Raw genomic sequence first — 57,671 nt, forward strand, 5'->3', positions numbered from 1 at the left:
ATGCGATGCAGGCAGAGGCGGCACTGTCGCGTGGCCTGGCCGTGTTCTGTCAGAAGCCGCTGGCGCGCGATGCCGACGAGACCGCGCGCGTCGTGCGTGCGGCTGAACGCGCCGACCGTTTGCTCGCGGTGGATTTCTCCTACCGCCATACCGAGGCGATGCGCCAGATTCGGGCGCTGGTCGACGACGGCTCCATCGGGCGCATCTACGCGGTCGACCTCGTCTTCCACAACGCCTACGGACCGGACAAGCCATGGTTCCGCGATGTGCAGCGCTCGGGCGGCGGGTGCGTCATCGACCTGGGCATCCACCTGGTGGATCTCGCGCTTTGGACGCTCGGCTTTCCTGCTGTGCAAGCCGTCTCGTCGCGGCTCTATGCGCAGGGCGTACCGCTGGGCCCGCGTCCGCAGGTGGTGGAGGACTATGCCGTTGCGCAGTTCGGGGTCGCGGGCGGCGCCACGGTACGGCTCGCCTGCTCGTGGAACCTGGCGGCCGGTCGCGACGCGGTGATCGAAGCGGTGTTCCACGGCACCCGCGGCGGTGCGGCAATGCGCAATGTGCGAGGTTCCTTTCTCGACTTCGAAGCCGAGCGCTTTGACGGCACCCGCAGCACGGTGCTCGCCGCACCACCCGACGACTGGGGCGGCCGTGCGGCCGTGCAGTGGGCTCGTCAGCTCGCCAGTGGCGCGGGCTATGACCCTGCTGTGGCCCGCGTGATGCAGGTGGCCGAGGTACTGGATGCGATTTATGGCCGCTGAATCCGGCATTTCCCGCGTGATGATGACCGCCGACACCGTCGGCGGCGTCTGGAGCCACGCCCTCGAACTGGCATCCGGCCTGGGCCGGCGCGGCGTGCAGGTGGCGCTTGCGACCATGGGCTCGCCAATCTCCGCCATGCAGCGCGCGGAGCTGGCGCGTTTGCCATCCGTCACCCTGCATGAAAGCAGCTACAGGCTCGAATGGATGGCCGATCCGTGGGCCGACGTGCGTGCGGCAGGCGAGTGGCTGCTGCGGCTCGAGCGGCAATGGCAGCCGGATCTGGTGCATCTCAACCAGTTCGCCTTCGGCGCACTGCCGTTCGTGGCACCCACCCTGCTGGTTGCGCACTCGTGCGTGCTCTCATGGTGGCGCGCGGTGCACGGCGAGGCCGCACCCGTCGAGTGGATGCGGTACCGGCGTGCCGTGATCCAGGGACTGGCGGGCGCCGATCTGGTGGGCGCGCCGACGCGCGTCATGCTGACGTCGCTCGCACACAACTATGGCCATCGCCAAGGCGGCATGGTGCTGCCCAATGCGCGCAGCCCTGCGACCTATGCGCCGGCGCGCAAGGAGGCACTGATCCTCTCGGCAGGCCGGCTCTGGGATGCGGCCAAGAACCTCAGCGCGCTGGAGGCTGTGGCGCCGCGTCTGGCTTGGCCGGTGTGTGTGGCCGGGTCCAGTGCGCAGCCGACCGGAGGCGTGCGCAAGTCGCACGGCGTCACCGCGCTCGGTGAACTTGCGCCCGAAGCGTTGGCGGCGCAGTTCGCGCGCGCCGCCATCTACGCGCTGCCGGCACGCTACGAGCCTTTTGGCCAGACTGCGCTTGAGGCTGCCTTGTCCGGTTGTGCGCTGGTGTTGGGCGATGTTCCCAGCCTGCGCGAGGTCTGGGGTCCGGCGGCGATATACGTCCCGCCGAACGACCATGAGGCGCTGTACAGGGCGCTGTGCCGCCTGATCGCGGGCAAGTCGCTGCGCGAGCGCTATGCGCACAAGGCGCGGATGAGGGCGCTGCAGTTCTCGCCGGAGCGGATGCTTGACGCCTATCTTGCCGCCTATCGGCAGGTGTTGGCGCCGCAGGGCCTGAACGCAGACGCCCGGGTGGCGCTGGCCGGGCAACGCACGGAGACGGTATGCGCGTCGTGATGTTCTGCCATTCGCTGGTCTCCGACTGGAACCATGGCAACGCGCACTTCCTGCGCGGCGTTTGCAGCGAGCTCATCGCGCGCGGCCATGCGGTGGATGTCTATGAACCGCGAGGCGCCTGGAGCCGTGCGAATCTCGAAGCCGAGCACGGTGGCTCGCCGCTGCAGGCCTTTGCTCGCGCCTATCCAGAGTTGCACAGCCGCGTCTACACACCGGAGACACTGGACCTCGAGGCCGCCTTCGACAACGTTGACCTGGTGGTGGTGCACGAGTGGAACGACCATGCGCTGGTACGGCGCATCGGCGAGCACCGCCGAAACGGCGGCAGCTACCGGCTGCTGTTCCACGATACGCATCACCGTTCGGTCACCGACGCGAAGGCCATGGCCGCCTATGCGTTGGAAAACTACGACGGCGTGCTCGCCTTCGGCAATGTGATCCGCGACTTGTACCGTGCGAACGGCTGGTCGCAGCGGGCCTGGACTTGGCACGAAGCAGCAGACGTGCGCCGCTTCCGTCCGATCGAGGACGAGCCGTGCCGGGGCGACCTGGTATGGATCGGAAACTGGGGCGACGGTGAACGCGAGGCCGAGCTGGAGGAGTTCCTGCTGGGGCCTGTGAAGGCACTTGCGTTGCGCGCGCGCATCCATGGGGTGCGCTATCCAGCCCACGCATTGCAGCGTCTGCGCGAGGATGGCATCGCGTACGGCGGGTGGCTTCCCAACCAGGAGGTGCCGCGCGTATTCGCGGGCTTCCGCGTCACGGTGCATGTGCCACGCCGGCCGTATGTGCGGGCGTTGCCAGGGATCCCGACCATTCGCGTCTTCGAGGCTTTGGCGTGCGGCATTGCGCTGGTGTCGGCACCTTGGAACGACGTGGAAAATCTGTTCACGCCCGGCGAGGACTTCCTCGTGGCACGCGACGGCGATGCCATGCAGCGCCATCTGCGCGACCTGCTGAACGATGTCCCCATGAGACGGGCGCTGGCCGAGCATGGCCGCCGCACCGTGCTGGCACGTCACACCTGCGCACACCGGGTCGACGAGCTGCTGGCGATCCACGCGCAGCTCGACGATCTGGAACCGAACTTATGGAGCCCTGCATGACGCGAAGAATGAACATCGCCTTCTTTGGATCGAGCCTGGTATCGGCTTACTGGAACGGTGCCGCCACCTACTATCGCGGCGTCATTCGGGCGCTGCATGAGCGCGGTCACAAGGTGCGCTTCTATGAGCCTGATGCCTACGGCCGTCAGCAACACCGCGACATGGCAGACCCCGACTGGGCCGAGGTGATCGTCTACCCGGGAGAGGGTGACCACCACGCCTTGCGCATGGTCGAGCAGGCGCGCGGTGCCGACCTGGTGGTCAAGGCAAGCGGCGTCGGCGTGTTCGACGCATTGCTGGAGCGCGCTGTGCTGGACCTCCGGGGCCCCCGCACCCGTGTCGTGTTCTGGGACGTCGATGCACCCGCGACCCTCGACCGCCTGGCCGAAGATGAGAGCGACCCCTTCCGCGCGCTGGTGCCGCGGTATGACCTGGTGCTAACTTACGGCGGTGGTCGACCGGTGATCGACGCCTACGAAGGGTTCGGTGCCCGCTGCTGCGTGCCGATCTACAACGCGCTCGACCCATCGACCCACCATCCGGTCGCGCCTGATGTCCGCTTCGGCGGCGAGCTGGGCTTCCTCGGCAATCGTTTGCCCGACCGCGAAGCACGCGTCGATCGCTTTTTCTTCGCGGCCGCGGCGTTGCTGCCGCAGAAACGCTTTCTGCTCGGCGGCAGTGGCTGGCAGGACAAAGGGTTGCCCGGCAACATCGATTACGTCGGCCATGTCTACACCGCCGACCACAACGCCTTCAACCGCACCCCGCGCGCGGTGCTGAACATCAGCCGCGACAGCATGGCGCGCTACGGCTTCTCCCCGGCGACCCGGGTCTTTGAAGCCGCAGGCGCCGCAGCGTGCCTGATCACCGACGCGTGGGAAGGCATCCCGTTGTTCCTCGAGCCCGGGCGCGAGGTGCTGGTGGCCGAAGACGGCGAGGGCGTGGCTGCGCACCTCGCGGCGCTCGACGCCGAGCGCGCCGGACGCATCGGCCGCTCGGCGTACCGGCGGGTGCTGGCCGAGCACACCTACGCCCACCGCGCTGCCCAGCTCGAGGACTTGCTAGAGGGGCGCGACAGCGTGGTCGCGCGAACGGAGACCGCCGCATGAGAATCGTCATCCTTGGCCTGTCGATCACCTCTTCATGGGGCAATGGCCACGCCACCACGTTCCGTGGCCTGATGCGCGAACTGGTGCATCGAGGGCACGACCTGCTCTTCCTGGAGCGCGACATGCCGTGGTACGCGCAGCACCGTGATTTGCCGCAACCGCCTTACGGCCGCACCGTGCTGTATCCGGACCTGCTGACCCTTTACCGCGAGCATGCGGACGACGTCGGCGCGGCCGACCTGGTCGTCGTCGGTTCGTTCGTGCCGGACGGCGTGGCGGTCGGCGATTGGGTTCAGGCGCAGGCTTCAGGCCTTACCGCCTTCTACGACATCGACACGCCGGTCACGCTGGCCAGACTCGACCGTGGCCATACGGACTACCTCGCGCCGCGGCAGATTGCGGCTTACGACTTGTACCTCTCCTTCACCGGCGGGCCCACCCTGCAGCGGCTCGAGCGTGACTACGGTTCGCGTGCTGCGCGCGTGCTGTACTGCGCATTCGATCCAGCGCTCTACCACCCGGAGCCGATACCGACGAGCTGGGACCTGGGCTACATGGGAACGTACAGCGACGATCGCCAACCGACGATCGAGCGACTGCTGCTGGCGCCTGCGCGAGACTGGCCGCAAGGACGATTCGCGGTCGCCGGCCCTCAATACCCGCAGACCGTGCAATGGCCCGGCAACGTGCACTACATGGCGCATCTGTCGCCGGCCGCGCACCGTGCCTTCTACAACCGACAGCGCTTCACGCTGAACGTGACGCGCGCCGACATGATCACGGCGGGCTGGTCGCCGAGCGTGCGGCTGTTCGAAGCCGCAGCGTGCGGCACGCCGATTGTGAGCGATCGCTGGGACGGCATCGATTCGTTCTTCGTGCCGGGCGAGGAGATCTTTCTTGCCGATTCGGCCACCGACGTGATGCGTCTGCTGCGAGAGTTGCCGGAAAAGGAGCGCCTTCGCGTCGGCGAGCGCGCCAGACAACGGGTGCTGGCCGCACACACTGCAGCGCACCGCGCTGCGGAGCTCGAAGACCACGTGCGCGCGCTGGCACCGCGCATGGCCCAGGTGTGAAGGTGCGGACATGGCCTTCACTTCGCCCACCACATCAAGCGCGTCGGCCGAGCGTCAGGCCGAGGAGCAGCGCCAGATCGCTGCCCTCGCGCCCTGGTTCCACAATCTGCATCTGCCCAGCGGCGAGCAAACGTTGCCCCAGCATGTTCTGGGCGGCGACTTTCCCAACTTCAAATGGCAGCAGATCCGACGCTGCATACCGGCGGACCTGCACGGTTGGCGCGTGCTGGATGTCGGCTGCAATGCCGGCTTCTACAGCTTTGAACTGGCGCGGCGCGGTGCCTCGGTGCTGGGCATCGACGTCGATCCGCATTACCTTGCACAGGCGCGGTGGGCGCTCGCGGAGATGGGACTGCAGGACCGGATCGAATTCCGCCAGATGGAGGTGTACGACCTGTTGCAAAGTGACGAGCGCTTCGATCTCGTATGGTTCATGGGCGTCTTCTATCACCTGCGCTATCCGTTGCTGGCGCTTGATCTCCTGGTCGAACGAACCCGGCGGCTGCTGATGTTCCAGACACTCACGATGCCCGGGACGCTGGTCCGGCCCGCCACCGCGGACTGCCCGATTGATGATCGGACGCCGTTGCTCGAGTCGGGATGGCCCAAGATGGCGTTCATCGAGCATCGCCTCGCCGGCGACCCTACCAACTGGTGGGCCGCCAACCATGCGGGAGTGGAGGCCATGATCCGTTCCAGCGGGTTGCAGGTGTTGGAGCGGCCCGGCCACGAGATGTACCTCTGTGCGCCCGACGGCAGAGACACTGTCGCACGGCACCGTGCGCTGTTCGCGTCGCAGTTCGCTTCCATTTGCGGCGGCGCTCGTGGCCGCGGCTGAAAGCGCCCGGGGCGCCCACGGCGGTGGTGTCACACCCATCGTCGAGCGCAACATTGCTGCACTGGTGGAACGCCGCAGGCAGGACTACGATGCCACCTCCGCGCACGACAAGATCGCCGATGTGGTGACCGGCTTCGCAGGCAGCCTGAAGTTCGTCTATCTGCACCTGGTGATCTATGGCGCGTGGATCGTGATCAATCTGGGGTGGGTGCCGGGCGTCACGCGTTTCGATCCCACATTTGTCGTGCTGGCGATGGTGGCCTCGGTCGAGGCCATCTTCATTTCGACTTTCGTGCTGGTAAGCCAGAACCGCATGGCCGCGCAGTCCGAGCGACGCGCCGAACTCGACCTGCAGATCAGCCTGCTGAGCGAGCACGAGATCACCCGACTCATCGAACTGGTCACCGAGATGGGGCAGCGCATGGGCGTCGAGGCCGCGGACCGCCGCGAGCTTCAGGAACTGGCGGCCGAGGTACAACCCGAGGCCGTGCTCGATCGGCTCAAAGCGTCCGAGAGCGGGCGTGCCGGCGGGTGACGCCCTGAGTGTCGAACATGGCTGACGTGCAATTGCTTGGTGGCCGACAGCAACATGCCAGCGGCTGCATGACCTTCTGATTTTTCAATCAGGAGCATGCCATGAGCCCATCCGATCCATCGCGCGACGGCGCCGCGTCAACCAGCGCCCCTTTCCCGTTCCCCACTGCCGAGCGCCACGATGCGGCTCCCGAGCGAGGTGCAGACCTCCTGAGCGAACCACCGAGCGAAGACGCGATCGACCATGGCATCGAGGAGACTTTTCCTGCCAGTGACCCAGTATCAGTGAGTGTGACCAGGGCCGTGCCCAAGGGAGGCGCGGTTCAGGGGGATGAGGTGGCGCAGAACAGGCGTTGAGTAGCTAGGGCGCAGCGTGCGTTTGTAGTGCCGGCCGCCGGGCGTGCCCGGGTGCCGGCAGGCGCCCGGGGGCACGCCGTTTGCCCAGCGAAAGTCAGCCGCAGGCCCCGGGGCCGCGGCGGACTCCCTGCGATTTGAAACGAGGAAATTGAGATGTCCCGATTCACCGACTCTTTGTTCCCCAGCGCGATCAACCTGATACGGCTGGACCATACGCACGTCCTCGCGACCTTCCACCAGTACGAGGTGGACTCGCGACCGACCGTGAAGCGCGGCCTCGTGAACACGGCCTGCACGGCGTTGGAGGTGCATGCGCAGCTCGAGGAGGAGATCTTCTACCCCGCGGTGCGCGCGGTCGCCGACAACGAGGCGATCCGCAAAAGCGTGCCCGAGCACGACGAAATGCGGCGCCTGATAGGCCGTTTGCGCGCCATGGAGCCGACCGACGCCGAGTACGACAGCGTGTTCATGGAACTGATGCGCGACGTGCTTCACCACGTGGCCGATGAGGAGACGGTGTTGCTGCCCGAGGCAGAGCGGCTGATTCCCGATCGGCTGAACGAACTGGGTGCCGCGATGACGCGCCGTCGACTCGAACTCGTCGTGCCTCGCAGCGGCGAGATTGCGGGCAACATGGCGCGCGCAATGCCGGGAAGTACCGTGGCCTTGCTCGGCGTGGCCGTGTCCGGCGCGTGCTTGGCCGCATGGTTCGGCAAACGGTCGCGGCGCTCGTGGCAAATCCGGAGCGGAACGTGAATACCGCCTCTGATTGTGGGGACTCGCCTGACAGCGCCACGGCCGTCCCCCTGGAGTCGGTCGCGGGGGAGGAAGATCCCGGCGCCTCCGTCGAGCCTGCCGGGCCCGGGGCCGGGTCCGGCGACGAGGTGCGGCCCGGGAGCCCCGGTGCCCGCGAAGGACCTTGCCGCGAGTGCGGTGGTCGCGGAACCACCGATGCCGGGCAGATTTGCCCCTCCTGTCTTGGCTCCGGGCGCATGACGGCGGGCGCCAGCGCCTGAGAGTTTTTTTCTTTGTTCACCAGAAACCGAAAGGAAGTGTCCATGCTTATGAGATCTTTTCGTCAGACGACCGGGGCTCGCACGCCGGTGCGGACCATTGCTGCAGCGCTTGCGGCAGTTTTTGCGATGCAATTGGCCGTGGCGCAGACGACGGGTGCGCAAGCACCGCCAGGTGCCTTGTCGAAGAGCGGCTCTTCGAACGATGGCAGGTCCGCCTCACAGCTGCAGCGCGCGGACGAGGGCATGCTGCGCGACATCGCCCGGGCCAACTTGGCCGAAATAGAGACCGGCCGTATTGCGCTGGACAAGTCAAAGGACGACCAAGTGCGCAAATTCGCGCAGCAGATGATCGACGACCACACGAATGCCATGACGCAGGTGCAGCAACTGGCTCAGGCCAAGAACGTGACGCTGCCCGACGGCCCCGACATGAAGCACAAGACCGTGGCGACTGCACTGAAGGCACTCAGCGGTGACACCTTCGACAAGCAATACATGTCGCAGGCCGGGGTAGGCGACCACAAGCGCACCCACGACCTGCTTCAAAAGACGCAGCGCAACGCCAAGGATGCGGATCTGAAGGCACTCGCCTCCAAGATGCTTCCTGTGGTGCATGGCCACCTGACCGAAGCAGAACAGATCGCTTCTTCCCGCAAGCGCTGACGTTCGGCGCTCGCAGGAGGGCGCAGTGCCTGCCAGAGGGCAGGCAACCTGCGGGCGATCCCGTATCGCAGGCGCACAACCTGGAGAGGGGGCCCGCCTTGCGCAGCGCACGGATCGGGCCCGCCGCCGGCTATCGGACCCGAAGCGCGAGAGCGTTCGCCGCTTCGCCTTCATGACGCGCGGACCGAAGGCTCTGGCTCTTGAGCCCCGCCAGTCGCGCTTCCTGCGCGTCGAATTCGTGCGCAGAGCCCTGGGCGTGGGCCGCGCGACCACCAGCGCGCGCGATCTCGCGAACACGCTGTGGATCCATTCCGGCGAACCCGCGCCGTGAGCGACGCACCGGGTCCTTCGGATCGTCGGGAGAAGGTGTCATTTTGGGACTTCCATTGGTTGAACATGCAAGAGCGGGGCCGCGGCCCGCCAGGCCAGGGGCAACCGGGATGCCGGCCAACGGGCACATGGCTTGCCCGAGCTGGGCATGGACTCAACAATGACAATTCGGCGCCCGGCCCCCGGCGCTCGGCTCGACGGCCACGCGCGACCCGGGCCGAGCCTCATTTCTGTAGGGGTGGTCGACGACCACCCGATCGTGCGGGCCGGCATCGTGGATTTCCTTTCCCAGGAGAACGATATTCGCGTGGTCGGGGAGGCGGCAGACGCTGCGGGTGCGCTCGAGATGGTTCGCGCGCAACGGTTGAATGTGTTGATGCTCGACCTCGACCTGCCCGGCCGCAGTGGACTGGACATGATCACGATGCTGCGGAGCAAGGCGCCCGATATGGCAGTCCTGATCTTCACCGGGTACCCCGCCGAGCGCTATGCGGTGAAGCTTCTGCAGCAGGGTGCGAAGGCGTATCTGCAGAAGACCTGCGAGCTGGCGGAGTTGCTCGCGGCGATTCGTTCGCTGGGCGCCGGCAGGCGTCACCTCAGCCCGGGCATCGCGGAACTGCTGGCACTTCAGTTCGACCCCCAGGCCCGACAGCCGCATGCCGGATTGACCGACCGCGAACTTCAGGTGTTGCTCAAGCTCGCGCGAGGCGTTCGCACGGAGAAGATCGCCGACCACCTCGCGCTCTCGGTCAAGACCGTGAGCACCTACCGGTCGCGGCTGTTGAGCAAGCTCGAACTCGGCTCCAACAACGATCTCACCTACTACGCGCTCAAGCACCAGTTGCTCGAGTGAAAGCGTTGGCGCGGGCTGCGGCGCTCAGGGCGCGCGACGCCGCTCCACAGGGTCGATGTTCAAGCCTTGCCGGTACTTGGTCACTGTGCGCCTCGCGATGCGAAAGCCTTGCCGCGCGAGTTCGCGTGCCAGGTCGGCATCGCTCCACGGCGCGCCAGGTCGCTCGGCTTCGATCAGCTCCCGGATCAGGGCCTGGAGGGCCACGGGCGCACTGGCGCCCCCTCCGACATGCACCATGCCGCGCGAGAAGAAATGGTGCAACTCGAAGACCCCGTGCGGCGTGGCCAAGTACTTGTGGTGCACTGCGCGCGAGACGGTCGACGGGTGAACGCCGACTTCCTCCGCGACCTCCCGCAGGCCAAGGGGCTTCATCGCCAGATGACCATACTCCAGAAAGAGTTTTTGGCGAGCCACAATGGCGTTCGCAATGTCGAGGATCGTGGAGACCCGCTGCGTCGCGTTCTGCACTGTCCAGCGCGCCTGGTCCAAGCAGGCCTTCATCGCGGTGTCGCCGCTTTGCCGGTGCTGCTCGAACAGGTCGGCATAGGACTGATGCACGCGCACGCGCGGCAGGGCGCCACCATTGAGCGCAGTTTTCCAGATGCCCCGCACCTTGCGCACCACCACATCGGGCGTGATGGCGCGCGCCTCCGTGTCGCTGTAGCGCGCGCCAGGACGCGGGTCGAGCTTGAGGATGCAATCGACTGCGCGCTGCGTGTCCGCCTCGCTGGCCCCAGCCTGGTCTGCCAGCCGCTGAAGTTTGCGCGTCGCCAGCAGTTCAAGGTGCTCGCCGACGACGCGTTGGGCCAGGGCTCGCAGGTTTGCATCGGGAAGGCTGCGCAACTGCAACGACAGGCACTCGGCCACGCTGCGCGCGGCGACGCCCGGCGGATCGAAGGATTGCACGCGGCAAAGCGCCGTTCGCAGCTCGTCGCCACAGTCACCGCAGTCTTGCGCCAACGCTGCGGCGATTTCGTCTAGCGACAGGCGCAAGTAGCCGTCGTCGTCCAGCGCCTCGATCACGGCCTCGGCCAGGAAGCGTTCCTCGGCAGCCAGCCGAAGCACCCCCAGTTGCGTGTGCAGATGGGCTCGCAGGCTGGTGCGCACCGGTGCTTGCTGAAGCATGTCGAAACTGTCGTCGTGCGACAGGCGCTGCGTCGCTGCAGGCTCGTTGCTGGCCATTCGGTCGAGGCCGTGCGCCCACTCCAGCTCCGCTTCGCCAGCGGCCTGCGCTTGGGCCTCCGCCGCCATGGCCGCCGCACCGGGCTCCTCGCCCGCCTCTGGGGGTTCCACGTCGAGGAAAGGGTTGGACAGCGCCGCCTCCTGCAGCGCTTGCGCATAGTCCAGCGTGGACATCTGGAGCAGCCGTACAGCCTGCTGAAGACGCGGAGAGAAAGTTGTTGTTTGCGCAAGTCTGGCTTGCAAGCCGATGGTTGTCATGAAGCCTCCACCGCCCGATGCGGTCTTGCGGCGCTGCAATGAACGTGCCATGGAAAAAACACCATAAAACGCTATTTCTGCGCACAATGTGTCTATGTTTGAATCGCTTTCGGCCAGGTTTGCGGTAAATGTTGCGGCGGCGCCGGGTGAGCCCAGTCACCGGTCATGCCGTTGCTTATGAACCGCGCTGGAACACCGAGGCCCAGTCAGGTCGAAGGCGCGGTAGCGGAGGCGCCCGGCCCTGCGCTGCACGATTTCCTGGAACAACTGGATCACGACCTGCGCACGCCGCTTGGAACAATGGTGGCGGCGCTGGAGTTGTTGCGCCACGAGCCGGCCGGCACTCCGCTGCATGCCGAGTCAATCGATGTGCTCGAGCGTCAACTTGGGCGCCTGCTTTCACTGACAGACGGCCTGCGCAAATTCTCACGAACGCTCAGCGACTGAGTCGGCATCCTTTCGGTCGGCCGTCAGGACCATGTCACGGAGAAATCCACCGGCGGCGCAGAGGAACGAACAATCTGAACATTCCAACGACGAGACACGTCAGCAGCGAGGGGGCAGCGTGGGACACACGGTGATAGTCGAAGACGACGAAGACTCTGCGCGGATGATCAGCACGCTGATCGGCCGCGAGGGCCACAGCGTGGCGACCGCAGGCTCCATCCAGGCCGCGAGGCGGCTGCTCGCGATGCAGTCGCCGGACCTGCTCTTGCTCGATCTGCATCTGCCGGACGGCAGCGGCTTCGAACTGTTGCGCGACGTGGAGCTGCTGAGCGACGTCGAGGTCGTCCTGATGACGGGTCAAGCCAGCGTCGAGACGTCGGTTCAGGCTCTGCGCATGGGCGCGGCCGACTACCTGGTCAAGCCCGTCAGTCCAGTGCACCTGCGGGGATTGCTCTCGAGGCTCATCCGGCCGTCCCGCCTGCGCGAAGAGTTGGCGCAGATCACCGAGCAGTGGCGCGAGACCGGGCGCTTCGGCGACCTCATCGGCGAGTCGGAGACCATGCAGCGAGTCTATCGCCAGATCTCGCGCGTCGCCGGGACCGCAGTCACAGTCTTCATCCATGGCGAAAGTGGCACGGGCAAGGAACTCGTGGCGCGCGCCGTGCATGACATGAGCCGGCGGCGCGAGCAGCCCTTCCTGGCCGTCAACTGCGGCGCGTTGTCGCCGCATCTGATTGAGAGCGAGATCTTCGGCCATGAGAAGGGCAGTTTCACTGGCGCCGAACGCCAGCACCAGGGCTTCTTCGAACGTGCGCACGGGGGCACGCTGTTCCTCGACGAAGTCACGGAAATGCCGCTGGAGCTTCAGGTCAAGCTGCTGCGCGTGCTCGAGACCGGCACTTTCATGCGTGTGGGCTCCACCCAGCTCCAACAGACCGACGTGCGCATCATTGCGGCCACCAATCGCGACGCAGCCCGCGCCGTGGAGCGTGGCACCTTGCGCGAGGACCTGCTCTACCGATTGAACGTGTTCCCGATCGGGTTGCCTCCGCTGCGCGAGCGGGGCACCGACGTGCAATTGATCGCCCGCAGTTTTCTCCAGGACATGGGCGCGCAGGAGCGGCAGGAAAAGCACTTCACCGAGGGCGCCCTCGCGCGCTTGCTCGACTATGGATGGCCAGGCAATGTTCGCGAGCTGCGCAATGTGGTCCAGCGAGCCTGGGTCATGGCGTCGGGCAAAGCGATTGATGAGGAATGGCTCCCGGTCCAGGCCAGACCCGCAGGCGCGGCCGTCGAAGAGGTGGCGGCATCCAGCTTGCGCCGGCTGCCGGACGCCGATGCAGGGGTGCTCAACATCCCCGTTGGCGTGCCACTCGCCGACGTTGAGCGCCAGGTGATCCTGGCCACCTTTGCGCACTGTGGCCAGCACAAGGAGAGGACTGCAGCCATGCTCGGCATCAGCATGAAGACGCTTTACAACAGGTTGAAGGACTACCGTTCCTGAACCGCGCGGCGGCGGCACACCGCCCGCAGGGCGCTTTCAGGCATCCAGGTTGCCCGACCCGCCGGGCGGCTGCACCCTTTGCTGCTGCCGTTTCAACCCAACCTTGTGGAGCCTTCATGAAAGCAACGACCAGCGATACCTTCCATCCGTCCGTGCAAGTCCCCAGGCTCGGCGTCGCCGACTGGTTGTCACTTGTCCTGATGATCATCGGCGCCATCAACTGGGGGCTGGTCGGCGCGATCAACTTCAACCTGGTGGCCGCCATCCTTGGCGAACAGACGCTGGCCGCGCGGGTGGTCTATGTTCTGGTGGGGCTGGCGGGTCTGTACGGCCTGAGCATGCCGGCGCGGCTGCGTCCGCGCGGCTGACAGGCCCTTGTCAATTCATGGAAGGCCACCTGCCCTGAGGCAGGCGGCCGGTCCTTCAGCGTTCCGGAGTCTCCGGGTCCCCGACCGTGCCCAGTTCGGCGCCAGTCAGGGGATCGCTGCCAGGGTTCGACATGGTGCGCATCGCCATGGCGCGCAGCGTCTGCGCATCGTCATCGGACAGCTGGACGCTTGCCATGCCCGAGTCGCCATCGGCCGGCGCTGACTGCTGGGACACAGGAACGAATTCCCATTGCTCCCCTTCGTTCCAGGGGCCGCGGTTCTCGGGCGCTCCGCTGGACATGCGGAAATACGTATGGGTGAAGCGCGGGTCACCCGGGAGCTTGCCAGGCGGAAAATTGGGCTCGATGGCATAGAGCGCCTTTTCAAAAGATTTTTGATGGGCTATCTCGCGCGTCATGAGAAATGTCAGCGCGTCTTTCACCCCGGGGTCGTCGGTCAGGTTGATCAGGCGCTCGTAGACGATCTTTGCCCGCGCTTCCGCTGCGATGTTCGAGCGCAGGTCGGCAGTGGGCTCGCCGATGGTGTCGATGTACGCTGCGGTCCACGGCACGCCGGCGGAGTTGACCAGCGGGGGGCCACCGCCATACAGCAGCTGCGTGATGTGGCTGTCGTTCCCGGCGCTGGTGATGCTGCGGTACAACTCACCCTCTTCCTCCACCCCTTCGGCCAGCCGACCCTTGGCGCCCTTGTTGAGCATGCCCACGATGGTGCCGATGATCTCGAGATGGCTCAGCTCTTCGGTGGAAATGTCGAACAGCATGTCTTTGCGGCCAGGATCGTCCTCGCCGAGCGCCTGCGTGAAATAGCGACAGGCGGCCGCAAGCTCGCCCTGGGGCCCCCCGAACTGCTCGAGCATGAGATTGGCGAGACCTGGATTGGTTTCACCGACACGGACCGTGTACTGAAGCCGCTTGTTGTGAGAAAACATGAACACTCCTTGCGTGGGTTGAGGAAACGCCCGGCGGTGACTAAGCACGTCGCGGCGCATCGCAGGATTGGCAAGGCGTGTGCCGCCCTAGTAGGGTGGCCCGAGCGGGGTCTGTTCTTTCCGGCCGCGCTTTGCTGTGGCAGTGACCAGTACTGCTAGGAGCTCCTGTAGATCGGCAGGCTTGCTCAAGATTTCGTCGAAGCCAGCTGCCAGCGCGCGCATGCGTGCGGCCTCCCCACTCCAGCCGGTCAGCGCGATGAGCACGATGTGGGCGGTGGCGGCGTCCGCTCTCAAACGGCGTGCAACTTCTACGCCATCGATGTCAGGCATGCCAAGGTCTAGCACCGCAGCGTCCGGCGGATGCTTCAAGATGCTGTCGAGGGCCTCCGCGCCGCCGTATGCGAGCTGTGTGCGCTGGCCCGAGCGCTGCAGAAGGTGGGCGAGTGCCCAGGCGGCGTCAGTATTGTCGTCCGCGATCAGGATGTCGAGCGCTAGAGCGGGCGCTGCCAGGGATCTCTCTGCGAGTGGAAGTGTGTCGGCGATGGGCCCCGGCAGCCGGACAACGAACCGGCTTCCTTTTCCCGGGCCGCCGCTGAGGCCTTCGACCGTGCCACCGTGTAGTTCGACGATGTTTCGCACCAGCGAAAGTCCCACGCCCAGGCCATCGTTCAATGCATGTGGCGCCTGCGGCCCCTGCGTGTAGAGCTCGAAAATGTGTTCTATGCGCTCGGCGGGTATGCCGACGCCGTTGTCGCTCACGCTCATGCGCACTTCACCGCCGTCCATCCTCACGTCGAGTTCGATCACTCCGCCTGGGGGCGTGTACTTGGCAGCGTTTCCCAGCAAATTGCCCAGTACTTGACTGATGCGCAAAGGATCGACATGCAACATCGTGGGCTGCGTAGGTAGATTGACGTTTAGCCGGTGGCCGGCGTTGGCGATCGCTGTCTCGACCGCTTCGAGCGCCGAATCGATCACATCGACGAGGGGGACGTCGCGCTTGCGCAGTTCGAGGCGGCCGACCGCGAGACGCGAGACATCCAGCAGATCGTCCAGCAGCAGCTTCATGGTGCGTGCCTGGCGTTGAATGAGCGCCGCCGCTCGATTGTGATCGGCCGGATGAGATGACCTGTCGACAAGCATCTGGGACGCAGCCAGAACCGCTGCGAGTGGATTGCGCAGTTCGTGAGACAACACGGCCAGGAAGCGGTCCTTGGCGGCGTCGGCCCTCTCAAGATCCGCCCGCGCCTGCTCAGCTGCCTGCAGGGCCTTGCGTAACTCGTCTTGACTGCGCTGCAATTCTGCACGTGCGTTTCGTGCCGCCGTCTCGTCGCGCAGGATCTTCACAAAACCAATGGCGCCGCCAGAGCTGTCGTCCATGCGCATGAGTGTGCCGCTGGCCCAGAAGCGCGTGCCGTTCTTTCGGACGTGCAGGCGCTCGTCGGCTGCGTCGGCGTCTGCCATGGCCGTGGCGGCTTCCCGGTCGGGGACGCCCTCGGCGCAGTCCTCCGGCGTGAAGATCATGTCGCTGAGGCGCCCCATGGCCTCCTGTTCGGTGTAGCCCAGAAGGCGCTCGGCGCCGCTGTTCCAGCTCGTGATGACACGCTGCACGTCCGTCGAGAAAATGGCATAGTCTCGCGCGTTCTCGATCACCAGCCGCAGGCGCTCCTCGCTGCGGCGCAGCGCCTCCTGGCTGCGCTTTGCGTCGCCGACGTCGCGCACGGTGGCGGTACCGCCTACGACACGGCCTTCGGGATCAGTGATGGGAGAAGCAGTGAGAGCAAGGTGAATGGCGCTCCCATCCTTGGCGCGACCTACGGTTTCCAAGTTCTCCACGCTCAATGCTTGAGCAATCTGCTCGCGCATCCAGATACTTTCGGTCAACCCCTTGCCATCAGCCAGCGTGTAGAGGGGTTGCCCGATCATCTCTTCTGCAGCGTAGCCAAAGACACGCCGTGCGCCGTTGTTCCAGCTGAGCACTTCACCCTGAAGCGAAAAGCTGATGATCGCATCCATCGATGAGGCAACGACGGACGACAGCCATTGACTTACTTCCTCCGCGCGCTTGCGTTCAGTGATGTTGATGAACGAAAGAACCACGCCGGCAATGCGGTCTTCCATCGTCCGGTAAGGCAACAGTCGGGCAAGGAACCAGCTCCCGTCGGCCATGCCCACCTCCCGTTCGAGAGGGGTGAGCTTGTCGAGGACCCGTGAAGCATCACCTACGAGTTCGGGGTATCGCAGGCGTGGCGTGAGGTCGCTTAACGGGCGGCCCACATCGCCCGGGATGAAGTTGAACAGCGAAACCGCCACCGGCGTATATCGCGCGATGCGCAACTCGCGGTCAAGGAAGATGGTTGCAATGGCCGTCGCGTTCATGAGGTTCTGCATGTCGCTGTTGGCGTGCGCGAGTTCTTGGACCTTTCCCTTCAGCTCGTGATTGACGGTCGTCAGCTCCTCGTTGATGGACTGAAGTTCCTCCCGGCTGGTTTCCAGTTCTTCGGTCGCCGAGCGCAACTCTTCGTTGATGGCCTGGAGTTCCTCGTTGCTGGCCTTCAGTTCCTGCGTGGAGAGCTCGTACTGCTCTACCGTGTCGCGCAGGTGATACTTGAGCCGCTCGAGCTCCTGATCGAGTTGGCGCGCCGTTGGCTCGTCTGCAGACGCTTGCATTGCCACCATCGGCAACTGCCGCTCTGGCTCCCCGAGCAGCACGAGGCTCAACTCAGCATTGCCCTCACGCATGGGAACGACGCGCATTGTGAAATGCGCGCGACCGCCCGCCGGGTCGTCTGAGAAGCGAACGACCCTGGTTTCGACCGCCTGGCCCGTGCGTGTCGCTTTGAAAAGAGCGGCGCGCAGCTCAATGCGCAATGACTGTGGCACCAGCCTCAGCAGATTGCGGCTCGGTTCGCCAGCGCCGTACTCCAGGTAGCGACCGGCGCTGGGCGACAGGTGGACAATGTCGTGCTCCGCATCGATCAGGATGGAGGGGGGGGCCAATTGCTCAAGCAGGCTGAGATGCACTTCGCCCCAGGACTCCCCGCGCACGCCTTGCGGCCTCGGCGAATGCAACGCTCCGACCAAGCCCTCCCGTGCATGGCTCGCAATGACCGGCGCGGCGGGAATCCCGGGCGGAACCTCCGGCTGTAGGGGCCCCGCGTTCGCCGCAATCGGCATAGCGCTTGGCCGGCCGGGTTTTGGGCGCTTGAGGTAGAGGCGATGAGCCCTGTCAAGCACCGCGAATCCCGTTTTGCCGTCTTCCGGGGCCTCTGAGGCGCCCAGGAAGAGCCGTCCGTTAGTGACTAGCGAAAACTCGAACACGTCAAAGACTCTGGCCTGGACCTGCTGATTAAGATAGATCAGGAGGTTGCGACATGTTGCCAGGTCCAGGCGCGAGAAAGGCGAGTCCTTCAACAGGTCGTGCACCGCGAAGAGAACCATCTCGCGCAGCTCCCGTCGCACGCGGTAGCCATGTTTCTCTTGCACGAAGAAGCGGCGTAGCCGCTCGTCTGACACGTCGGCGCGAATGGTTGATGGATACAGCGCCTCCCGAGCTGTGCGTATCGCGGCAGGCGCCAGATCGGTGGCGAAGATTTGTAACGAGGGCGGTGCGTCGAGCCTGCGCGCGTACTCGCTCAGAAGGATGGCGATCGAGTAAGCCTCCTCGCCGGTCGCGCAGGCCGTGACCCATACGCGCAGCGCGTCGCCGGGGCCCTTGTTGCGGAAGAGGTCTGGAATCTGAGCTTCAAGTGCAGCAAAGCACTCCGGGTCCCGAAAGAAATTGGTCACGCTGATCAGAAGATCTTGCAGCAGCGCCGTAGGTTCTCCGCGCAGAGTTTGCAGACAGTCGAGGTACGCCGGCAGCGTTTCGACGCCGTTGACCTGCATTCGACGTGCGACCCGACGCATCACTGTGGCGCGCTTGTAGGAGGAGAAGTCGTTGCCGGTACGCCCGTGGAGGAAGTCCAGCACTTGGCGGAGCGCCGCTTCGTCGGAGCCCGGTTCGGGCGAGTCAGCGAGAAGCGGTCCTTCTTCCCGTGGCAAACGCAGCCGCGGCTCGAGCTGAAAATAGCCAAACAACCGCTCGCCGATCTGCGCTGCAGTCACGACCCAGTCGACCATGCCGGTGGCGATGGCGGCCTCAGGCATGCTGGCGCACTCCGCCTCACGCGGCTCCTGCGCGATCACCAGACCGCCGCGCTCCTTCACCCGCTTGATGCCGATAGCGCCGTCGCTGTCGCCGCCCGACAGCACCACGGCGGCCGCGTGCGTGCCGCGCGTGTCGGCCAGGGTCCGAAAGAACACGTCGACCGTCATGCGCCCCTCACGCTCTTGCAGCGGCGCGACCACGTCCAGCTCCACGCCGCTGATGGCGAGAAAGACGTTCTGCGGAATCACGTAGATGTGGTCGGGCTCTATCGGAGTCGTGGCCGTGACCCGTGTGATCGGCAGGTCAGTGCAGCGCGCGAGCGTCTCGGTGAGTCCACTTTCACCGTCCGGTGGCAGATGGAGTGCGATGAGATAGGCAAGCCCGGATCGAGGTGGCAGGCCCGCCAGCACGTGCTCCAACGCTGCGAGAGCGCCCCCGGCGCCTCCGAAGCCAACCAGCGGCGTCTTGTCGCTGCGGCCCGGCACCACTTCGTCGGCCGCGTCGGCGCGTTGTTCCTCGGCGTAATCTGGATTGACTTGGTTCATGCTGTGCAGCAAAGGCTGAGCAATGGTGAGACCTGGGTTGCCGCCTGGATTGCGCCCGGCGCAAGACAGACCCTATCCGTATGCCGACCATGAGGGTGTCGGACGGGGTCCTGAGCACTTCAGCAAGAGCTGTGCCGACGCGATCGTGTGGCGCGCTCCCGCACCTGAAGGCGTGCTGGGCGGGTACCATTCATCGAGGAGTTTTAATGCAACAAGATCCCCCATTGCCAGCCGATCCGAAGGAGGAGCCTGGCCTCCTGAAGAGTTCGCTGAGTTTCCCTGTTGTAGGCATTGGTGCCTCAGCGGGTGGCCTGCAGGCGCTGCAGCGGTTCCTTGAAGCCATGCCTCTGGAAAGTGGGATGGCTTTTGTGATTGTCCTGCACCTCTCGCCGCGGCATGCCAGCAACGCGGCAGAAATATTGCAGCGCAGCACGGGCATGCAGGTGACGCAGGTCCAGGCGCCCACACCCATCGAAGCGAACCATGTTTACGTTATCGCACCGAACCGCGACCTCTCGATGAACGACGGCTGGCTTCGGGTCACCGAACCGACACGCACGCGCGGGCCTCACGTCGCCATCGACCTCTTCTTCCGTACGCTGGCACAGGTGCATCAGGAGCGAGCGGTCTGCGCTGTTCTCTCCGGTACTGGCTCCGACGGCGCGGTCGGGCTCAAAAGGATCAAGGAAAGAGGTGGGCTCACTCTGGCGCAGTTACCGGAAGATGCGGAGTACGACGAGATGCCCCGAGCGGCGATTTCGACGGGGCAGGTCGACTTTGTGCTGACCGCAAGCGACATGCCGCAGCGGTTGGTCGATCTCTGGCGCAATGCCCAGCGGATCTGGCTGCCGGAACGCCCACCGGCACAGGATGGCCGGGCGCCCGAGGCGCTGGGCATTGAGGACGCGGGGGAACAGGCCCTCCAAGAAATCATGGCCATGCTGCGGGCACGTACCGGACACGATTTTCGCCACTACAAGCGTGCCACCGTGCTACGCCGCATCGAGCGCCGTCTGCAGGTCTGTGGCGTTCCAGATTTGCCGCTCTACAGTGTCTATCTGCGAGAACACGCCGAAGAGAGTAGCGCCCTTTTGCAGGACATGCTTATCAGCGTGACGAACTTCTTCCGGGATCGTGAGTCCTTCGAGGTACTGGAGCGCGAGGTCATTCCCTCGCTTATGGACGACCGCCCGCCCGAAGACCCGTTGCGCGCCTGGGTGGCCGGCTGTGCCACAGGGGAGGAAGCCTACTCGCTGTCGATCCTGCTTCGCGAGCGGGCCGATCAGCGGCGGCTGTCGTCAGGAATCCAGATCTTTGCCACAGACATTGACGAGCGCGCGCTGTCGATTGCCCGGGCGGGGCTGTACCCGGCGGCGATCGGTGCGGACGTGGGTGCTTCCCGCCTCACGCAGTACTTCCATAAAGAAGGCGATGAATACAGGGTCGTGAAGGCCGTGCGGGACCCCGTGCTGTTCGCAGCGCACAATGCCATGCGCGACCCGCCTTTTTCACGGCTGGACCTGATTTCATGCCGCAATTTGCTCATCTACGTTGGGCGGGAAGCCCAGGCGAGCATCTTGGAGATGTTCCGCTTTGCGTTGCGCCCTGGCGGTTATCTCTTCCTTGGAACATCCGAATCGGCAGAGATAGCGGAGAACTTGTTCACCGTTGTGGACAAAAAGCACCGCATCTATCGAGCCAATCCGCATGCAAACGTGGTGCGCCACTTGCCGCTCGCGGGGATGGGGCCCGTGGCCCTCGGACGGCCCGTCGTGGCCCGCCATACGTCGCCGCGTGAGCGCAGCCGCTCTTCCGTCGCGGAACTACACGCGCTCGCAATCGAGAGCGTGTCTCCGCCAAGCGTGCTCGTCGACGAACGCATGAATATCTTGCACCTTTCCGCGGGAGCCGGCAGGTTCTTTCTGCAGGCGGGCGGGCCGCCCACGGCAGATTTACTGCAAAGCGTACATCCCTCCTTGCGGCTTGAATTGCGAGCAGCGTTGGCCAAGGCGGCACAAACCGGCATGCGCGCGGTGGTCCGCAGTGGCGTCTTCGAGCGGGACGGTCTTCGCAGTCAGGTACACATATCCGCTGCGCCGGTACCGTCGGACGATGGGCCGAGGCAGCTCGTATTGGTTGGCTTCGAGGAGGGAGAGGCGCCAGCACAGCGAGGGGCGCTGTCGGGCGAGCCGCCCGAGATGCAGCGGATCGGCCAGCTCGAGCAAGAGGTCGCCCAGCTGCGAGAACACTTACGCAATACCATTGAGCAAGCCGATGTATCCACCGAAGACCTTAAGGCCTCCAACGAGGAGCTGCAGGCCATCAATGAAGAGTTGCGGTCGGCTACCGAAGAGCTGGAGACGAGCAAGGAAGAGTTGCAGTCGATGAACGAGGAGCTCATCACGGTGAACTATGAGCTCAAGACCAAGGTTGAAGAAACCGGCAAGGTCAACGATGACCTGCAGAACTTCATCGTGGCGTCGGAGGTTGCGACGATCTTTATTGACAGTGGCATGCGCATCAAGCGCTTCACGCCGCAGGCCACGCGCATCTTCAATGTCATTCACTCGGACATCGAGCGTTCGCTCCTCGACATCACACATCGACTCCACTACGAAGAACTGACCGACGACATCGAGCAAGTGTTCCAACAGCTGCGTTTCGTCGAACGTTCGGTGACCAGCTTGGATGACCGGCACTATCTCGCGAGGATCCGCCCTTACCGCACCATCGATGACAAGATTGCCGGAGCCGTGTTGAGCTTCGTCGACGTCACCGAACTGCGCCGCGCAGAGCAGAGGGTGATCGCTAGCGAAGAGCGGCTGCGGCGGGCCGTTCTGACCACGCGCGATTACGCGATCATCACGGCTGACGAAGCGGGGGGCGTAACAGGCTGGAACGAGGGTGCACGCCGCTTGTTCGGTTATGAGGAGGACGAGGCGTTGGGGCAGGCAATCGACCTCATCTACACCCCAGAAGACCGTGCTGCAGGCATCCCCGCGCAAGAGTTGAACAATGCGCTGCAGGCCGGCCGTGCGGAGGACGAACGCTGGCACCTGCGCAAGAATGGTTCCGTCTTCTTCTGCAGTGGCGTCATGACGCCTATGGCCGACGGCAACGCGCGCGGTTTCGTCAAGATCGCTCGTGACGTCACGGACAGCAAGGAAAAAGAGGCCGCGCGCGAAGCGCTGCTGCAGCGCGAACAGACTGACGGTTCCCAGGCGCGCCTCGCGGTCGAACTCAAGGATCGCTTTCTCGCAGTGATGTCCCATGAGCTCAAGCACCCGTTGAACTTGATCCAGGTCAACGCAGAGCTGCTGACGAGGCTGCCTGAGTTGCGCGATCTGCCCGCTGTTCAACGCGTGAGCAAGAGCATCCGCGGTGCCGTGCGCAGCCAAGCGAAGATCATCGACGATCTGCTCGACCTTTCCCGGGTGCGCACCGGCAAGCTTCAGCTCAACCGGGAGACAGTCCCCATTTCTGCGATTGAGGCGATCGTTGCATCGGTGCAGAGCGATGCTACGAGCAAGAACATCGCGCTCCGATGGGAATGTGAAGAACCGCAACTGGTGCTGTTCTGCGATCGCGTACGCGCGGAGCAGATCACCTGGAATCTGTTACACAACGCGCTCAAGTTCACACCATCTGGAGGAGCCATCACTGTCAGCGCGCAGGCCGATGGCGATTTCCTGCGATTGTGCGTAGCCGACAGCGGTGTCGGCATTGCGCCTGACTTTTTGCCGAACGTTTTCGGTATGTTCAATCAGGAGGCGGGCACCCTCGGCACGCGCGACGGTGGGCTGGGTATTGGGCTGGCGCTGGTGCAGGAACTCAGCCTTGCGCATGGAGGCAGAGTGCTAGCTGAATCGCCCGGCGTCGGCCACGGCGCGGTCTTCACCGTCTGGCTGCCACTGGCAACCGGCTTCGATATGGCGGCGGGTGGGGCCGATGCTGCAGACGCTCTCAATGGCTTGCGCGTGCTGGCAGTCGACGATATGGCCGAGGCACTTTTTCCGTTCGCTGGGGTGCTTGAAAGCGAAGGCGCGAAGGTGTCGACTGCCGCGAGCGGTGCCGAGGCGCTCGAACTGCTCGCGAGGCAACCTTTCGACTTGTTGATCTCGGACATCGGGATGCCGGAGATGGACGGCTACCAGCTAATCGGCAAGGTGCGCCAAACGCCGCAAGTGGCGCACATCGTCGCGATCGCGGTCACGGGCTACGGACGTGCGATCGACGCCGAGAAGGCACTGCGAGAGGGCTTTCAAGCCCATATTCCCAAGCCGGTCGATTTCGAAGCTCTCAAAAAGGTGATCGCCCGCCTCGGCGTGCGCGCTGGGCAGCGAGCCTGACACAAGTGCTTTGTCTTTGCTGATGAGTCCTTGCGCCATGGCACCTTGTCGCACAAACAAGGTCTACGTGCACCGTCACCGGAGACGATCGAGCAGACTCCGGTGGCCAAGCTTCATCATGCGATGGGGCACAGAACGCTCTATGGGCCGCGTCCAACTGGGGCAAGGCGAGCCCTTGCAAGCACCGAAGATCTGCTTTGGCGGCGGGCAGACCCGGGGCGGGGCTGCTCGTTCACTTTGTTGGCCTGCTTACGTGTCGCCTTCCACGGCTAGGATAAATTGGCGCGCTTGGACGTGCGGTCGCGAGGCCGCATCCTGCGCCTGCGCGTCTGGCGATTGGCATGCTGAGTCGCCATCGTCTGGGGAAAGAGGCGCGAGATCAGTCGCAGTGAATGGCTCTGCGAACCGGCCACGCTCCACCAGTGCGATCCGCAGAGACAAACGCCATTCGTACGGCACGTTCATCGAAGCATCGAGCAAGCGGGTGGCCATTCTGGCCGCTTTGGGACTCAGGGCTTGGGCAGCTTGGTAGTGGTGAGACAAAGTCATGGTGACGGCCTTGTGCCTGTCTCCCCTAGCAAGCCGTGTACCCGGAGGTGTGGATCATGGCGCTCGCATGTGCCGCAAGCGAGGGGGCACGTCCTGTGCACCTTGCCGCCCGATGTCCAGGGCACCGACAGTGACCTCGCTCTTGAGGCCACCAGCTGCCAGTTGCAGGGCGACCGCGTGCAGATATGTCAAGTTTTCGCTTAGGGTTTGAAGCAGCGTCGAATCGTCTCCCTCTGACGCACCGAGTTGCAGGAGAGCTTCCTTCTCGACGTGAACGATGAGCCTTCCGCGAAGAGTCCGGATGCTGAAGGTGTACCCGCGAATCGCTTGCGTGCTTCTCGCGGTGATCATGGTGGAAACATTGAAAGCATGCGATGCGTGCGGCAAGTGGTGTGCCTTCGCCGACTGCTAACGCCTGGCGCTTCGTCTTGGCGGCTGGCGATCCCGACGTTCCATACCGGCACGCGGTCTCCCGTTCGCAAGCGTGGCTGAGCTTGCCTCGAGCCGCCTCGCCGACCTTTCCTCTGCGTTGACGGGCGCTCTGAGATTGAGTACCGGGGAAAACTGGGTTGTTGCATCCTCATTCGGGGCAAGCGCCCGCGGGTCTGCAGCGCTGGCCGGTCGGATGCCGGCTTTCAGCGTGCGTAAACGGGCCCGTAAGAGAGCTAAGGGTGCGGTGCGGACTGCAAGGTACAAGGTCGCCCGCCGGGCTGCATCGTTGCGAGCTCGCCGGAGGTCTGCCTGGTCGGATAACCGCTGAACGGCGGGCATGCCATTTGCCCCATAAGTGCCGCACAAACCATAGGAGGGACGATGTCCATTGCGCGGCTCAGACAGGTTGCAGGGCGAAAACTGCCTTTCAACGTTTCCGATTTTGACGAGGTCGACGAGGTACGGGCCTTGATGACCGCTGGGTTGATCGCCGGTCTGCGCGTGCGCAGCCCTGCGCAGCCGAACGGCGCGAGCAGCCCCATGGTGCGCGTGCTGGCTATCACGGCCGACGGCTACCGGTTGTTGCGTCGGTGCGACGCAATGGCCCTGGATTCGCCGCCCGCAGCACTGCCTTCCTGACCTGCTGCATTGCGGGTGGGCGCCCAAACAGCCTAACTCCCGACGACGAACTGCTATTTGATCAACCCTTTCCGAAGCATTTTCATGGCCCGTCAATCCTTGAAGGACGTCTTCGTTCATCTGCTGTCCGACGTTTACAGCGCAGAGAAGCAGCTCGTCAAGGCGCTGCCAAAAATGGCACGGGCCGCCAGCGATCCTGCACTTTCGGAGATCTTCAATAGCCATCTGGAGGAGACAAAGGGCCAGCTCGCCCGCATCGACCGGGTGGTGGAAATGTGTGGCGTCACGTTAAAGCGGATGAAGTGCGCCGCGATGAGGGCCTGATCGAAGAGGGGCAGGAAGTCATCGACGAGATGGAGAAGGGACCTGTGCTCGACGTCGCATTGATCGCGGCAGCACAGAAGGTCGAACACTACGAGATCGCCAGCTACGGCACGCTGGCCGAGCTCGCCAAGCAGCTTGGCCACGCAGACGCAAAGAAGACGCTCGGCGAGACGCTGCAAGACGAAATCGGGGCCGACCAAAAGTTGACGCGATTGGCTGAGGGCGGCGCCAATGACGCCGCCAAGGTGCCGGCACAGGAGGCTTGAAAGCTACGTCCGATAGCCGAAGGCCCGAAGCCCAAAGGCCCGAAGGCCGCGGAACGGCGTAGAGAATTGAGCGAGCAGTGACAGGTCGTCCAAGCACGCCGACATGATCTCCGTTCGGAAAGAGCAGCGCGTTGCGTCAATACGGATATCCCGACGATTTCCCGAAGGTCGCCTTATCAAGCGGTCTACCACACCGCCGCAGGTTGCTTGCGGGCCAACGCTGACGGCCCGTTGAGCATCCCTTAATTCTTGCCCGAATGTTGGCGATCCGACCGAAGCTTGTCGTCGCCGTCCTCTGGGCGGATCGGCGGGGTGCCTCGTGAGTCTCTCACACCGTGCTCGATTGTTGAGCCATCGTTCGGCCGCAAAGGTGCCTCGACTCGAGCACCGGATTCGGCGGGCGTCTTCGAGGTCTGCTTCATCACTCGCTCCGACGGTGTCAAAGGTTTTCGGGGCACGGACTGGTTCATGGCTTAACTCCTTGGAAACATGGCGCCAGATTAATCGCTCGGAGTCGGTCGTCAGTAGACAGGCGCCGAGCTCGATGTCAGTGCTGTTTAACCTGTTTCGAAGCCCTCGGCCTGAAGTGCCCAAAGCTTGGCGTAAACCCCTGCTTGTGTACGCAGCGCGTCCGGCGATCCGTCCTCGACGATTCGACCCTCGACCATGACAAGGATGCGATCGAAACTCGAAACCGTCGACAGGCGATGCGCGACGGCCACCACGGTGCGACTTTGCATGAGGCGGATGAGTGCACGCTGAATCTCGCCTTCCGACTCGCTGTCAAGCGCGGAGGTGGCTTCGTCAAGCAGCAGGATGCGCGCATCTTTTAGCATCGCGCGTGCGATGCCTACGCGCTGGCGTTGTCCACCCGAAAGGCGCGTGCCTCGCTCGCCGACCACGGTGTTGTAGCCATCGGGCAACTGGCGGATAAACGCCTCGCAGTGAGCCTCTGCTGCAACTGCCATCACCTGCGCGTCAGTGGCGCTCGGTCGTCCGTAGCGCAAGTTTTCCATGATGCTCCGGTGCAGCAGGTTGATATCCTGCGGCACCACGGCGATGGCTCGGCGCAGACTGTCCTGCTGCACTTGTGCCACAACCTGCCCGTCGACCAGCACGCAACCGTCGGTCGGATCCGCGATGCGCGCGATGAGCCGGATCAGGGTCGACTTGCCCGCGCCCGAAGGGCCGACCACCCCAACGCGTTGACCTGCCGGAATCACCAGGTTGAGGCCGGAGAAAATCGGCGGGTTGCCGGCATAGGCGAAGCTCACGCCTTCGAGGCAGACGCGCCCGGGCCCTGGGCGCAACCCAACGGCGTGCGGCGTGTCGGCCACTTGATGTGGTACCGCCACCACGCGCAGCATGTCGGTGATCACCGCGAACTGCTGCGACACATCCACAAGCGACAGCGCCAGTTCGCGGGAGCCATGCAAGATACGAAAGGTGAGTGCGCTAATCACGACCACGTCGCCTGCCATGCGTACCCCTGCGCGCCAGCCTTCCACCGCCCAGATCAGCATGCTGCCGGCCATTAACCAGAGGCACAAGTCATGCAGTGCCCGCGCCTTTTCCAGGTAGAGCCAACTGCGCTGCTGCGCCGATGCTTCCGTTCCGAAGGCTGCGCGAAGCCGGTCGTGTTCGCGCTGCCGGGCGGAGAAAGCATGCACCGTCCAGATGTTGGCCACTACGTCGACCAGCTCGCCGCCTACCTGTGCAGCCTCCTGTGCGAAGCGCTGCTGCAAAGGCCGCGCGCGCCGCGCGAAAACCGCCAGGATCGCAGCGACCACGGCCACAAACCCCGCCAGTGCAAGGGCCATGCGCCAGTCAATGGTGCACAACACCACCACGGCGCCGACGAAGTCGACGCAAGGTGGGAGGATTTTCCAGATCATCGTGCCGTAGATGGAGCCGGCGGCGCCGGCCGTTGCCGTGACGCGATTGCCGAGCGAGCCCGCCATGTGTTCGGCAAAAAAGTCGAGCGAGTGGCCGGAAAGATAGCGAAACATGTCGAGCCGGACATCCACCCCGCTGGCCACGACAGCGCGGCAGCCAAGCCAGCCGCTGAGCCGCCAGCAGAGGCTCTCGGCGGCAATGAGCGAGATGAAGAAGGCCAGCCAGCGCCAGATTATTCGGCTCTCACGATCGTCACCGGCCATAGCGTCGACGATCAGCTTCATCCCGTACTGCACACCCACCGAACAGGCCGCAGCCGTGACGATCAGCAGTGTCAGGATGCCGAACAGCCAGGGCCGTAGGCGCACGTAGCGCCACAGAAAGGCGCCCGCACGCGAAGGCAGCGGTGAATGGCTTTCAGGCAACGGCAGAGTTCGGCAGCGACGCCGAAACTGTCGATGCGGGCGCTTGGTCCGCCGTCTCGCGCTCCGCCTGCGGCCTGCAGGTGGCCTCGGCTTCGATCAGATCCGCCATGTGGGCCGCGGTGCAGTCCCAAGATGTGCCCGCGACAATGATTGCGCGTGCCGCAGCGTCTTGGGTCCGCTCCTCGGGCGTGCGCCCCAGCGCCTTCTCGCACGCGGCGACGAAGGACGAGGGAGAGTCTGCGATGGCGACGACGCCGGCGTAGGGCGTGACCACGTCGCGTATGGGAGTACTCACCACCGGCTTGTCAGCGGCCATGTACTCGAGCGTCTTGGTCGGACTGATGTAGCGCGTCGCATCGTTCAGCGCGAAAGGCATCATGCACACATCCCAGCCGCTGATCAGCGCAGGCAAATCGGCGTAATCCTGCTGGCCTAGCCAGTGAATATTGACACGCTGCGGCAGCAGCGCCGGGTCGATCTTCACGACCGGGCCGACCATCACGATCTCCCAGTCGGCGTGCGCTTTCGAGAGTGCATCGACAAGGTCGAGATCCACGCGTTCGTCAATCACGCCGCAGTAGCCAATCCGCGGACGGCCGATATGCGCCTGCGCGACGTGGGCGCCGCCGTCCGTCGCCTTGGAGAAATGTGCTGCGTCGACGCTGCTTGGGAAACAATGCACCCGCGCATGGCGGCCGCGCTTTGATTCGTAGAGGCTTTGCCCGCCGGTGAAGACCAGGTCGGCCATCTTGAAAAGCGCGTTCTCTCGCTGCAGCAACTGTCGCGGTGCATGGCGGAAGGCGGCCAGTTCGTCCATGCAGTCGTACACCACTCCGCCCGGTTGCAGCCCCGCGGCCAGTGGCATCGCCATAGGCGTGTAGAACCAGAGCCAGTAATCGTTGAGCGCCCGCGCCCTCAGATAGTCGGCCAGCATGGCCTGCAGCTCTGGAATGTGCTCGTCATGAAAGCCAGTCGCGCTACCGGTGAGGTGCGGGCGCAGCACTTCGACACCCACGCAGGGTTGCAGTCGCTCCAGTGCCGCACGCTCGGCATTGGGAACCGGCTCTTCGACGAACACCACGGAGAATCGCTTGGCCAGCCGCGAAAGCAGTTGCTGAGGCCGCTGGTAGACGAAGTCCCAACGCAGATGGGAGAAGACGATCATGGTGGTCATGGCGGGTCCTGTCGAGTGGATGAAAAAGGGGAAGGCGGGGTGCGAAACGAGCGTCCGGGCAGCTTCGATATCTGGTGAGGGGAGATGCGCCTGCCATTGCCGCAGGCGCAATGCCAGCGGCCCGTGCAGCGCACGGGCAAAGCGTGCCGGCCGATCGGGATGCGCCGAAGCGTTACCGGTTACATCCCACAAGCCGCTGCGATGCCAGCGACTGGGCGCCTCCCAGTCGGTGCGATCAATAAGCGGATACAGACAGACGCCCTGCAGCGGCACGTCCCACGCCTGGCAGCGCAAAACGGCCTGGGCGACGTGTTCCAACCAGGGACCTCGGCCCATGCCAACGTGACCGGTCTCGGCCACGAAGAGTGGGCGCTGGTAGCGCTGCCACAGGTCTTTCAACAGCACCTCGAGCGGCTGGCGTCGAGGGTCGCCAAGATGCCAAAAGAGTCGCTCCTCGGAGGGCCACGCCCACTGGTTGCTGTGGTAATAGTTGATGCCCATCACGTCGAGGTAACGTGGGGCGCCGCCAAGGCCGGGCTCCAGGCGGCCCGAGAGCAGGTCCCAGGCCTGGTACTGCTGCTCGGTGAGCGCTGCGGCCTCTCGCACGGCACGCTCGTCTCCACTTACGCCCACCACGTGGATAAGCGGATCGGTGTGCACGATTCGCGCGTTCGGAGTGATGCTCCACAAGGCATCGCAACCCGCAATAGCTGCTCGGACCAGGCGGCACTTGAGCTCCCAGGCGTGCTCGACGGAGCCGGGCTGATAGGGATGGACAAGGTTCGTGGTGCCGGCGGCCCAACTCAAAAACGAGATCTCGTTGATCGGCTGGTAGACCGGCGTGGCTTCGCCCTCGGCGCGCAGCGCGGTGGCTACCGCTTCACAGAAGCCGGCAAAACGATCGGCAAAATCTTCCGCGAAGAAGTCGACGCCGGGCGGCAGGCCATAGTGGTGCAACGTCCAGATGACCTGCAGGCCCTTGCGCCGGGCGCAGCGGGCGGTGTGCAGCATGGCGCTCAGGTCAAGTCTACCGTGCGCGTCGGTCGACGCGCGCCACCCGATGCTCTCCCTAATAGTACGAATGCCGAAGTTGGCCAAGGCTGCGTAGTCTTCTTCGAGACGTGCTGCGTGGCCATTGCTGCGACGAAGGTCGAGCGCCATGCCGTGACTGTTGATGTGATCGGCCCCTTCGTATCCACCCATCCAGAAGGAGCGGAACAGCGCTGGAGCCCTTGACGCTCCCGCATGCACGTGCTCAACGGAGGGGGAACGTGGATGGAATGGAGGGAAGTCGGTTGTCACGTTGGCGGCAGGTCGGCGCTTCATCGAAGGCCGATGTCGCTGACAGCTATGTGGCAAGCGACATGCCGTGCTCGCCGCACCAAACGATGCTGCGATCAGGCTGGCGCGGGGTTGGGCCCTTGAAAAGGTTGCGTTCCGGCGTCCGGGACGACAGCGAGCGCGACGTCATGCGAAATACGGCCGCAATGCACGAGCAGTAGGCCGCCCGCGTGCACAGCCCTGTCGCTGCGCAGCAGCTTGCCGAGCCGCGTATCAAACAACGATATGCGGTATGAACCGGGGCTCAGGCCTGGCACGTCGATGCAGTGCAGCGTCGCGTCCATCGATGCTTCAACGCGGCCATCTGCGCCTAGACTGTCGGTGCGCAGGAGCCAGATGAGCGCCTGCCGCGCGTCGCCGCACGCGAAAGCTGCGAGCTGTGGCGGCGCGCGCACTTCGTCGTTGAGGTTGCGACGGCGAAATCTGCCCCAATCAATCAACGGCAGGAAGTCACTCAAGCTCTTCTGCGCTCGCCGCATGCCCGGGGTGAGCACATGCGGATGGCGGTTCGGCCAGCGCATGCCACCGCCCGCGCCGCCGCTGGCGAAATGGGCCCACTGGATGTGGCGGAAGTACTCGTCGTCAAAGGCCGCGGGCAGCGTCTGGTGTCGATCAATGAACGCGTGGATGGGGCCGTGCTCAGTGTCGAGCACCGGCCGCAGGTCATTGCATTCCTGCAGTGCCGCGCGCATCAAACGCCCCACCGCCAGCGCTGGCGCGACGGTGTCGCGCGGGTCGTCGATGCTGCCGAATTCGTATAGGTGCGTGGTGGCGAAGTCGAGCGTCGGATGGCGAAACACGGGATCGCACAGCGAAGGGCTCTTCAGCAGTTCGGGCCCGAACACCGACACCGTCTGCAGGTGCGCTCGGCCGTGCACGCGCAACTCGAGTTCGCGCAGGAATTGCGACAGGTCGGTCACAAACGGCGCGCAGGCGGTGACGTTGTCCTCGGCGTGCGCCGGATGCAGTTCGTTCCAAAGGTCCCAGGCGAAGAGCGCTGGACTTCCACCCCACCGACGCGTGGCGAAATCTAGGCGGTGCCGTATCGCCTCGCGCATGCGCGTGCAGGTAAGCCACTGGCGCCGGTCGGCGCACGGCCCTCCATGTGCCGCGTTGTATGGGTGGCGATGCCAGTGGCGCCAGGTGAAGAAGGTGTCGAAGGGTGTGATCAGCAGGTACATGCCCGTTTCCTCACACAGCGCGAAGAGATCGTCCCATAGCTTCACCATCGAGGGGACAAACCGGCCAACGGGACGCTCGAGGTAGCGATGCCTTAGCTGCGCGTACTCCAGCATCACGCGGATGCAGGTCACTCCATGCGCGCGCAACCACAGCAGATGTTGGCGCACGGCACCGATGTCGCGTCGCATGAAAAGCCCCGCGAGCTCCGGCCAGGAGATGGCGTCGTTATGGCCGATCGGAGTCCAGGCAGCGCCGCGCGAGTTCACAAAGTAAGGAACGCCGGCACGCCGCTCGATCCAGTGCAGGCAGACAGCGCCGGCAGCCGGCGCTAGCGCGTCGGGTCCAAGTTCATGCATGCCGGCCTGCACCCCTGTTCGAAGTGGAGAAGATGATGGAGGGCTCGGCAAGCTGCGTCGACGCTAAGCGCATTGGAGGAAGTGCTCGCGCCGCGCCGCATCGAGAACAACTGCCGGTTGCGAGTCGAGTAGTTCAAGTGGCGAACAATGGTGCAGCAAGCATTGCGGCCGAATAAACCAAAGGGCGAGCTCCCAACCATCCATGATTCCGCTGAGCTCGGCGCAAGGCCCACGCACTTCCTCGCGCAGGGACATGTCCCGTCGATCGAATTGAAAGAGCGGCAACCACAGCCCCGAGTGCCAATCCAGCGCGATTACCATGCGTCGCTCCAGGCAGTTTTCCAGCCACGAGGTACCGTCGCACCTGCGTTGGGCCGCGCGCACCGCGACTTCGCTGCCGCGCGCAAGGCCGCCGCTGCGCCTATAGCCGTTCAGCAGCTCGACAAACAGCGCGTCCAGCGAGGCCGCCGACTCCGGTGGCGCCTGGGCGAGCGACTGCGGCGAGCCTGAGTGACTAAGGATCGCACTTTTGGACGGAACGGTATGGATCATGGTGCGGCGCGGCGCGGGCGGGCCGTGGCAAGGTGTGACGGGTGAGCGGGATCGTTGAGCCTTGGATGAGCAAGCCGGATGCCACCCCCGTCGCCTGCCTATCAGGGTGGCTTCCCGTTGGCTCCGCCATTAAGAATCAACTGATGGCACGATCAAGGATAGAAAGCAGGACGTTCTTCGCGCCGGGCAGTCGGGCGACAGCAATCTGGGATGAGAACTGCTGAGAGGCGGGCGCCAACGAGAGCGCTGCAACGCAGGACGGCTCGCGGACTCCCGTGGCGCGAGGTGGCCAACGGCCACCAGCATGCACGGGTGGCGCTTCGCGAGGCACATCGCGCGTGAGCAGCTTGCCTGACGGAGAGGGAACCTCGCTTGCCGCGCTGCGCCAACACCCGGCGCCCGGGGCCCGGCGCTCACCCCCGATGACTTGTGCAATCATTCGTCGTGCCGCAGCAAGACGTCCGCGCCTTAGAGTCAGGCAGGCGCAGCGGCCCGGAACTCTGCGGCACCGATGCGGGGCAGGATGTTCCGGGCATGGTGAGTATGGGTTGCCCCCATCGAGCAGAAGCCCACGCAAGGTCGGCGGGCGGCTCTGATACCCGTGTCAGCCGCGCACCCTGCAGATCACAGGATGGGCTTGCCGCCGGTCACGGCCAAACGTGCACCGGAGATATAGCTTGCCTCGTCGGAAGCGAGCAGGACGTATGCTGGAGCGACTTCGGCGGGCTGGCCGGGGCGCTTGAGCGGAACGTTCTTGCCGAAGTTCTCAACCGTTTCGGGCGGCATGGTCGAGGGAATCAATGGCGTCCAGATCGGTCCCGGCGCCACCGAGTTGGCGCGAATGCCGCGATCCGCCAGCATTTGCGCGAGACCGGCTGTGAAGTTCGCGATCGCGCCCTTCGTCGTAGCGTAGGGAAGCAGGGACGGACTCGGCATGTCTGAGTTGACCGAAGAGGTATTGATGATCGAAGCGCCCGTTCGCATATGAGGGACGGCCGCTTTGCACAGATGGAACATGGCAGTGATGTTCGTCTGGAAGGTACGATCCCAATCTTCATCGGGGATCTCCTCGAGCGATTCGTACGTCATCTGAAACGCTGCGTTGTTCACGAGCACGTCGATCCGCCCATATGTCTCTATGGTTCGGTTCACCAGCTCGCGGCAATGCGCCGGATTGGCGATGTCGCCCGGCACGAGCACGATGCGCCGGCCCGCCTCTTCCACCCATTTCGCGGTCTCCCGCGCATCCTCGTGCTCGTCAAGGTATGAAACCAGTAGATCGGCCCCCTCGCGCGCGAAGGCGATCGCCACCGCTCGCCCAATGCCGCTGTCGCCGCCCGTAAGGAGTACGACCTTGCCGGCCAGACGCCCCGAGCCCGTATAACTGTGCTCTCCATGGTCGGCGGCGGGCTGCAGCAGCGCCTCGTGCCCCGGTGGCTCCTGATGCTGGGTGGGGAGCGTCATGCGATTCCTTTCTGTGAATGACTTGTAAAAGGGGCCGGTTGTGCCCGGCAGGTCCGCGTTGGCGAACATGCGACTCGCCACGCTGCACGAAACTTGCGGCAACGGGCGTGCCTGTTCGCGCCATCACGGCCGATCGTCGTCGCGCGCAAACATGCGACGCAAGGTCAGGTCTTCCGCGTTGGTGCGACGGCGGAAGCGGCGATACACACTTCAAGCCCTGCGCGCCGCCGCTCGGAGGATCTGAGCATGGTCGAGCGATCGTGTTTGCTCGTGGGCGCTCAACCGATCACCGGGAATCCGGATCGGCTTCCCGATGGACGTAGGCAGCAGCGGCGCAACGTCTGGCAACGAGCCGCCCCGTGCGGGCCGGTGGCTCGGATCCGCGGCAACATTCGCCTATGGTGCAGCCTTTGAAAATTTTGCAGATCAGAGCATCCAAACCGTGCAACGCTGCGTACTTTGAGGATGGAACCGCGGAACTCAGAGCTCGTGATGCCGGAAGCTGGTCTGCAGGAAGTCATTGCCCTGACGGGCCGAATATCCTTGGTTGCAGACGAACTCCGACAGGCTGTCGCGGATGCGAGGCGTGCGCGCACGGCGGCGCGTGCCCTACGGCAGCAGTTGTCGGCCGCGCGTGGTTGGCACGCTGATCGCCGCTGAGCCGCTCGCCGGCCGGCGCCGCGCCCCGCGCGCTGGCACGCGGATTGCCCAAGATTTTGCCTCTACAACCCCAGGAGGCTCAAAAATGCCCGACAAACTATTTGCTGCTCTCGCCCTAAGGGCAATGCCCACGTTTGTCACTCAACCCAGCGAGCTGCGGCTCTTGCGTCGCCTGCGGGGGGCCGGCTACCTGGATGTGCGCTTTTTTCCGGAAGAGAACAGCGCTGACCAGTTCGCTGAACTGCACGGCATGACGCCATTGGGACGCAGGGTGCTGGACATTGTGAGGCACTCCGGCGCCCAGCGCCCATGACCACTGCCATTGCACTCTTGCGCCGGCTAGCCTCTAGGGCGCTGCCCTGCGCAGTGGAACAACCCGGGGAGATTGTGCTTCTGCGTGCGCTGCGTGCGACTGGCCTGGTGGAAGCCGATGTTCCCCAGTCGCTGACAGTCGGCGGCCTTCCGTTTCAGCGACCCGCGACGGTGCGTGTGGTCACGGCTCGAGGCTGGGAAACGCTGTCGGCCGCGGTCTCGCCTGTGCCATGCCGTGCACCGCTTGCAACACACTGCGAGTTGCCGGCGCCGCAGTCCGTGCAGCAACAGCGACCATCGGCTTAGCGAGGGGCAAAATGCCGACCGTTCCAACCGTGGTCATTGGCGGAGGCCAAGGCTCCCCGAGCGTTGCGCGGCGCTTGCTGAAGTCTTTGCCGTCAGATTTTCCCGCTGGGGTGCTTTTGCACCTGACGCCGGCGGCTGGCGGCGAGAGTTTCGACCCGGCGCGGTTCCTGCAGCCGCACGGCCTGACGGTCGCGCTGGCGGAGGACGGCGCTACGATGTCCAGGGGGCAGGTACTGGTCGTCCCTACCGGCCGCGCCGCTGTCTTCAGCGGGGAGGGGACGCTGACATTGATCGACATCGGCAACGCCACTGCTCAGCTTCTGGACTCGCTGTTCGTGTCTGCTGCAGCTGCTTTTCGGCAAAGGCTCGTCGGTGTCCTTCTCAGCGGGGCGGGGAACCACGGGACGGCGGGGTTGCGTGCCATCAAGGCCGCCGGCGGGATCAGCATTGTCCAGAGCCCTTCGGATTCGGAAAATCCTGAAATGCCCGCGAGCGCGTTGCTTGGCGATCAGCCGGATCACAGCGCCCTGATTCAGCAGCTGGGCCCGCTGCTGGTCCAAACAGTAAAAGGTTTGGACGTCCAGCGCCGTTGAACCCTCGCTGCTGCCGAGGGGTGCTGTCCGACGTCGCCGTGCCCAAGCCCCCGAGCGCGGCGCCAAGGACCCGGCGCGTGGCGAGAGGAGCACGCGCCAGGGAGCTATGCACGCCGGCTGCCGGCGGCCATTTTGGAATGTGGAGATCCCATGAAGGTCCTGAGTTTTCCTTCGTCAACTGGCGCAGCTTTGAAGTGGCCTGCGCTCCTGCTCGGCTTCTCGCTCGGTGGGTTTTTTGATGGCATCTTGTTACATCAGATCTTGCAATGGCATCACCTCCTTTCGGGCATCGGCGCGGTGCAGGACGTTCGCGCGCAGGTGCTGGCGGATGGCCTCTTTCATGCTCTGATGTACGTCATCGCCTGTGTGGCGCTCACCAAGCTATGGCGGCGCCGCGCGGTCTTCGTAATGGCGGGGGCCGACCGGGCGCTCTGTGGCCTCGCCTTGGTGGGATTCGGCAGCTGGCACATGGTGGACGGTGTGTTCTCGCACTGGGTCACCGGCATCCATCGAATCAGGGCGGACGCTGCGAGCCCGCTACTCTGGGACCTGCTCTGGTTCTTCGTTTTCGGCGTGCTGCTCGTGGCGCTCGGGCTGTGGATGCTACGCAACCCGGAGGGCGACGGGGGTCGGCACGGGCGCGCCGCTGCAACAATGCTGGGTCTGGCCACCTTGCTCGCGGGCCCGTTGGCCGCCCTTCCCGTGCGAGACTCCGCGACACCTGATCAGGTGCTGGTGATGTTCGCGCCCGGTGTGAGCGGCGCAGCCGCGCTCCACGCGCTCGCAGGAGTCGATGGTCGGGTGCTTTGGGTCGATCGTTCCGGGAGCGTCTGGGCGGTTTCCATGCCAGACCCCGGTACGGCCTGGAAGCTCTTCGCCGACGGTGCCGTGCTGGTAAGTCACTCGGCTGTTGCGCTAGGCTGCTTCTCATGGTCGCGGGTGGCGACAGCTAGCGTCAATCGACCCGGCGTGTTTCCGTCCGAGGAGGGTGAATGAGCGGCCGGCTCCCGAATCGACCGAGCGCGCGCGAGCGTGCGCAGGAGCGACCTGAGCGGTGCCAGCCGCGGAACTGCTGGGCAGTGATCGTCTTGCAGGGGGGCACTGAAACACGGGCGTGAACCGTTGCGTTCGAGCGCCACCATGGCATAACTCACGCAGACCGCCACGCCCGCGCGTTCTTGGAGAAAGAATGACGAAAGTGCGGGCGCGGCCATGGCACGCATGCTCCGGCGCGCCGGTCGCCGCGGCGCAAACTCTGTGCGCCTTCGGGAAGCAAAGGTTCAACTTTGCGGCGGGCATGCCGTTTGCCTAGTGGCGTGGGCGCCCTCACTTCCGAAAGCGATATTCGTTGAGCTCACAACATTTTTCGAGAACAGTGCATCTTCGCAGCCGTACCGAGCCTCCTTCCCGCCACTTGGTCGTGGCCGGGGCGTCTGTTGGCGGGGTCGCTGCCTTGTCGACGCTCGTAGGAGATCTTCCCGGCGACTTTCCTGCGCCCGTGTTGGTTGTACTGCATACGGGCAGTCACCCCAGCCTGCTGCCGGAACTCCTCTCGGCGCGCGGGCCCCTGCCAGCGGCCCATGCGATCGATGGGGAATCGCTGTCGCCGGGCCGCATCTACATCGCGCCTCCCGATATGCATATGCTGATCGACGGCGAAATCGTGCGTTTGCACCGAGGCCCGAAGGAACACCATACACGGCCCGCCATCGATCCGCTCTTCCTCTCTGCCGCGCTCGCACATGGGCCGTGTGTGATTGGCGTGGTCCTCAGCGGCACGATGGAAGACGGTACGGCCGGGCTGCAGGCGATCAAGGCGTGCGGCGGCACCGCCGTCGTGCAAGAACCTGCTGACGCGATGGCGCCCGGCATGCCCGAAAGCGCGCTGCGCTATGTGGCGGTCGATCATCGCCTGCCGGTGGCCGCACTGGGGGAGCTGTTGGTAACCTTTGTGCAGGCAGCCGTACCCGACCGTAACCCAGGCCCACCGCCGCAACACTTGGTGCACGAAATGAAGTTGATGTCGGGCGAGGGAGACTTCGTGGAACATCTCAGCGCCATTGCCCAGCCCAGTCCGTTTGTCTGCCCGGATTGCAAGGGCGGCCTTTGGCAAATCGATCAGACGGCGCCTACGCGGTACCGATGTCACACGGGCCACGCCTATACGTTGAGCACGCTACAGCAGGCGCTGACCGAAACCATGGATGAGGCGCTCTGGACGGCCGTGCGCGCGTTGCAGGAACAAACGGTGCTGCTGGCAATGCTAGGTGTCGCTCATCGACGCGAGGGCAACGAGCGTGAGGCGGATCGCCTCGACGGTGTGCGCAAGGGGCTCGAGATCCAGTGCCGCCGGCTGCGTGAGATCGTGGAGTCTCCACTGTCCGCGCCCCGTGAAATTGAAGTGTGACGGCGGCACCGGCGCTGCAATGACACATCGATACGACAAAGCTGGAAGGGTCTCTGAGCGGCATGCTTGCGGGATCGTTTTCAGTCGCAAGACACGAGCTTTCCCGTCCTTCAATTCGCGAAGGGTGCGTGAAAAAGGCGGGTGCGTCACGAATGTAGAAGCAACGTTCAAGACGATGCTTGACGATCAATTGGATGTGAGAGGAAAGGAAAATCATGAGGACAACGCGACGCGTGGTCGAGGAGGGCTTGCCCGGCTCGGCCCTTGGGGAATTGGCAATCGTTATCGTCGTCATCACGTGCACCCTTTTGATGGGTTTTTTGCTGATTGCTTGATGGAAGCTTTTGTCGTTGCGGCCACGCCGCGCTCAGGCAGAGCCGTACGTCCGCCCATGACTAAAACGATCCCCCGAATGCCGTCTCGGCCATTGCCTGCACGGTGGCGGCCTGTGCAACACCCGTCAATGCAGGGAAACGCGATATGACCGCACGACCTTCTGCCCTGCTTTCCCCTGAGCAACTCAGCGTTCTTCGCGCGGTTGCCCGCACGGATCTTGTGCACGGAGTCGCTATCAGTCAAAGCCTCGGGCGAGCTGCTTTTACAGATCTGGCGGTCCTGCGCGCAGAGGGCTATGTGCGGGAGGTTCTTAGTCCACGCAAAGATGGCTCGCCGAACCATTTAAATGCGCTCACCATCAAGGGGCGCGAGGCACTGCAAAGTCACGGGGGGCAATGCGTTTCCGCTGGCGCATCGACCGCGGCGCAGCGGGAGTCCCTGAGCCGCGAAACGTACGCCGGCACCGAAATGCATCCGTTCACGGGCCGCGCTGGTTCAATGGACGCGCTGAAATACCCCAGCCGTGTGGGAGACCAGCTGCGCTATAGGGAAGACCCGATCACGCTCGATGCCGATCCAAACGCTGATCCAGTGCGGACGTCTAAGCGGGGCTGATGCCACGCAGAATCCGTAATCCACGCTGAGGACCTGAATGCCGTCGAACAACCCCAAGCTGTCGTTCGAACAGCGCGCTGCTGCGCTGGCGTGGGTGGCAGTCTGCGAGAAGCTCGACCACTTTCTGCAGGCAACGCCTGGGTACCCTGAGTTGACCCCAGACGAAGTGACATACATGCTCGATAGAACGGAGAGTGCGCTGCTTGACCTGCGCCGAACGCTCGAGGAAGCTCCTGACCAACGCCGAAATATCTTATGAGCGAGGGGCAACGAAACCACTGCGGGCGCTCACTCAGGAACACCGAAGCTGAAGGAGCAGAGGGGCGGAGGGCGCTTGTAAAGCTATTCTGATTTCTTCTTCCGAGAGTCAGAGGACTCGAATAGCGCGTTCACCCGCGGCGTGTGGGCCTTTCGGGACCTTCTGGTTGCCCCCTGTATACGGCGAGGTACGAAAGAGCCAGAGATTGCACGGGCGGCGGCGGTGCCCAACCGGACATCCGTCATTGAATTCGTTCGCCCGCATCGCCTTGGGCAAGCCGCTTGGCGCGATGCGGCGTCTCGCCAGGCCGGGGCGGACTCCGTTTGAATCCCATTGACCCGCTCCTACTCTGCGGATGTTCTGCGCTCAATCCGCGCGGAAATGCAGACGGGCGGCTGATCGTGGATTCGCAATCCGCGTCGCATTTCCGTACAGCCACTTCTAAAGCGGCTGGCCCGCAATAACTACAACGTCGCCGATGATGACAGTTCTTCCGCGACCTGCTGGCTCAAGGCGCGGCTCACCGGAGAGTTGGGTGCCGGCTGGGGGGTGGCGAAACGAGCTTGCCGCTAGCAAGTCCGCCCGCGTGTTCATGAATTCCGAATCCGCCGTGGTCACGGCGCCTTCAAGCATCATGCGCGACCAGACATTGATCAGCCCCGAGCAGCGCTTTTGGCAGGAGCATTTCGACGCCACGCACCACGGTACCATCGCCGGCACGGAGAACCGTTTCGTAGTGGGCGGTGAGTACAGCGAGACGACCTTCGACAACAGGCGCCGCTTTTCGAACGTTAGCGCCGGCACCGCCGCAGCGTTGCGGGTAGCGGCATTGCAACCCGAGGTCGGCTTCTACGATTTCAACCCTGCATTCACCTCGGGAGCGGGCAATCGAACCGACACGAACTCCGATGTCCAGGTCGTCGGCGTTTCTGGAGGACGCCTTGATGCCCTCCTCCGACTTCACTCTCGTGGTCGGCCTTCGGCACGATCGGTTGAGGTTCAGCGTCGCGCCGAGGACCTCAATGCAGCCTGGTTAACCGGCTTCACTGCAAGTTACCGTGCGAACTCCGGACGCCTGCGAGCGGTTTACGACCTCTCGGCGAAGTCGAGCGTCTACGCGCATTACTCCAACGCCACGTTGCCGGTGAACTCGCTTTTCCTGCTTTCTTCGGGCAACGCCGCATTCCCACTGTCGCGGGGAACGCAGACGGAGATCGGCTTCAAGCAGAGCGTGCCCGAGGCGCGGCTTGAGTGGACCGCTGCGGTCTACAACATCGAACTCGACAACGTATTGTCACGCGATGCGAACAATGCGGCAGTGACCGTGAACAACGGAAAAGAGTCCTCGCGCGGCGTGGAGCTTTCGGCTGCATGGCGGCCCACGCGGTAGTGGACGCTGGCAGGCAACGTGGCCGCGCTGCAAGCGCGATTCGACACGTTCGTGGAGGCTGGGCGGCCTGTCGCGCGTCGGTACCGCCCGCCGCACGTGCCCGAGCGCGTCGCCAACCTGTTCGCTACCTACCGTGCCGAAGTCTCGAAGATGGAATGGGTTATGGCCCTTAACCGCACCAGTCGATGTATACCGACAACGCGCACCTGATTCGCATCAGTGCATTCACCACCGTGGATGCGGCTGTGAGCTATCGATTGAAGCCGGCGCTGTTGACTTTCGTGTGCGCAATGAACCGATGAGCTTTACGCCACATGGGTCGCACGTGTAGCCAGGTGTTGCTGGCGCCTCGGCGCACCGTTGAAGTCTCGGCCAGACTCGAGTTTTAATGAGCCTTTGAAGGGGTGTCGGGCAAGATGTGCGCCTTGCCGGAAGCGGCACGGAACGCTGTTGCGCAGGGACAGGGTGACCTTTCGTCGTCCGCGGCACGGCAGGTCGACTTGTTCGGCGTTCCGACGTCCATGCGGCGGAAACCTTGGAGCCTTTCGCCTGGCCGGCAGCAGCGCAGTGGGCCCATAGGAACGCCTCGCTTCGCGCGCATCTGCGGTGTCAGGGTCAAGTTCAAAAATTCAGCAACGGCGGTGCTGCGCAGCGCCAGCGCTCGCAAATCCCGCGTGCAAAGAGCTCACGCTTTCGGCTCCAACTGGAGCGCCGCGGGAAGGGCGATGGCGGCACCGATGGCGAAAAGGCCATCCGCTACACGCTGGAGCCTCCTTGCGTGTCGGCACTGTTCGCGGTCTCATAGAACCTGACGCAGCGAGTAGCAGACGTGCTCCTGAAGGCGCCGATGCAGCGGCCGGTGCTCCCATTCCTGGAGCGACACCGGCCGCGAGCAGCGTAGCAGCTCTTCGAACAGGTCGTCGAGTTTGCGTGCCACGTCGGCGTCAAAGATGCCCAGCGTCAACTCGTCATTGGTGTCGAACGAGCGGTCGTCGAAATTACTGGAGCCGACCGCGCTCCACACGCCGTCAATCGTCATGACCTTCTGATGAATCAGGCCCTTATCGCACTCGAACAGCTGCACTCCACAACGCAGCAACTTGCCGAAATTTCTGCGCGCAGCCAAGTTCACGACGGCATTGTCAGTGACACGAATGGATGGCATCAGCACGCGCACCTGTACGCCGCGCTGCACGGCGGCGCCGAGCGCTTCGATGGCTTCTGGCTTGGGAATAAAGTATGGGTTCTGTATTTGGATGCGTCGGTGCCCCATGCAAATCGCTGCGTGGTGCAGTATTTTCACGGCTGGCGCCGAGCGCTCGGGTTTGGCGTAGGCCGCATGCATGGCAATGTTGCCGGCAGGAGCTAGCGGTGGGAACACCTCGTCGCCGGCGAACAATTCGCCAGTCTCGCCGGCCCAGTTCTCGCTGAACGCGCCTTGCAGCGCATGCACAATGGGCCCACGCACGCGCACGCTTACGTCATAGGCCGGCGGGTGCAAAGCTGGCGCTCGGTCGCCTAGCCACGCGTCGGTGTAACAGTGCCCGCCCACGAGCGCTGTGAGTCCGTCGATGATGACGAGCTTGCGGTGGTCCCGGTCGGTCAGCACACCCAGATTGCGCAGCGACCAGCGGTGGAAAAACGCGATGCGGCAGCCGGCTCGCCGCAGTTCGCGTCGCATAGGTCGACTCATGCGTCGGCCTCCCATCCCGTCCAGCAGCACCCGTACGCGCACGCCGCGGCGCGCTGCTTCGAGCAGCGCCTGTCCAACACGCGCTTCCACTTGGCCCTGCTTCCACAGAAAGTTCTCGAGGTGCACGGAATGCCGCGCACCGCGAATGTCCTGCTCGATCGCGTCAAAGAAGGCATGGTCATACACGAGCTCGGCTGAGTTTCCCTGCACGACCGTTCCCAGGCTGAGTCCGGCCAGCGAGGCCATGAGCGAGCCCATGTCACCCTCGCAGCGTATGCCCAAGCTGGGCGCTCGGTGACGCCGCACAGACCAGAGCGCCAGCAGCAGCAGACCGGCGATGCCGGCCGCGATGCCCAGGGGCCAGAGCAGCCACGGATTCATTCAATTGCCACTGCACCACCAGGCCCTAGCCCCGGGGATAGGAGAGCAGTTTATTGTCAGGGCGAGAAGCATCTGGTTCTCTCTCCATCAATACTCTTTCGAGTGTTCCGAGATCGTTTGCAGCCAGCGATCGCAGCTAACTCGCGGTCGCCCCGATCGCCCACCGGCATAGGCGTCGCGGGGGTGAAAGCCGGATCAACGATCTGTCCGAAGCCGGTAGGCGTCGGCGGAGCCTGGATGGACGACTACAGGCCGATCAAGGGTAACGCAGTTCGGCTCGATCCGTTCACGCCTCTGACGATCCGAGGTCGCACTCCGCGGCTGCGCCTTTGTCGTACCGTTCTTCGCAGCAGTCGAAGGGGCTGCCTGCGTCTGGGTCCGCCCGGGCATTCGACAACCTTGAGCACCGTGAGAAAATTAGATGCGTCAGCAGCTCGGCGTCCGCTTCGCTCCAACTGTGTCGATTCGCGCGCGCGCGGACCATCCGCTCTCCGCTCTCCGCTCCTCTGCCTATCGCCGGCCGGCGGTTCGTTGTCAAATGGGAAGTTGGCATTGGCCTTTTCAATGCTCTTGCCGTTATGCCTTTTAATTCCCACGGCGGCCACTCCCGGTGCGCCGCCGCTACGATCATGTAAGCGGACCTCGAAGTACGCGCTCTCGAGGTCGCCCGCATTACCGAAGGAAGTGCGAATTTCGTTCGCCTTTGCGCAGGCAGTCGCTCGCCGCCGATTTGCGGCGCTCCGTCTTTGGCAAGTTGGTCGGCACCGCACTCGTTCGCCGTCGGGAACGCCCGCAGCAGCGCTGGCGCGTGATCGACCAGTACCATGGCGCGTTCAGCCCTGAAGCGGGTTCCAGCCGCGTGGAACACGCCCGGCAGCGTATCGGATAAGTGCACGTGGTCTTCGTGCGATCCATAGCCGCACCTTCCGCCCGACATAGAAACACTAGATTCTGCCGCGCCCAGCCCGATTCTGTAGCAGATTGTTCGGGCAGGGACAAAGGGCACTCGGTTGAACCCCAAAGTTATACGCGACCTATGCGCGCATCGCAGCCACAAGGGGGTGGATGTCGCAATGCGCCTCATTCGCAAACGTCAGGCCGGGGCCTCCTACCTCGGCAAACCACATGTCGTCGCTAAAGATCAGTGTGATGTAGTTACGTTCGATAACAGGGCCGGCCAGCGCCCAGTCTCGGCAAAACGGCAAGGCTTCCAGCGTTCTGACAGAGTCGCCCACGGCCGCATGCCACAGCCTGTCCCCCGCGGCGTCCTGGACCCATCCCTCCGCTTGTGCAACCAGAGCATCCAAACTTGAACCGCTGAGTTGCTTGATTTCGTGGTTTTCAAGCAATGCATTTTCCTTTCACCAATGACGACGGGAATCAAACGGTTGGAGACGACCAGCGCAAAATCGCATGGCGTTTCCTCGTGCTGAGATCCTTCCGCCTGCACTGAAAGCGCTGGGAATGCACGCTCGGGGGATCGAGGACGGCAACGTTCCTTCTAGCCAGAGCAAAACGGTGATGTCAGCGTCAGCTTGGCCGTGTTCGAGAAAACTGCAGATGCGCGGAGCTCCGGCGAAATCGTTTTCCCGGACGAGCAGATACGTCACTATCCGCGCGCCTCGGGTTTTGAGCTCCCCGGGCTCCAGTTAGGTTTTAAAAACGTCGTCTAGCCGCGCAGCAAACGGCATGCCCACGAGCCACTGCTGCTTTCGATATGGGCCACCGACCGCGTTCGCAGGTTGGCTATGGAGGCCAGACCTGACCGCCGGTCGGGCCAGTTCCAGTCCGCGCGCCGACAAGGCCAGCAGGTGGTCGGGAGTTCTCTTCGACCGGAATGTCTCCCTTTCGGGCCGGGACCGGCACGGGGTGTCGGCATCGGCGTCGCCGGGGGGGCGAAAGCGACTCGCAATCATCGGCCGATGAGCTTCTTTGCGCCCTGTTGATCGAACAGGTGCGGCCGCTCACCGTGCACAACCCGGTGTGTGCCGCGGTACCGGCCTGGACGCGCTGGAGCAGCCGCAACTTTAATGCGGGCAAGTCGCACCACGGGTAGGTGGCCGGGGGTCTTGCCGTGTTTGTGCCCACGCTCCTGACGCTGGGCGTGCACTGGCTGCTGGTGCTCACGCTCGGCCTGCCCTTCGCGGTGCTGTGGAGCGTCGCGATGCTCTACATCACGCTGGGCTTTCGCCGTCTCAGCCACCACCTGCCGCCGTGGCCTTCCTCGGGATAGCTTGCAACGGCCAAGTGAAAGCGCACGGTGGTGATATTGCATCGATAAGTGAACACCTTATCGACTGTGGGCCGGCGGTTGGCGCGATTCTGCGTGATCAGTCTGGGCGAGATGTCCGGAACATACGAACCGTCGCGTCGTCGCCAAATCGAAGATTCTCGTGGGCGATCGAAGGAGAAGACCAATCGACCTTAGCAAGAGCGGCAGGCTTCCCTCTCTGGGGGCATCGTTGGGGGCAAAGATTGCAATCCAAACGTGAGAATAGGGAGTTTTAGGCGCCTTGCCGGACGATATTCGACAGCCTCCCTCTCCTCCAGGAATGGCATCCATAGCGACTCACGTCGCTTCAAAAAGCCCCTTGAAGCCCCCCCAGACGGGGCTTTTTTGCGTCAAGCCGCTTCATGACGTGCTTTGACATCTCGCGCAGTTTGGGGGCAAATTCGGGGGCATAGCAGGGCGCTGTGCCCTTGACCGCACTGAAAGTCCCCGAGTGCCTCTCACCGACGTCGCCTGCAGGAACGCCAAATGTCCTCCGGACAAAGCGCGTGCTCGGCTCTTCGATGCCGGCGGCCTGTACCTCGAGGTGATGCCGACCGGGGGCAAGCACTGGCGGTGGAAGTACCGCATGGAGGGCAAGGAAAAGCGCTTGGCGCTCGGCAGCTATCCCGCGGTGACACTCGTTGCCGCGCGCGCCGCGCGCGAGAAGGCGCGCCTGGTGCTCAAGGCCGGCACTGACCCGGTCCAGAGCAAGAAAGAGGAGAAGCAGGCCCGCCGCGACGTCATGGGCAACACGTTCGAGGCCGTGGCCCGCGCGTGGTACGACCATTGGGCCCTGCACAGCGTCGGAGGCCCGAAGTCGCCCCGCCATGCCGAGTACACCAAGCGCCGGCTGGAGGCGGACATCCTCCCGGTGCTGGGGGCAAAGCCGATCTCTGAAATCAAGGCGGCCCAGGTGCTGGGCATGGCCAAGAAGATTGAGGAGCGCGGTGCGCTGGACCTGTCACGTCGCGCTTGGCAGGTGTGCGGCCAGATCTTCGAGTACGGCATCGCGCACGAGAAGTGCGAGCGCAACCCGGCGCGCGACGTCAAGCCTGGCGTGGCGCTCAAGGGGCGCAAGAAGAGCAACTTCGCGCGCGTCGACGCCAAGGAGATGCCCGACCTCCTGCGAAAGATCCGCAGCTACCCAGGGTCGCCATACACCCGCCTGGCCATGGAGCTGATGGCGCTCACCTTCGTGCGCACGGGCGAGCTGATCGCCGCCCACTGGGACGAATTCGATCTGGACGCCGCCGAATGGCGGGTGCCGGCCGAGCGCATGAAGATGAAGACGCCGCACATCGTTCCGCTGTCGACGCAGGCCATTGACCTTCTGCGCAGTCTGCACGAGTTGCGCGGCCTCAGCGGCCTCCTGTTCCCTGGCGAGCGTGACCACGAGAAGCCCATGAGCAACGGCACGATCCTGGGCGCACTCAAGCGCATGGGGTACGCCGGTCGAATGACCGGTCATGGCTTCCGCGGTGTGGCCTCTACCATCCTGCATGAGCACAGCTTCGACCATGCGCACATCGAACTGCAGCTGGCGCACATGGAGCGCGACGCGGTCAGCGCGGCCTACAACTTTGCGACCTACCTGCCGCAGCGCCGGAAGATGATGCAGGCCTACGCGGACCATCTCGACAAGCTGCGCCAAGGCGCGAAGATCCCGAGCTTCGAGGCGGCCTGAGATCGGGGCGGACCCCTGGCTCGCCGGAGTTAAGCAAGATCGGCTGCAGCGACTACCACCAGTCTCCTACTGTCAGCCTGCCTGTGCCATCGTGCTGTTCGGCACGATGGCTTGTCTTGAGCCCCCTGAGTGCCGTGGCGGCGGTGTACCTAACCCTTCCCACAACCTCTTGCGGTGTTCCGGATGTCGTATTCCTCGATTTCCGTCTAGCCTATCGTGTCCTTGGTTCGGTCTCGTCGGTTCGCGAGTGTTTCGCCTGCCTGAAGCTGCAGTTGTCTTTAAAAGGCACTTCTTCACTCCATTGGTTGGAAAAAGGAACATAGGCAACCTGCACCGGGGCGCCCGTTGGATCGGGCACTGTGGGCTTGGCCGGCTGCAGCGGCGTGGCAGAACTAGGGGAGCGGCAGGGGGGCACGACGCAAACATCGGCCCTGAAGCGACGGCCGTGTGCTGAAGCAAAGCCTGCCTCGGGACCCCGGCCAAGCCGGCAAGAGCCAAGCCTTGACGTTCGCAGCGCTTCTCGCGGGGCATGCGGTGCATTCGGCGTTGAGTCCGGCGACGAGGTGACGCGCGAGACCGACTCGCTATCATCGGCCGATGAGCTTCTTTGCCATCCTGTGTGCCTTGTTGATCGAGCAGGTGCGGCCGCTCACTGTGCACAACCCGGTGTATGCCGCGGTGCTGGCCTGGACGCGCTGGACCAGCCGTAACTTCGATGCCGGCAAGTCGCACCACGGCTGGGTGGCATGGGGCCTCGCTGTGTTCGTGCCCACATTGCTCACGCTGGGCGTGCACTGGCTGCTGGTGCTTACGCTGGGTCTGCCCTTCGCGGTGCTGTGGAGCGTCGCGATGCTCTACATCACGTTGGGCTTCCGCCAGTTCAGCCATCACTTCACTGGCATCCGCGATGCGCTCGAAGACGGCGACCAGCCGCTCGCGCGTTCGCTGCTCGCGCACTGGCAGCATGCCGATGCGGCCGACTTGCCGCGCAGCGAGATCGTGCGCCACGTGATCGAGCACTCGGTCATCGCCGCTCACCGCCACGTATTTGGCGTGCTGGCCTGGTTCTCGGTGCTCGCGGCCCTCGGCCTCGGCCCGGCCGGCGCGGTGTTCTATCGCATGAGCGAATTCGTCGCGCGCTACTGGACCCACAAGGACGGCGCCGCGGTGCAGCCCTCCAGCGTCTCAGTACAGCAGGCCGCGCGCCGTGCGTGGAGCTTGACCGACTGGCTGCCCGCACGCATCACCGCGCTCGGCTTCGCGGTGGTAGGCAGCTTCGAGGACGCGATCGATTCCTGGCGCAACGACGCCAAGCGGTTCCCGGACCCCAACGACGGCGTGATCCTGGCCGCCACCTCCGGGGCCGTGAACGTGCGGCTTGGCGGCGGCACGTTGCGGTCGCTGGACGCCGGCGACCCGCTCATCCATGCGCAGGCCGGCGACACCAACTGGTCCGACCCCGAACACGACAGCGGCAGCACCGGCGGGCGCGAACCCGACCTGGCGCACCTGCGTAGCGTGGTCGGCCTGGTGTGGCGCTCGGTCGTGATGTGGATGGTGCTGTTGGCGCTGCTCACACTGGCCCGCCTGCTGGGCTGAAACCTTCGCCCGAATGACCGACATCCCTTCCTTCTGGAGTCCGCGCATCGGTGCGCTCCAGCCCTACGTGCCGGGCGAGCAGCCGCGCATCGACGGGCTGGTCAAGCTCAACACCAACGAGAACCCGTACCCGCCGTCGCCCGCCGTGCTCGACGCGATCCAGGCCGCGGCGGCCCACGGCCTCGAGCGCTACCCCGACCCCGAGTCGCAGGCCCTGCGCGAAGCCATCGCCGCGCGGCACGGCCTTCAGCCCGGGCAAGTGTTCGTCGGCAACGGTTCCGACGAAGTGCTGGCGCATGCCTTCTTCGCCTTCTTCCAGCAGGCAGAACCGCTGCTGTTTCCCGACGTCACCTACAGCTTCTACCGCGTTTATGCGCAGCTCTACGGCATCGATTGCGCGCTGCAGCCGGTCGACGCCGCGCTGCGCATCGACGTCGAGGCGCTGGCCGCGCGTGCGGCCCAGGGTTGCGCCGGCCTGGTGATCGCCAATCCCAACGCACCCACGGGCATCGGCCTGCCGCTGGCCGACATCGAGCGGCTGCTGCGCGCCTGCCCGACGCGCGTGGTGCTGGTCGACGAGGCCTACGTCGACTTCGGCGGCCAGAGCGCGCTGGCGATGATCGACCGCCATCCGAACCTGCTGGTGGTGCAGACCCTGTCCAAGTCGCGCTCGCTGGCGGGCCTGCGCGTGGGCTTCGCCTGCGGCCAGGCATCGCTGATCAATGCGCTGACCCGCGTGAAGAACAGCTTCAACTCCTACCCGCTCGATCGCCTCGCCCAGGCCGGCGCGATCGCCGCGCTGCAGGACGAAGCCTGGTTTGCGCAGACGCGTGACGCCGTCGTCGACACGCGCGAAGGGCTGGTGCTGCAGCTGGAAGACTTCGGCTTCGAGGTGCTGCCCTCGCAGGCCAACTTCGTGTTCGCGCGGCATCCGGCGCATGACGCCGCTGCGTTGGCGGCTGCACTGCGCGAACGCGCGGTGCTGGTGCGCCACTTCCGTCAGCCGCGCATCGCGGACTACCTGCGCATCAGCATCGGCACGCGGGCGCAGTGCGGCCAGTTGGTGGATGCGCTGGCGGCGATCCTTGGATAGTCTGCAGCGACAGCCCGCCGGTGGCGTCTGAACGCCTGGATCTCGGGGCGACTCCGAGGACCGAAGATGAAGATTTCATGACTTTCGGCAGTGTGAGTGCGCCGGCAACGTCTTGTAGGGATTCCTCTCTCGTACGGCTTCCCAAGGACATGTTCTTGCGAAAGGTGTTTGCCGGGGAGGGCCATGACAAGAAAGCCCACTTGAACGCTTCCCCGAATCTCCTGCCGGCCCTGCGACGCCGTGCTGTTGCCCAGTTCCTGCTCCTCGCGCTCCCGACATCGTTTGCGGCGGCGTCCGATGCCAATGCCCCGGCGCCGCAGCCCGGGCTTGGGCTCGGCACGCCGTTGGAATGCGGAACCGCAAGAGGCGCGTGAGTCGCTGGCTCGCGAGTTGCTCGCGCTGTGGCAATCCACCTGCCTCAGACACCACCGCAACCCCTTGGCGCTGCGTGCCTCGCTCTTGCAGGCAGGCCATCGAGAAAATCCCGAGGCCGCCGAATCGTTCCTCAATGGCTACGCCGACACGGTCTGGGACGTCGGCAATGGCCTGGACGCGCAGCGGATGCTGCTGATGCTCGACAACGGCATTTGCGAAATCCGAGCCCAGAAGGCGGATGCGCGCGTGCTCGATGAAGGGTTCAGGAAGATCGTCGAAGGCTTGGCCGTCGAAGGCCCCGAGCGGAGCACGGTGCAGTCGGTGCCGAACACGCGGTTCTCGGACTTCGGCGGATTGCAGAAGAACACGGTGTACCGGGTGTCCCACGACGTCGGCGATCAGGCTTGGTACATGGCCTGCGCGAGCAGCGACAGCCCCTTGACGCCCACGCAGGCGATCCTTGTCATTGCGCCGGTGCCCGAGGCCGAGCAGAAGAAGAACAGGCGGCCTCGTATCACCTTTCGCTAGGCTGCCGCGGGCGCGGATCCCTTGGCTCAGAGCCCCTGTCTCAGCTTGCGCAGCTCGGTTTCCGCGCGGTCGAGCTCTTTTCGCAGGTCGGCGATTTCCTTCTGCAGCCGCGCGATGTGCGCCTCGCGGCTCTGCACCGGCGGCAGCGTGCCACAGCGCGCCTGGACCGCTGCCAGTTCATCGGCGAGCTGTCGGCGCTGGAGCAGGCGCCCGCGGGTCTGCGCCACGTCCATCTCCTGCAGCAGCCTGAGCTCCTCGGTTTTGCAGTCCGCTTCGCCGGCTGGATTGGACGGCTGAGCCAGCGTCGGGGTGGCGAAGAGAAAGAGGGCTGCAAGGAGGAGGGGGAGGAGGGCGTGCATGGCGGTGCCTGTGAGACACGCGATCGGCCGGCAAGTTCATTGCGGACGATCTGTGCATCGGCATGCGCGCAATGCCGCCATCGGGCCGATGCGCTCGTTGGTCATGCTGGGCGAGCTCCTTCGCCGTCCATAGCGCATCGGCCCTGTCTCGTCTATCCGACAGAAGGCCTGGTCGAAGGGCGAGACGGAACGCATGACTGGCCTTTACGATAACTCGCCTGCTTGGGCAGCGCCTTTTGCCGGTTGATCGCACGTTCCATCCGAAGCTTCGACCGGAGGTCTTGATGTACACGCCAGACTGCAAAGAGCGCTGGAGCGAGGTCAACGAAGAGGCAGCACACACCGCCGTCGAGCAACTCGCGCAGCTGCTTTCTTCACCTGGCGAGGCGGTCCCGGCGGCCGTTCTGGAGGGCGACCACGGTGGCTCCGAACTGGCGACGCCCCTTCTGGTGCGCCGCGTCTGGGTGACGGCGCTGGAGTTCGCCCCGCCGGGCTGGCAACTCTTCCGATTCGATTGCGACATCTCGGCGATCACCACGCTCGTTGGCTACGGCGGGCTGGGCTATCTGTTCATGGTGGTCGGCCCGGACAGGCTGGCGGACCGCATTCTGCTTGACTGGACCTCTGCCCCCCTGGGGCGGATCGCAGACAACATGCGTTTGGATCTGGCGTCGCTGGACACTGCCGCGATTCGAGACTATCTGAGGTTCTTCTGCTCGTTTCTCGGAGGCCAGGCGCACGAGGAGACAGGCGCGGTTGCGCCGTTCCTCATTCCCAGCAGTGCTGCAAGCCTGACGTGGGATGAGCACTCCCAGACTGCTCACGGTGTTGCGCGGCGAAAGTGGTTGAGGGTTTTCGAGCCCGTCACCGGCATGGAGTCGTTGGACAGGCCAGATCTGCCTGAGACGCCACAGCCCACGCCGATCGACCGGCCGGTTGAAGTCTTGCAGGACAAGCTCGCAGACGATGCCGATCGCGACGGGAAGTCGCTGGGTGATACGCCGGCTGCGGTTGCTCAGGTGTTCGAGGCGTTTCCTGCGAATCCACCGGTCCCGACTCGGATGGCCTCTCCTGGCACAGAAAGTGTGGTGCCAGACCAGGATGTTCCTCCAGAGGGGGCCGATGGCCTGAACGCGCTGTGCGTCACATTCGAGGCGCTGGTCTACTACGACACGGTGCTGTTCCGGTGCGAGTTCGAAGTCACATGCAACGGACGGGTTCGCATGACGAAGGACACGCAATTGACCAGTCCATTGCCGCTGCGCAAGTGGGAAGCGCGCTGGGGCCCCCACGGGACGAGGCTGCTGTTCCAGACGGATCCTCGGGAATCAATCGGCGCGGCCGCCCTGCTGGAGCGTTTGCAGGAGCTTCAGGCACCACCCGAGGGCGGGCAGCATGCTGTCCCCGAGCTGACATCCACAGGGACGGCTCGTGTGGTCAGAGGTCTGCGCGTCAGCGAACCCGTGCGATGGAGCCACGTGTTCAAGACCGCGGTGACTTTGGAAAACGTTCAGTTCGACGACGACGTGCTGTTTGACGAGTGCGTGTTCGAGCGCTCGCTGAACCTGATCGGTTGCCGCTTTCTGAAGCGCCTGAGCATGTGCGACACCACCGTGAAGGGTGCGTTGCGCCTGGACCGGTCCATCATCTATGGCGCTGTTGCCAAAGGCGACGTTGTGCCGCAAGCCGGGGCGTTCCCTGAAGACGCTGTTCTGAAGCCCCCACCTGCGCTTGCGCTGCGAGGGCTGAAGGTGGAGCGCAGCCTTTTTGCGGACAAGTTGACTTGCTTCGGGCGCGTGCGTGCCGAGTGGTGCCGCATCGGTGGAACCTTGCGTGCACGCGGTTTGCAAATTCATCCCCGTCCCGGCGTGGGCGAGCAGAGCGAGGCACTGAACATCTCTCATGCCCAGATCGACGGTCCGCTGGACCTGCGGTCTCTTGTCCCAAAGAAGCAGGAGCCAGGCGCGCATCGCCGAAGCTTCATCTTCGATCATGTGGTCCTGCATGGCGCTCAACTGGCACAGTTTCATGCGCATGGAATCCGTATCGAGGGCAATCTGGACCTGAGCGCCTGCACTCTCAAGGGGCAGATCGGCTTGCACGCAGTGGCCGTGCGGGGTGGAGCCTCACCGGGTGGATGGCGCCCACGCGTTGCGGGGCACCTGTTGCTTGACCGGGCCAAAACCGGCCTTGTCGACTTGGCCGGCATCAGCGTCGGCGGCAGCTTGACGTTCATCGAAACACAGATCTCTGGCGGTTTCTACGGCAGCCTCTGGCTCGACTACCGCTTTACCGTCGAGCGCGGCTTGACCGGTTCAGGCGCCAACGTGACCAGTGGGGTCTACCTGACAGGCGCAAGGATCGGTGGGGAAATCGAGTTCGTCACCGGGCGACTGGGTCGGCTGCGCATCAGTTGTTCCGACGCATTCGCCGACGACGCGCGCGCCCCGGCCCTTCGATTCTGCAGGTCCGAGGCCAGCGGGATCGTTCTTCACGATGTCGTCATCGATTCAACCTCGAGCTTCGAAGGGCTGCAACTGCATGGCGCCGCTCTCGGCGAGGCGGAAGGCGGTTTCGTCGCCGTCAACGTCAGAATGGGCGGCAGTCTGCAGTTCTGGTCGGCCGAACTCGCCGAAGTCGTGCGTCGCCGGACGAGGAGGGAGTTTCCCTTGCTGGACCCGACCGTGAGCGCCGCTGCGGTGCGCGAGATCTGTGGGCGTTTCAAGGGACCCCTGGACCTGAGAGGGCTTCGTGTCGAGGGCTCCATCGAGCTCGGCAGATTGGATGTGGGCGGGGCGATCCGTCTCGACGGCGCCAGGGTGGAAGGCCACCTCCTCACCTATGCAGACGAAGCCCGTATCACGTGCGAATCCTTTGTCGCCGATTCGATCCGCGTCAAAGGCAGCACGGATCTGACCGGCTTGACCGTGCGCGAGGGAGGCGTTCGAGCGCGCGATGCGGAGTTCACGGGGCAAGTGCTGCTGGCCACGCCAAGGGCGATGTCGGATGAGGTGGATGCAGCGGTCGCTTCGCGGTCCATTCTGCGGCTGGCGAAGGGCACCGTCGATCTGGAGGGTTCGCGCGCGGCGCGCCTGGTGCTGCACAGTGCGAGTGTCGAAACGCCGGCACCGCAAGAAGCGGCGTTTGCGCTTGCCCGATGTAGCTTTGCACAACTCGAGGCACAGGGATTCGGGAAAGCCTCCAGGCATTGGGAGTTTCCAAGGACCATTGATCTTTCGGCAGCCTTGATCGGCGACTGGGCTGTGGATCCACAACGCGAGGCCTTGCCGCTGCTTGTGGCCACCGCGCCATTCGACGGGAGAAACTACCTGGATGTAGAGCAGCGCCTTGCGAAGATCGGCAAGAAGGGCCGGGCCAACCGCGTCTATCGAAAAATGCTCTGGCGCAGCCTGCATCTCCAGCCCGGAAGCCGCATTCTCGAACGCGTCGCGAACCTCTTCGCTCGCCTCAGGAATCGACTCAACTGGTTGTTCTCGGGCAATGGCACGTGGCCCATGCTGATGGCCGTGTGGCTTGTTCTCTTCCTCCTGCCTGTCGTCCTGGTGCTTCGCAATCCCGAGAACGTCGAGTTCGTGGGCTCCGAGAAGGAGAAGGGGGACATGGCAGGTCACTACGACTTGAGAACGGACTGGGACTACATCAAGGCCACCGGCGTCACCTTTGCCTACTCCCTGCCGATACTGAGCGGCTCAAAGTTTGACATCGTGCGCGCCAGGCTCGTGGGGCCCACCTGTGAACCGGAATGGATCGCGAGGCTGCTGGGCAGGAAGGTTTCAGAAGAGCCCTCGGGGCCCACGTGCAGATTCGTGCTGATCGACGGTGTATCGCCACACGGATTCGCCATGATGTTCTCGACGGTCCAGTTCCTGTTGTGGATTCTGGTGTTTGCCAACATCCCGTCCGTCTCGCGCAGGAGGCAGTGAACTTCGCCGGCGCATCGGAAGCCCATTCAAGGCCGACGGATGCTGAACCGCTTCGCCCTGTGCTCGGCCGGCGCCGTGCGGCCGCAGTCGATCGGGCTGGACCTATCCCGCGCTTGAAGGCGCCGGCACGGCTCCCGCCCGCTGCCGGTCCTTCATCCGCAGGAACGGCCGTTCGATGAAGAAGCAGCTGACGCAGGCGGCCGCGAAGGCCTGGACGATGTTGAACGGAAAGGCCATCGCATAGGCGAAGTCGTGGTTCAGGAAGAGCTGCTGCCAGAGGTACAGGCTGTACGAGATGGTGCCGATGAACACCGGGATCCGCTGCCTGCAGAGTCGGCTCAGCCAGAAGTCCTTGACATGCACTATGCCCAGGATGATCACGGCCGCGAGCAGCGCGTCGATGGTCTGCCCGTAGGTCACGTTCCAGGCGCCCTTGAGGATCGAGCCGATCGCGGGGGTCACGCCGACGAACAGGATCACCGCGAGCGTGAGCAAGGCATGGCGGTAGCGGAAGCCGGTCAGCGCGTCGGCGAGTTGCCTCTGCCGCAAGGCCATCAGGCCGCCGATCAGCATCGGGTCCAGCCCGGTGTGCAGCATCATGGTCAGCTGGCCGCGCTGCGCGGGCGCCGCGAAGTAGAACAGGATCCGGACCAGGGGAATGGCCACGATCAGCGCCATCAGCAGGCGGTCGTTGTGCTTGCGCAGCAGGTAGATGAGGATCGGCGGCCAGATCCAGTAGAACTGCTCCTCGAGCGCCAGGGTCCAGAAGTGCCCGAAGTACCATCCGCCCTGGCTGCCCTCGATCGGTGCGATGTGCAGCAGCGCACCGTAGTTCCAGATGTGCGCGGCCGCCGCCAGGAACTCCCGCCAGTCGATGCGCATGAACCCGGCCATGGTCATCACGATGAGCACGAGGATGTAGAAGTAGGACGCGGGCCAGATGCGCAGCGTGCGCCGCCGGTAGAACGCCAGGAAATCGATGCGCCCGCTGCTGGCGAATTCCCGCTGCAGCAGCCCCGTGATCAGGAAGCCGCTCAGCACGAAGAACAGCAGGATGCCCTGGTTGCCGTTCGCAAGGATCTTGAGCAGGCTCAGCCAGCCGGTGTAGCCGTTCGCCGCGGTGTGCTGGGCATGGGTCAGCACCACCATCGTCACCGCGAAACACCTGAGGCCCGTGATTTCGTCGATGCGGCTGGACATGGGGCGGGTTCTTGTGGGGAGGTGGACCGGGTCGCTGGAGTGTATCGATCGATGGCCAATGCAAGAAGATCTTTTAAAACAAAAGTTCTTCAAGTTGGCAATGGCGGGATTGGGCTTGCGGGCGAACGAAGGCCCGCCCGGCTGGCCCGACCCGGCACGTAGCCTCGGCTCAGGGCATGGGGCCCCGCACCACGGGCGCAGGCTCAGGCCTGGCGCCGTGCGACCACGTCCCGCAGCAGCGCCACGTACTGCGCCACGAAGCGCCCCGGAAGGAACTGCTGCGCACGCGTGCGCGCGGCCGCCGATAGGGCGGCCCGGCGCACCGGGTCGTCCAGCAGCCGATGCATGCGATCGGCCAGTGCCGTGTGATCGCCATTGGGAAAGCTCAGGCCCGCATCGCCCACGCATTCGGCCAGGCCGCCCTGTGCCGACACGATCAGGCACTTGCCCGCGGCCATGAGCTCGATCGCCACGCCGCCCATGGGCTCGTACCAGGCCGAAGGAATGATGCCGATCGCACCGCGGCCGACGGCCTCCACCAGCGCGGCCCCTGATTGCCGGCCGGCGAACACCACCGCGTCCGCGAGGCCTTGTTCCGCCACCAGCTGCTCGATGACCGGCCGTGCCGCGCCATCACCGATCAGCAACAGGCGCGGACCGGGGCCGTGGCGACGCATCACTTCGGCAAAGGCCCGCACGAGTATGTCGACACCCTTTTCCTGGACCAGGCGGCCCATGTAGAAGAAGTCGAATTCGGGATTTGGCATGTCCGCGCCGGCGAACTGCGAGATGGGGAAGGGGTTGTAGATCTGCACTTGGCGCGGCAGCGGCAGCGCTTGCTGCATCCACTGCGTGATCGCCACGTGGCGATCGACCGCAAAGTGGGCAACTCCGCGCCGCAGCCACAGCTTGATTCCCTCGCGCAGCGCTGTGGCCCAGCCGCTGCGGCGCGCGTGGAAGCGCACAGAGGCGAGCGGCGTGATGGGAGCGCTCGCGTTGTCGACCCAGCCGAGGCCGTCGATGCACGCCACTTGGTAGCCCACGTGGACCCAGACGAAAGGCTTGCGCGCTAGCAGCACCCAGGGTTGCAGTGTCAGGCTCGCGCCGTTGAAGAGCACCACGTCGGCCCAGCGCACGAGTTCGCGCTGTTGCGCGCGGCGGGGGCGTCGGAACACCTCGAAGCCGTAGTCCGCAGGTGGCGCGGTGCCGGCCTCGCTTTGCGTGACGACTCGGCACTCGATGCCGCCGGTGGCTATGAAGCCCTGTGCCAGCGCCATCGACACGGTTTCGACACCGCCCACCGAGGGGTGGAAAGCGTGGGAGTACAGCAGGACCTTCATGGTCAATCGGATTGCGGCAGTGCGTCTGCCCCAGCACTGGAAGCAGCACCCCTTGCATGCAATGGCGCTTGGCGTCGGCGCCCGCCTATGCGGACGAATCGATAGTCTGTGTCGTTCAGCCGCGGCCCAGTACGTGTGCGAGCGACCGGCTCTTTCTTGGCGCACGAGCGGTAAATCCGGCATTTGCAGCCA

42 protein-coding genes and 1 pseudogene (1 of these 43 running past the window's edge) are annotated in these 57,671 nt (G+C 64.4%); 29 read left to right on the top strand and 14 right to left on the bottom strand.

The features are described from left to right. The 9 genes from A9977_RS10700 to A9977_RS10745 form a co-directional block, all read left to right on the top strand. Positions 1–758, top strand: partial view of a Gfo/Idh/MocA family protein gene (locus tag A9977_RS10700; RefSeq protein WP_220811674.1) — the 3' portion only. 301 nt of this gene lie to the left of the window's left edge; only the last 758 of its 1,059 coding nucleotides appear in the window; its start codon lies off the left edge, out of view; its stop codon occupies positions 756–758. Continuing rightward, a complete protein-coding gene (locus A9977_RS10705; protein ID WP_259651903.1) occupies positions 748–1,902 on the top strand; it encodes a glycosyltransferase family 4 protein in 1,155 nt (384 codons plus the stop codon). The genes A9977_RS10700 and A9977_RS10705 overlap by 11 nt, the downstream gene beginning before the upstream one ends. Then, complete coding sequence (locus A9977_RS10710; protein WP_183024820.1) at positions 1,890–3,008, top strand: glycosyltransferase; 1,119 nt, start codon at positions 1,890–1,892, stop codon at positions 3,006–3,008. Before A9977_RS10705 ends, A9977_RS10710 begins: the two co-directional genes overlap by 13 nt. Before the next feature lie 8 nt (positions 3,009–3,016). Next, a complete protein-coding gene (locus A9977_RS10715; protein ID WP_259651904.1) occupies positions 3,017–4,117 on the top strand; it encodes a glycosyltransferase in 1,101 nt (366 codons plus the stop codon). Next, positions 4,114–5,190: a glycosyltransferase gene (locus tag A9977_RS10720; RefSeq protein WP_183024822.1), complete on the top strand. Its 1,077-nt coding sequence runs from the start codon at positions 4,114–4,116 to the stop codon at positions 5,188–5,190. The genes A9977_RS10715 and A9977_RS10720 overlap by 4 nt, the downstream gene beginning before the upstream one ends. 10 nt (positions 5,191–5,200) lie before the next feature. Next, complete coding sequence (locus A9977_RS10725) at positions 5,201–6,028, top strand: TIGR04290 family methyltransferase (protein ID WP_183024823.1); 828 nt, start codon at positions 5,201–5,203, stop codon at positions 6,026–6,028. Next, a complete protein-coding gene (locus A9977_RS34230) occupies positions 6,015–6,563 on the top strand; it encodes a DUF1003 domain-containing protein (RefSeq protein ID WP_183024824.1) in 549 nt (182 codons plus the stop codon). The genes A9977_RS10725 and A9977_RS34230 overlap by 14 nt, the downstream gene beginning before the upstream one ends. A gap of 509 nt (positions 6,564–7,072) precedes the next feature. Then, a complete protein-coding gene (locus A9977_RS10740) occupies positions 7,073–7,675 on the top strand; it encodes a hemerythrin domain-containing protein (RefSeq protein WP_183024826.1) in 603 nt (200 codons plus the stop codon). A 302-nt stretch (positions 7,676–7,977) separates the two neighbouring features. Continuing rightward, a complete protein-coding gene (locus A9977_RS10745) occupies positions 7,978–8,598 on the top strand; it encodes a DUF4142 domain-containing protein (protein ID WP_183024827.1) in 621 nt (206 codons plus the stop codon). Positions 8,599–8,728: 130 nt separating this feature from the next. Here the strand turns inward: A9977_RS10745 and A9977_RS10750 are convergent, their stop codons facing one another. Continuing rightward, positions 8,729–9,058, bottom strand: coding sequence for a KGG domain-containing protein (locus A9977_RS10750; protein ID WP_405054682.1), 330 nt, complete (start codon positions 9,056–9,058; stop codon positions 8,729–8,731). Between the two features lie 108 nt (positions 9,059–9,166). Between A9977_RS10750 and A9977_RS10755 the strand changes: the two genes are divergently transcribed. After that, positions 9,167–9,781 (top strand): response regulator transcription factor, encoded by a 615-nt coding sequence (locus A9977_RS10755; RefSeq protein WP_310936116.1) that lies wholly within the window; start codon positions 9,167–9,169, stop codon positions 9,779–9,781. Positions 9,782–9,805: 24 nt separating this feature from the next. Here the strand turns inward: A9977_RS10755 and rpoN are convergent, their stop codons facing one another. Then, positions 9,806–11,272: an RNA polymerase factor sigma-54 gene (rpoN, locus tag A9977_RS10760; RefSeq protein ID WP_259651905.1), complete on the bottom strand. Its 1,467-nt coding sequence runs from the start codon at positions 11,270–11,272 to the stop codon at positions 9,806–9,808. A gap of 126 nt (positions 11,273–11,398) precedes the next feature. On the opposite strand from rpoN, the gene A9977_RS10765 reads away from it, so the two are divergent. The 3 genes from A9977_RS10765 to A9977_RS10775 all read left to right on the top strand — a co-directional run bounded on the left by A9977_RS10765 (position 11,399) and on the right by A9977_RS10775 (position 13,540). Further along, a complete protein-coding gene (locus tag A9977_RS10765; protein ID WP_183024831.1) occupies positions 11,399–11,668 on the top strand; it encodes a histidine kinase dimerization/phospho-acceptor domain-containing protein in 270 nt (89 codons plus the stop codon). A gap of 118 nt (positions 11,669–11,786) precedes the next feature. Continuing rightward, a complete protein-coding gene (locus tag A9977_RS10770; RefSeq protein ID WP_183024832.1) occupies positions 11,787–13,172 on the top strand; it encodes a sigma-54 dependent transcriptional regulator in 1,386 nt (461 codons plus the stop codon). Between the two features lie 116 nt (positions 13,173–13,288). Further along, positions 13,289–13,540, top strand: coding sequence for a DUF378 domain-containing protein (locus A9977_RS10775; protein WP_183024833.1), 252 nt, complete (start codon positions 13,289–13,291; stop codon positions 13,538–13,540). A 55-nt stretch (positions 13,541–13,595) separates the two neighbouring features. Here A9977_RS10775 and A9977_RS10780 read toward each other — a convergent pair whose 3' ends face one another. Further along, the gene (locus tag A9977_RS10780) at positions 13,596–14,489 is read right to left on the bottom strand and encodes a manganese catalase family protein (protein ID WP_183024834.1); all 894 of its coding nucleotides are present in this window, start codon (positions 14,487–14,489) and stop codon (positions 13,596–13,598) included. Between the two features lie 87 nt (positions 14,490–14,576). Beyond that, positions 14,577–19,184 carry a CheR family methyltransferase gene (locus A9977_RS10785; RefSeq protein ID WP_183024835.1) on the bottom strand — a complete coding sequence of 1,536 codons (4,608 nt, stop codon included), beginning with the start codon at positions 19,182–19,184 and terminating at the stop codon, positions 14,577–14,579. Positions 19,185–19,390: 206 nt separating this feature from the next. On the opposite strand from A9977_RS10785, the gene A9977_RS10790 reads away from it, so the two are divergent. The 3 genes and pseudogenes from A9977_RS10790 to A9977_RS10800 all read left to right on the top strand — a co-directional run bounded on the left by A9977_RS10790 (position 19,391) and on the right by A9977_RS10800 (position 25,743). Continuing rightward, complete coding sequence (locus A9977_RS10790) at positions 19,391–23,533, top strand: chemotaxis protein CheB (RefSeq protein WP_183024836.1); 4,143 nt, start codon at positions 19,391–19,393, stop codon at positions 23,531–23,533. A gap of 1,362 nt (positions 23,534–24,895) precedes the next feature. Further along, positions 24,896–25,153: a hypothetical protein gene (locus A9977_RS10795; RefSeq protein WP_183024837.1), complete on the top strand. Its 258-nt coding sequence runs from the start codon at positions 24,896–24,898 to the stop codon at positions 25,151–25,153. An 84-nt stretch (positions 25,154–25,237) separates the two neighbouring features. Continuing rightward, positions 25,238–25,743, top strand: a pseudogene (locus A9977_RS10800) (ferritin-like domain-containing protein). A 557-nt stretch (positions 25,744–26,300) separates the two neighbouring features. Here A9977_RS10800 and A9977_RS10805 read toward each other — a convergent pair. The 5 genes from A9977_RS10805 to A9977_RS10825 all read right to left on the bottom strand — a co-directional run bounded on the left by A9977_RS10805 (position 26,301) and on the right by A9977_RS10825 (position 34,133). Next, the gene (locus A9977_RS10805) at positions 26,301–28,064 is read right to left on the bottom strand and encodes an ABC transporter ATP-binding protein (protein ID WP_259651907.1); all 1,764 of its coding nucleotides are present in this window, start codon (positions 28,062–28,064) and stop codon (positions 26,301–26,303) included. Next, positions 28,057–30,399 carry a glycosyltransferase gene (locus A9977_RS10810; RefSeq protein ID WP_259651908.1) on the bottom strand — a complete coding sequence of 781 codons (2,343 nt, stop codon included), beginning with the start codon at positions 30,397–30,399 and terminating at the stop codon, positions 28,057–28,059. The genes A9977_RS10805 and A9977_RS10810 overlap by 8 nt, the downstream gene beginning before the upstream one ends. Before the next feature lie 236 nt (positions 30,400–30,635). Continuing rightward, positions 30,636–32,117, bottom strand: coding sequence for a hypothetical protein (locus A9977_RS10815; protein ID WP_183024839.1), 1,482 nt, complete (start codon positions 32,115–32,117; stop codon positions 30,636–30,638). A 63-nt stretch (positions 32,118–32,180) separates the two neighbouring features. After that, entirely contained in the window at positions 32,181–32,669 is a 489-nt protein-coding gene (locus A9977_RS10820; RefSeq protein WP_183024840.1) for a hypothetical protein, read from the bottom strand. A gap of 624 nt (positions 32,670–33,293) precedes the next feature. Further along, complete coding sequence (locus A9977_RS10825) at positions 33,294–34,133, bottom strand: glucose 1-dehydrogenase (protein WP_183024841.1); 840 nt, start codon at positions 34,131–34,133, stop codon at positions 33,294–33,296. A gap of 745 nt (positions 34,134–34,878) precedes the next feature. Here A9977_RS10825 and A9977_RS10830 point away from each other — a divergent pair. The 7 genes from A9977_RS10830 to A9977_RS10860 all read left to right on the top strand — a co-directional run bounded on the left by A9977_RS10830 (position 34,879) and on the right by A9977_RS10860 (position 41,011). Beyond that, positions 34,879–35,106 carry a hypothetical protein gene (locus tag A9977_RS10830; protein ID WP_183024842.1) on the top strand — a complete coding sequence of 76 codons (228 nt, stop codon included), beginning with the start codon at positions 34,879–34,881 and terminating at the stop codon, positions 35,104–35,106. Between the two features lie 316 nt (positions 35,107–35,422). Further along, positions 35,423–36,004, top strand: coding sequence for a chemotaxis protein CheB (locus tag A9977_RS10835; protein WP_183024843.1), 582 nt, complete (start codon positions 35,423–35,425; stop codon positions 36,002–36,004). A 150-nt stretch (positions 36,005–36,154) separates the two neighbouring features. Further along, the gene (locus A9977_RS10840) at positions 36,155–37,000 is read left to right on the top strand and encodes a DUF2243 domain-containing protein (protein WP_183024844.1); all 846 of its coding nucleotides are present in this window, start codon (positions 36,155–36,157) and stop codon (positions 36,998–37,000) included. 424 nt (positions 37,001–37,424) lie between these two features. Continuing rightward, positions 37,425–38,411 carry a chemotaxis protein CheB gene (locus A9977_RS10845; protein ID WP_310936117.1) on the top strand — a complete coding sequence of 329 codons (987 nt, stop codon included), beginning with the start codon at positions 37,425–37,427 and terminating at the stop codon, positions 38,409–38,411. Positions 38,412–38,891: 480 nt separating this feature from the next. After that, complete coding sequence (locus tag A9977_RS10850) at positions 38,892–39,362, top strand: hypothetical protein (RefSeq protein ID WP_183024846.1); 471 nt, start codon at positions 38,892–38,894, stop codon at positions 39,360–39,362. 37 nt (positions 39,363–39,399) lie between these two features. Beyond that, positions 39,400–39,621, top strand: a complete 222-nt coding sequence (locus A9977_RS10855) for a hypothetical protein (protein ID WP_183024847.1) — start codon at positions 39,400–39,402, stop codon at positions 39,619–39,621. A 592-nt stretch (positions 39,622–40,213) separates the two neighbouring features. Beyond that, positions 40,214–41,011 carry a TonB-dependent receptor domain-containing protein gene (locus A9977_RS10860; protein WP_183024848.1) on the top strand — a complete coding sequence of 266 codons (798 nt, stop codon included), beginning with the start codon at positions 40,214–40,216 and terminating at the stop codon, positions 41,009–41,011. Between the two features lie 799 nt (positions 41,012–41,810). Here the strand turns inward: A9977_RS10860 and A9977_RS10865 are convergent. Then, on the bottom strand, positions 41,811–43,085 hold the full coding sequence (locus tag A9977_RS10865; RefSeq protein ID WP_183024849.1) for a phosphatidylserine/phosphatidylglycerophosphate/cardiolipin synthase family protein: 1,275 nt from the start codon (positions 43,083–43,085) through the stop codon (positions 41,811–41,813). A gap of 1,034 nt (positions 43,086–44,119) precedes the next feature. Beyond that, entirely contained in the window at positions 44,120–44,434 is a 315-nt protein-coding gene (locus tag A9977_RS10870) for a phage protein NinX family protein (protein WP_183024850.1), read from the bottom strand. A gap of 731 nt (positions 44,435–45,165) precedes the next feature. On the opposite strand from A9977_RS10870, the gene A9977_RS34235 reads away from it, so the two are divergent. The 5 genes from A9977_RS34235 to A9977_RS10895 all read left to right on the top strand — a co-directional run bounded on the left by A9977_RS34235 (position 45,166) and on the right by A9977_RS10895 (position 50,636). Then, positions 45,166–45,318, top strand: a complete 153-nt coding sequence (locus tag A9977_RS34235; protein WP_259651909.1) for a hypothetical protein — start codon at positions 45,166–45,168, stop codon at positions 45,316–45,318. A 490-nt stretch (positions 45,319–45,808) separates the two neighbouring features. Beyond that, the gene (locus A9977_RS10880) at positions 45,809–47,041 is read left to right on the top strand and encodes an integrase arm-type DNA-binding domain-containing protein (protein WP_183024851.1); all 1,233 of its coding nucleotides are present in this window, start codon (positions 45,809–45,811) and stop codon (positions 47,039–47,041) included. Between the two features lie 597 nt (positions 47,042–47,638). Continuing rightward, complete coding sequence (locus A9977_RS10885; RefSeq protein ID WP_183024852.1) at positions 47,639–48,640, top strand: CobD/CbiB family protein; 1,002 nt, start codon at positions 47,639–47,641, stop codon at positions 48,638–48,640. 13 nt (positions 48,641–48,653) lie between these two features. Next, entirely contained in the window at positions 48,654–49,733 is a 1,080-nt protein-coding gene (gene hisC / locus A9977_RS10890; RefSeq protein WP_183024853.1) for a histidinol-phosphate transaminase, read from the top strand. 303 nt (positions 49,734–50,036) lie between these two features. Further along, positions 50,037–50,636 (top strand): NMCC_0638 family (lipo)protein, encoded by a 600-nt coding sequence (locus tag A9977_RS10895; protein WP_405054683.1) that lies wholly within the window; start codon positions 50,037–50,039, stop codon positions 50,634–50,636. Positions 50,637–50,662: 26 nt separating this feature from the next. On the opposite strand, the gene A9977_RS10900 is transcribed toward A9977_RS10895, so the two are convergent. Then, entirely contained in the window at positions 50,663–50,995 is a 333-nt protein-coding gene (locus A9977_RS10900; protein ID WP_183024855.1) for a DUF1090 family protein, read from the bottom strand. 284 nt (positions 50,996–51,279) lie between these two features. On the opposite strand from A9977_RS10900, the gene A9977_RS10905 reads away from it, so the two are divergent. Next, positions 51,280–54,939 carry a pentapeptide repeat-containing protein gene (locus A9977_RS10905; RefSeq protein WP_183024856.1) on the top strand — a complete coding sequence of 1,220 codons (3,660 nt, stop codon included), beginning with the start codon at positions 51,280–51,282 and terminating at the stop codon, positions 54,937–54,939. A gap of 102 nt (positions 54,940–55,041) precedes the next feature. Here the strand turns inward: A9977_RS10905 and A9977_RS10910 are convergent, their stop codons facing one another. Both A9977_RS10910 and A9977_RS10915 read right to left on the bottom strand, forming a co-directional pair. Further along, positions 55,042–56,139: an acyltransferase gene (locus A9977_RS10910; RefSeq protein WP_183024857.1), complete on the bottom strand. Its 1,098-nt coding sequence runs from the start codon at positions 56,137–56,139 to the stop codon at positions 55,042–55,044. Positions 56,140–56,342: 203 nt separating this feature from the next. Further along, the gene (locus tag A9977_RS10915) at positions 56,343–57,479 is read right to left on the bottom strand and encodes a glycosyltransferase family 4 protein (RefSeq protein ID WP_183024858.1); all 1,137 of its coding nucleotides are present in this window, start codon (positions 57,477–57,479) and stop codon (positions 56,343–56,345) included. Positions 57,480–57,671 lie beyond the last annotated feature (192 nt).

Source organism: Variovorax sp. UMC13, assembly GCF_014170375.1.
Classification (GTDB): domain Bacteria; phylum Pseudomonadota; class Gammaproteobacteria; order Burkholderiales; family Burkholderiaceae_C; genus Variovorax.

Bases quoted from the DNA above. Each gene is read 5' to 3' on its own strand.
- A9977_RS10815 (WP_183024839.1), bottom strand. From the start codon at position 32,117: ATGCATGAACTTGGACCCGACGCGCTAGCGCCGGCTGCCGGCGCTGTC.
- A9977_RS10715 (WP_259651904.1), top strand. From the start codon at position 3,017: ATGAACATCGCCTTCTTTGGATCGAGCCTGGTATCGGCTTACTGGAAC.
- A9977_RS10910 (WP_183024857.1), bottom strand. From the start codon at position 56,139: ATGTCCAGCCGCATCGACGAAATCACGGGCCTCAGGTGTTTCGCGGTG.
- A9977_RS10775 (WP_183024833.1), top strand. From the start codon at position 13,289: ATGAAAGCAACGACCAGCGATACCTTCCATCCGTCCGTGCAAGTCCCC.
- A9977_RS10710 (WP_183024820.1), top strand. From the start codon at position 1,890: ATGCGCGTCGTGATGTTCTGCCATTCGCTGGTCTCCGACTGGAACCAT.
- A9977_RS10820 (WP_183024840.1), bottom strand. From the start codon at position 32,669: ATGATCCATACCGTTCCGTCCAAAAGTGCGATCCTTAGTCACTCAGGC.
- A9977_RS10790 (WP_183024836.1), top strand. From the start codon at position 19,391: ATGCAACAAGATCCCCCATTGCCAGCCGATCCGAAGGAGGAGCCTGGC.
- A9977_RS10810 (WP_259651908.1), bottom strand. From the start codon at position 30,399: ATGGCGCTCGACCTTCGTCGCAGCAATGGCCACGCAGCACGTCTCGAA.
- A9977_RS10905 (WP_183024856.1), top strand. From the start codon at position 51,280: ATGTACACGCCAGACTGCAAAGAGCGCTGGAGCGAGGTCAACGAAGAG.
- A9977_RS10860 (WP_183024848.1), top strand. From the start codon at position 40,214: ATGAATTCCGAATCCGCCGTGGTCACGGCGCCTTCAAGCATCATGCGC.
- A9977_RS10785 (WP_183024835.1), bottom strand. From the start codon at position 19,184: ATGAACCAAGTCAATCCAGATTACGCCGAGGAACAACGCGCCGACGCG.
- A9977_RS10865 (WP_183024849.1), bottom strand. From the start codon at position 43,085: ATGAATCCGTGGCTGCTCTGGCCCCTGGGCATCGCGGCCGGCATCGCC.
- A9977_RS10830 (WP_183024842.1), top strand. From the start codon at position 34,879: ATGCCCGACAAACTATTTGCTGCTCTCGCCCTAAGGGCAATGCCCACG.
- A9977_RS10745 (WP_183024827.1), top strand. From the start codon at position 7,978: ATGCTTATGAGATCTTTTCGTCAGACGACCGGGGCTCGCACGCCGGTG.
- A9977_RS10780 (WP_183024834.1), bottom strand. From the start codon at position 14,489: ATGTTTTCTCACAACAAGCGGCTTCAGTACACGGTCCGTGTCGGTGAA.
- A9977_RS10895 (WP_405054683.1), top strand. From the start codon at position 50,037: ATGCCCCGGCGCCGCAGCCCGGGCTTGGGCTCGGCACGCCGTTGGAAT.
- A9977_RS10855 (WP_183024847.1), top strand. From the start codon at position 39,400: ATGCCGTCGAACAACCCCAAGCTGTCGTTCGAACAGCGCGCTGCTGCG.
- A9977_RS10825 (WP_183024841.1), bottom strand. From the start codon at position 34,133: ATGACGCTCCCCACCCAGCATCAGGAGCCACCGGGGCACGAGGCGCTG.
- A9977_RS10885 (WP_183024852.1), top strand. From the start codon at position 47,639: ATGAGCTTCTTTGCCATCCTGTGTGCCTTGTTGATCGAGCAGGTGCGG.
- A9977_RS10840 (WP_183024844.1), top strand. From the start codon at position 36,155: ATGAAGGTCCTGAGTTTTCCTTCGTCAACTGGCGCAGCTTTGAAGTGG.
- A9977_RS10720 (WP_183024822.1), top strand. From the start codon at position 4,114: ATGAGAATCGTCATCCTTGGCCTGTCGATCACCTCTTCATGGGGCAAT.
- A9977_RS10725 (WP_183024823.1), top strand. From the start codon at position 5,201: ATGGCCTTCACTTCGCCCACCACATCAAGCGCGTCGGCCGAGCGTCAG.
- A9977_RS10835 (WP_183024843.1), top strand. From the start codon at position 35,423: ATGCCGACCGTTCCAACCGTGGTCATTGGCGGAGGCCAAGGCTCCCCG.
- A9977_RS10765 (WP_183024831.1), top strand. From the start codon at position 11,399: ATGAACCGCGCTGGAACACCGAGGCCCAGTCAGGTCGAAGGCGCGGTA.
- A9977_RS10900 (WP_183024855.1), bottom strand. From the start codon at position 50,995: ATGCACGCCCTCCTCCCCCTCCTCCTTGCAGCCCTCTTTCTCTTCGCC.
- rpoN (WP_259651905.1), bottom strand. From the start codon at position 11,272: ATGGCACGTTCATTGCAGCGCCGCAAGACCGCATCGGGCGGTGGAGGC.
- A9977_RS10850 (WP_183024846.1), top strand. From the start codon at position 38,892: ATGACCGCACGACCTTCTGCCCTGCTTTCCCCTGAGCAACTCAGCGTT.
- A9977_RS10705 (WP_259651903.1), top strand. From the start codon at position 748: ATGGCCGCTGAATCCGGCATTTCCCGCGTGATGATGACCGCCGACACC.
- hisC (WP_183024853.1), top strand. From the start codon at position 48,654: ATGACCGACATCCCTTCCTTCTGGAGTCCGCGCATCGGTGCGCTCCAG.
- A9977_RS10750 (WP_405054682.1), bottom strand. From the start codon at position 9,058: ATGTGCCCGTTGGCCGGCATCCCGGTTGCCCCTGGCCTGGCGGGCCGC.
- A9977_RS10915 (WP_183024858.1), bottom strand. From the start codon at position 57,479: ATGAAGGTCCTGCTGTACTCCCACGCTTTCCACCCCTCGGTGGGCGGT.
- A9977_RS10795 (WP_183024837.1), top strand. From the start codon at position 24,896: ATGTCCATTGCGCGGCTCAGACAGGTTGCAGGGCGAAAACTGCCTTTC.
- A9977_RS10740 (WP_183024826.1), top strand. From the start codon at position 7,073: ATGTCCCGATTCACCGACTCTTTGTTCCCCAGCGCGATCAACCTGATA.